We start from the raw sequence: 54,940 nt of genomic DNA, 5'->3' as shown, positions 1-54,940 counted from the left end.
AAGGCCTGGGGCCGCCATTCAGTCAAGACAAGACCGAAGGAAGACGATCAATCCATGACCAGCATTTCATCCACCGGCGCCAGCTTTGCCGCCAGCGCAGTGGGCATGCGGCCCACGGTGTCCGTGAGGTCGTCAGCGATCACGGCAGCTGCTGCACCCGCCGACCCGGGCACGCAGGTCACGCTGGGCCAGTCCACAGGGTCCAGCGTCATCTATGCCAAACCGCAGCCCGTGGAACTGGGCCAGTTCAGGCTGACCCGGGCCTGGGCCTCGCAAGACAGGGACGACATCAGCACCCTGATGGCGCGCAACCTGGGCCTGGGCCCGTCGGCCAGCCTGGCCGACCGCTGGCGCGGCCTGGGCGGCGCCCTGCTGTCGCGCTTTGCGGCCACGCCGTCGGACTACCAACAGACGGTTGCTGAGTACCAGGCGCCCACGGCGGCCGACTCCGTCGCAGGCAGCGCGGATGCGCAGGCCCTGGACAAGTCCGCACTGAGCGATGTGTCCGTGGGCGCTGCCACCGTGAGCCTGAAGATCCGCACGCAATCGGGCCAGACCGTGGAGCTGCGGATTGCCACGAACGACGGCAGCGAAGCGGGCAGCAGCAGCGGGCTGCGGGTCGAGGTCAAGAGTTCCGGCACCTTGAGCCAGGCCGAGAGCGCGGCCATTGCCCAGCTGGCCGACGGGCTGGACGAAGCGCTGGAAGGCCTGGGAAAGCCGGGCAAGCCCCAGCTGGAACTGGGCAAGCTGATGGACTTCGACCGCAGCGTGCTGTCCGGCCTGGACCTGGACATCAAGAACCCCAAGCCTTCGCAGCCCCTGTCCTCGTTCAGCCTGCATGTGGGCGCCGATGGCCGATCGGTGGCGATGAAGGGCGCGGCGGGCGAGCTGGCCGTCAACCTGGAGTCCGACGCCCCCGCAGGCGCCAGCGCGTCGCAGCGCCAGTCCGCGCTGGACCAGCATCTGAAGCGCTTCGATGTGGCCGCGCAGCGCGGGCGCGCGGACGCGAACCTGGTGGACCTGTTCAAGAGCGCCTTCACCCAACTGCACAGCGCGCAGCCCCCTGCGGCGCCGGCCCGGCTGGCTGCGCTGTCCGGGCTGGAGCGGGCCGTGCAGGCCACGCAAAGCGGCCTGGCCGATTTCCAGGCCAGCTTCAGCGGCGACTACGAAAAGACCAATGAGTTCGGCGCCGTGACCGAGGACGGCCGGGCCGCCTACCAGGTCGGCCAAAAGACCACCCGGCAGTCCAGGGGCTCGGCGGGCGAGTCCATCGCCCAGGTGGTGACCGAGTCGCTGGACGCCCATGCCAGGAAGGCGCGCAATCGCGGCATGCTGGACCCTCAGTCGGGCAACTACGATCTGATCAAGGTGCAGGACCGCAGCAGCATCACCACGCTGATCGAGACGGCCGACAACCGGGTTGCCGGCGCGCTGCGCAAGACGGACGAGCGCCAGATGCAGACCTGGGAGCAGCTCGTGGACCACCGCGTGCGCCAGCAACGCGAGACGCCCAGCGGGCGCAGCTTCACGGAGCGGATCGCGGTGAAGTAGTGTCTGCGGGGGGCTGACCGCGTGCAGGGGCGCGGGCCGGGCCGTGTGTCGTCGTTGTGTCACAAAACTTCCGTATAAGAAGTTTTTTTGAACAGAACATGACAACGGCCCGCGCGTTCATGACCGAATTTCATCTTGCCGTCATCCAGGGCGGAGCCTCTCAATGAACGCGCGCCGTGCTTTGGCGGCGGGGCTGGCGGCGCTGCTGCTGGCGGCCGTGGGCGGCGGCATCTGGTACTCGCGCACGGTCCTGGTGCAGGACCGCCAGGCGCAGCGGGCGCAGCAGCAGGCCGTGACGGCGCGCGGCCTGATCGGCTCCGAGAAGGAAGCCTTCTTCCAGGACGAGCGCGTGCGCGACGTGCTGGCGCGCCACGGCGTGACGGTGACGGTGCAAAAGGCCGGCTCGCGCAGCATTGCCAACAGCTACGACCCCAAGCAGTACGACTTCGGCTTTCCCTCGGGGGCGCCGGCTGCGGCCCAGCTCAAGGCGGCGGCCAGGGCCGGCACGGTCTACACGCCGTTCTACACGCCCATCGTGTTCGCCAGCTGGCGGCCCATTGCCGAGATCCTGATCGCCAATGGCGTTGCGCAAAAGCAGGGCGACTTCCACTACGTGACCGATCTGCCGGCCCTGCTGGCCATGGCCGGCAAGGGCACGCGCTGGCGTGACCTGAAGGCCTCCGGCGCCTTTGCCACCGGCAAGGCCGTGCTGCCCGCCAGCACCGATGTGCGCAGCTCCAACAGCGCGGCCATGTACCTGGCGCTGGCCAGCTATGTGCTCAACGGCCAGCAGGTGGTGCAGAGCCCGGCCGACCTGGAGCGCGTGATGCCGCAGGTGGCGCCGCTGTTCCTGCGCCAGGGCTTCCAGGAAAGCTCGTCGGCCGGGCCGTTCGAGGACTACCTGGCCCTGGGCATGGGCAAGGCGCCGCTGCTGGTGGCCTATGAATCGCAGCTGGTGGAGTTCCTGCTGCGCCACCCGCAGCGCAGGAGCGGCGAGATGGTGATGCTCTACCCGCAGCCCACGCTGTATTCCAAGCATGTGCTCGTGCCCTACACGCCTGCGGGCGATCGCGTGGGCCAGCTGCTCGAATCCGATCCGCAACTGCGCGCATTGGCGCAGGAATACGGCTTTCGCACCGGCGGCGACACGCACGGGCCCGAGCGCTGGGCCGGGCAGGGCGTGCAGGCGCCCGTGCAGCTGGTGGAGGTGATCGATCCGCCCAGCCAGGAGTGGCTGGAGCGAATGATCGTGGACATGGAGCAGCGCTTCAAATGACTCAAGGACCCAGGAGCAACCGATGAGCAACACCCCCCAGACCACCACGGCCAGCGCCGCCGTGGCCGTGCCTGCACAGGAGCAGGATTTCGTGCTGGAGCCGCCCGCGCCCGCCCTGCCCGTGCCCATCGAGTCGGCCAGCGGCAAGGTCCGCCTGAAGGCCGAGGAAGTGCAGCAGCTGGACGCGCAGGTGGCGCAGTTCATCGACGACATCACCGCCAACGACAGCCAGTCGCCCGCGTTCAAGGGCGCGGTCGAGCGCATCCACGGCATGGGCAACAAGGAGGTGCAGGCCGCTGCGGCCGTCTCCAACCGCATGCTGGAGCGCCCCGTCAAGACGCTGAACAACGGCCTGTTCGACCAGGGCAGCCAGATCGGTCAGGGCCTGATCGACCTGCGCCGCCAGGTGGAGGCGCTGGACCCCTCGCGCCAGGATGACCTGTTCAAGCCGCGCAAGCTGCTGGGCCTGATCCCCATGGGCAACAGGCTGGTGGACTACTTCGACAAGTTCCAGTCCAGCCAGAGCCACCTGAACGCCATCATCGACAGCCTCAAGCGCGGCAAGGACGAGCTGCTGCGCGACAACGCCGCCATCGAGCAGGAAAAGGCCAACCTGTGGGGCCTGATGGAGCGGCTGGAGAAATACATCCACATCGGCAAGAAGCTGGACGCGGCGCTGGAGGCCAAGGCGGCGCAGCTGGACGCCAGCGACCCTGAAAAGGCCCGCGTGGTGCGCGAGGACATGCTGTTCTACGCACGCCAGAAGGTCACCGACCTGCTCACCCAGATGGCGGTGAACGTGCAGGGCTACCTGGCGCTGGACCTGGTGCGCAAGAACAACCTCGAACTGGCCAAGGGCGTGGACCGCGCGACCACCACCACGGTCTCCGCCCTGCGCACGGCCGTCATCGTGGCGCAGGCGCTGGCCAACCAGAAGCTGGTGCTGGACCAGATCACGGCGCTGAACACCACCACGGGCAACCTGATCGCCGGCACCAGCGAGCTGCTGCGCGAGCAAAGCGGGAAGATCCACGAGCAGGCGGCCGGCAGCACCATCGACATCGCCAGGCTGCAGCAGGCCTTCGGCAACATCTACCAGACCATGGACGCCATGGCCGACTTCAAGGTCAAGGCCCTGGCCTCCATGCAGACCACGGTGGACACGCTGTCGCAGGAGGTGGACAAGTCCCGCGCCTATCTGGAAAAGAGCCGCCGCGAGGACGTGCGCGAGGCGCTGCAGGCGCCCGCCGGCGAGGTGGTGCTGTGAGCATGTTCCGGCGCCTGGCGGCCTGGTGGCTGCTGGGCCTTGCGCTGGTCCTGGCCGGCTGCGGCAAGTCGCCCGAACCCGCGCCGCAGGCCGCCGCAAAGGCCGATGCGCCCGCCGGTCCCCAGGGTGCGTTCACCGTGCTGGCCGGCTCCGAACTCAAGGACGTGGCGCCCGCGCTGGAGCAGGCCGCCACGGCGGCGGGCGTACCGCTCAAGCTCAGCTATGCAGGCACGCTGGAGATGGTCGAGCGCATCAATGCGGGCGAGCAGTACGACGCCATCCTGCCGCCCAATGGCGCCTATCCCGCGCTGGCGCTGGCGAACAAGCCGCTGGCGCGCGAAAAGCTTTTCTACTCGCGCGTGGCCCTGGGCGTGAAGGTCCCCGTGCTGCACAAGCTGGGCTGGGAAAAGGCCCCGCCCACCTGGGCCGACATCGCACGCGCTGCCGCCCAGGGCCGGCTGCGCTACGGCATGACCAATCCGGCCAGTTCCAACACCGGCATGAGCGCACTGTTCGCCGTGGCCTCGGCCGTGGCCGGCAAGACCGAGGACCTGGACGCCAGGGAGGTCAATGCGAAGGTGCTCAAGGACTTCCTGTCGGGCCAGAAGCTCACCGCCGGCAGCTCCGGCTGGCTGGCCGAGGCCTTCGAGCGCGAGCCCGGCGCCGTCGATGCGCTGGTCAACTACGAGGCCGTGATCCTGCGCCTGAACGAGAAGCTGCCCGCCGCCGACCGCCTGACCCTGGTCTACCCGCGCGACGGCGTGATCTCGGCCGACTATCCGCTGATGCTGCTCAACGCCGGTCGCCGCGCCGACTATGACAAGCTGGTCGCCCAGTTCAAGGCCCCCGCCTTCCAGGGCCAGCCGCTGCGCCAGGCCCAGCTGCGCCCCGCCAGCCCCGAGGCGCAGGCCAGCCCGGCCCTGCCCACGGCGCCCGTGGTGGAGTTGAGCTTTCCGAACCGGCTGGAGGTGATCGATGCCGTGCTCTCGGCCTACCAGAGCGATCTGCGCCGCCCGGCCACCAGCATCTTCGTGCTGGACGTGAGCGGCTCCATGAAGGGTGCGCGGCTGGCGCAGATGAAGGAGGCGCTGAAGCTGCTGTCCGGCGCCGAGGCCTCGGCCGCCAGCCAGCGCTATGCCGCCTTCCAGGCGCGCGAGCGCGTGCTGCTGATTCCGTTCTCGGGCCTGGTCGGCCAGCCCGCGCGCGTGCAGTTCGCGGCAGGCGACCTGCAGGCCGCAAGCGCCCAGGTGCTGGCCTATGCCGACAGCCTGGTGGCCGACGGCGGCACGGCCATCTACGACGCGCTCACGCTGGCCCAGCAGCAGGCACGCCAGGAACTGCGGGCCGATCCCGAGCGCTTCGTCAGCATCGTGCTGCTGACCGATGGCGCCAACACGGCCGGCCGCGACTGGGCCGCATTCGAGCGCGAGCAGCGCATGGCGCGCGACGGCGGCGCGCCGCTGGTGCGGGTCTTTCCCATCATCTTTGGCGAGGCGCAGTCCGGCGAAATGCAGGCCCTGGCCGCGCTGACCGGCGGGCGCGCCTTCGATGCGCGCAACACCGGCAAGAGCGGACTGCCGCTGGTGTTCAAGGAAATCCGGGGCTACCAGTGACAGCGCCGCCACCGATCGGACCCGCCTGATGCGCCGCCTGCAGCTTTTCTTCTACGGCAACGGCAACCTCGCCGGCCTGGCGCTGGCCCTGCTGGGGCCGGTGCTGCTGTTTGCCGGCGTGATCGGCGCCGGCTGGGGCTGGATCACGCTGGGGCTGTACGTCGCGGGCCTGCTGCTGGGCTGGGCCCTGCAGCCCGCGGGCGCCAGCTTCGAGAGGGCGCTGCAGCAGCACTGGAGCGCCGAGGACATCCGCGAACGCATCGACGAACTGGTGCAAAAGGCCCGCCCGATGCTCACGCCCGAGATGCAAAAGCACCTGGACAGCGTGCGCGGCTCGGTGCACGAGGTGCTGCCCTCGCTGGCCGAAGCCGGCCCGGTCTTCAACGACGGCCTGTTCACCGTGCGCGAGACGGTGCTGCAGTACCTGCCCGCCACGCTGTCGCACTATGCGGCGCTGCCGCCGCTGTTCCGTGTCACCCAGCCCGTGCAGGACGGCAAGACGCCCAGGCAGCTGTTGACCGAGCAGCTGGCGCTGCTGGCCGGGCAGATGCAGCAGGTGGTGGCCCATGTGGCGGCCAGCGACGCGCAGGCGCTGCTGGCCAATGGCCGCTTCTTGAAGCAGAAGTTCGACCAGCCGGATTTCCTGAAGTGAGGCGCCTGCAGGGTCGTCCCGCCACGCTGCGCGGACCCTGTGTTAGCATGCTCCGCCATGCAGCCTGCTGCATTCCCGTCTTCCAGACACCTGAACTCTCGATCCAAGACAGCCATGAACGGTACGCCCGTTTCGATCATCGTTGCACAGTGGTGGCGCTTCCAATAAGGAAGCGGCACGTCGTCGCGGTTGCGTACCGCACCTTGCCGCCGTGACGGCAGCAAGGCTCACTCAGCAGATGGCTCCCCGGCACGGCGGCTCCCAGAACCCAGGAGATTGCCCAGATGCCCTCAGATTCCCCCTTCCAGACCCAGGCAGCATTGCGCGCATTCCCGCGCCAGCCTTCGCTGCGGCATGCCCGTGCCACCCGTTTTTCCCTTTGAGACCCAGGAGCCGGTATGACCAGACTGCTGATGATCGACAACTACGACAGCTTCACCTACAACATCGTCCAGTACTTCGGCGAGCTGGGTGCCGATGTCACCGTGGTGCGCAATGACGAGGCCACGCTGGACGAGGTGATCGCCCTGGTCGAGCGCGAGAAGATCGACCGCCTGGTGATCTCGCCCGGCCCCTGCTCGCCGGCCGAGGCGGGCATTTCCGTGGCGGCCATCCAGCACTTCGCGGGCCGCCTGCCCATCCTGGGCGTGTGCCTGGGCCACCAGAGCATTGGCGCGGCCTTCGGCGGCGACATCGTGCGCGCGGGCCAGCAGATGCATGGCAAGACCAGCGTCATCACCACCGACCGCAAGGGCGTGTTCGCCGACCTGCCCGAGCAGTTCACGGTCAACCGCTACCACTCGCTGGCCATCGCGCGCTCCAGCCTGCCCGAATGCCTGGAGATCACGGCCACCAGCGAGGACGGCGAGATCCAGGGCGTGCGCCACACCAGCCTGGCCATCGAGGGCGTGCAATTCCACCCCGAGAGCATCCTCACCGAGCATGGCCATGCCATGCTCAAGAATTTCCTGGAACAGAAGGCCTGAGCAGGCCGGCACCCAACCGAGACACCGCAATGACCCAGATCACCCCCCAGGAAGCGCTGCAGCGCACCATCGAGCACCGCGAAATCTTCCACGACGAGATGCTGCACCTGATGCGCCTGATCATGCGCGGCGAGCTGTCGCCCGTGATGACGGCGGCCATCGTCACCGGCCTGCGCGTTAAGAAGGAGACCATCGGCGAGATCACGGCCGCGGCCGAGGTCATGCGCGAGTTCTCCAACAAGGTCCATGTGGAGGACAAGCGCCACCTGGTGGACATCGTGGGCACGGGCGGCGACGGCGCCAACACCTTCAACATCTCCACCTGCTCCATCTTCGTGATCGCGGCGGCGGGCGGCAAGGTCAGCAAGCACGGCGGGCGCAGCGTCAGCAGCAAGAGCGGCAGCGCCGACGCCATGGAGGCGCTGGGCGTCAACATCCAGCTCAGCCCCGAGCAGATCGCGCGCAGCATCGCCGACGTGGGCATCGGCTTCATGTTCGCGCCCAACCACCACCCGGCCATGAAGAACGTGGCGCCCGTGCGCAAGGAGCTGGGCGTGCGCACCATCTTCAACATCCTGGGCCCGCTGACCAATCCGGCCAGCGCGCCCAACATCCTCATGGGCGTGTTCCACGAGGACCTGGTCGGCATCCAGGTGCGCGCGCTGCAGCGCCTGGGCGCCGAGCACGCCATCGTGGTCTATGGCCGCGACGGCCTGGACGAGATCAGCCTGGGCGCGGGCACCCTGGTGGGCGAGCTCAAGGACGGCGTGGTGCGCGAGTACGAGATCCATCCCGAGGACTTCGGCCTGCGCATGGTGGGCACGCGCGCCTTCAAGGTGGACAATCCCGAGGAATCCAAGGCCATGCTGCTGGGCGTGCTCCATGGCGAAAAGAGTGCCGCGCGCGACATCGTCTGCCTGAACGCGGGTGCTGCCCTGTATGCGGCCAACGTGGCCTCCAGCATCGAGGACGGCATGGCCCGCGCCCAGGCGGCGCTGGACAGCGGCGCGGCCCTGGCCAAGCTCAACGAACTCGTGGCCTACACGGCCCGGCTGACGGCCTGAGCCGCGCAGCCCCCATCGACCACCGAATACAAGAAACCAAGGAAAGCAACGTGTCCGACATCCTCAAGCAAATCTGCGACGTGAAAGTGCAGGAAGTGGCGGCCGCCCAGAAGCGCATGCCCTTCGCGGACATGCGCCGCGACGCCGAAAGCCGCGTGCTCACGCGCGACTTCGTGGGCGCGCTGCGCGCCAAGATCGCCGCCGGCCATGCCGGCGTGATCGCCGAGATCAAGAAGGCCAGCCCCAGCAAGGGCGTGATCCGCGAGGACTTCATCCCCGCCGACATCGCGCAAAGCTATGCCGATGGCGACGGCAAGGGCGTCAGCGCCGCCTGCCTCTCGGTGCTGACCGACAAGCAGTTCTTCCAGGGCAGCGTGGACTATCTCAAGCAGGCGCGCGCCAGCTGCCACCTGCCCGTGCTGCGCAAAGACTTCATGGTCGATCCCTACCAGATCTACGAATCGCGGGCCATGGGTGCCGACTGCGTGCTGCTGATCGCCGCCTGCCTGGACGACGCGCAGATGGCCGAGATGGAACAGATCGCCCACAGCCTAGACATGGCCGTGCTGGTCGAGGTGCACGACGGCGCCGAGCTGGACCGCGCCCTGCGGCTCAAGACGCCGCTGGTGGGCATCAACAACCGCAACCTGCGCAGCTTCGAGGTCAGCATACAGACCACGCTGGACCTGCAAAAGAACGTGCCCGCCGACCGCCTGCTGGTCACCGAGTCGGGCATCGGCAGCCGCGAGGACGTCAAGGCCATGCGCGATGCCGGCATCCACGGCTTCCTGGTGGGCGAGGCCTTCATGCGCGCCAAGGAGCCGGGGGAGGCGCTGGCCAAGCTGTTTGCCTAAGACGCGTCGTTGTGCGGGCCGGCCGGTGAATCCGGGGTCCGCACGATGCGCACCACCCCGAGCTTGAGCCCCAGCATGGCCAAGATGCGGTTCATGGTCTGCACGCTGCCTTCGCTGCGCTCCTGCTCGATGTCCTGCAGCGTTCTATAGGAAACGCCGCAAAGCTTGGCCATCTCGGCCGTGGTCAGCCTCATGGTCTTCTTCAGATGCCGCACGGCCTGCGGCAAAGACCATTCGGGGTGGGCCAGCACATCGTCAATAGCCTGCCTGCGCAGCTCCAGCTGCTGGGCAATGGGAATGGGGGTGAAACGCTTGTCCATGGTCTTCAGCGCAGCGCAGCGAGCTCCTGCGCACGTGCCAGGAGGGCGGGACGCAGGTGGCCGAGAACCTCGGGCTCCAGCCCTAGCGCCAGACCGTCTGCGGCGATGCGCTCCAGCGCGGGAATCATGGCCTTGAGGCCTTTCACCAGTGGATCGCGCTGCAACGGATCCGACTGCGTGCCCCGGCGTTTTCGAGGGAGCTGCGCGGCCAGCGCACCGACGCTATCCAGCACACGGCGCCAATCGGGCGGGCCGCCCTGTTCATCCCGCCAGCGGATGCGTCGGGCTATGCCGTCCGGGTGGAGATACATGGGCGCAAAGTCGTACAGGGGCGTGAGCGCGATGCAGCCATCGAAACCGCGCTGCACGGCGGTGTTGCGCGCGTGGTTGTCCTTGTTGCCCAGGGCCAGGTTGGCAATGTCGCGTTTGATGTATTCGAGCACTTCCTGGTGCAGTTGTAGAGTGCAGTTGTAGAGTGCAGTTCGCGTTCATTTGCACGAAATTCTAGGTAAAGCATTGGGCTGACTCAAGGTTTTTCGTATGTTTTTTCGTGTAACCATTGTCTGTCTTTGGGGCGCCATTGGAGGCGGACGTACCTCCCCGCCGCAGGGAAAGGTATGCTTGCCGTGATCCAACAGGCATGGCGCTTGCGCCCATGCATTTCAGCTGTACTTTTTTGAGGGAGGCTGCTGCCTCGGCATGTGGCGGCGGTGCCCCCATCCGCCATGGCCCTTCAAGACGACGCAATCGCCCCGGCGCAAGCCGACCAACTCCAATCCGCCGATCCCGCCGACTGGCCCGTTGCGCCCGACTGGCAGCCCCTGGTCGAGGACTTCTTCGCGGGTGCCACGGGCCAGCAGCTGCTGACCTTCCTGCACCAGCGCCTGGAAGCCGGCGCCGTGATCTTTCCGCCCCAGCCGCTGCGCGCGCTGGAGCTGACACCGCCCGATGAGGTGCGCGTGGTCATCCTGGGGCAGGACCCCTACCACGGCCGGGGGCAGGCCGAAGGCCTGTCGTTCTCGGTGGCGCCGGGCGTGCGCATGCCGCCCTCGCTGCAGAACATCTTCAAGGAGATGCAGCGTGACCTGGGCGTGCCCTTCCCGCCGTTCCCCAACCCGGGCGGCAGCCTGGTCAAGTGGGCCAGGAACGGCGTGCTGCTGCTCAACACCTGTCTCACGGTGGAGGAAGGCCAGGCGGCCAGCCACTCGGGCAAGGGATGGGAGCTGCTGACCGATGCGGTGATCCGGCACATCGCCCAGGGCACGCGCCCCGTGGTCTTCATGCTCTGGGGCAGCCATGCGCAGTCCAAGCGCGCCTTCATTCCGGCCGACCGGGGGCATCTGGTGCTGACCAGCAACCATCCCTCGCCTCTGTCGGCGCTGCGCCCGCCCGTGCCCTTCATCGGCAACGGGCACTTCGGCAAGGCGCGCGACTTCCGCGCCCAGCACGGTTACTGAGCGGCCCGCTCGGGGCGTGGCTCCACGATGGGGAACACGCTGTCGAAGCGGTCCAGCATGGACATGAGCGCTGTCACCTTGGAGGCGTCGCCCTCGATGCGCAGCTGGCCGCTCTTGATGGCCTCGGCCATCGTGGTCTCCTGACCTGCAATGGCGTCCAGCGTGGCGCGCGTCAGGCGCAGGCTGGCATGGGCGGAGGGCGCAAGGCCCGGGCTCTGGGTGAGGGCGCTGTTCTCCAGGTTCAGGCTGCGCTGCTCGCCGGTGTCGGTGAAGGTCCAGTTGAGCACGATGCGCTGGCCTGCGGCCTTGCCGGCGTCCAGCCGCACGCCCAGGTAGTCGAAGAACATCTCCAGCGGCAGGCTGCGCACCAGGTCGCGCGCGGCGCTGCCGGGCCTGGGAAGTTGGGGCACGCCCTGGCGCAGCTCCGCCGCGCCCTGCAGGAAGGCGTTGCGGGCCGTGGCCGATTCCATCTGGTAGCCCAGCTGCTCATAGGCATTGGCCGCCAGACGGCGCGCGGCCTGGTTGGCCGGGTCGGCAAAGACCAGCTGCGAGGCGATCTGCGCCACCCAGCGGTATTCGCCGCGCTCGTAGTCGGCCTGCGCACGGCGCAGCACGGCGTCGGCGCCACCCATGTATTCCACGGTCTTGCGCGCCGCGGGCACGGGCGGCAGCGCCTCCAGCTGGGCCGGGTTGCCTTCGTAGTAGCCCAGGTAGTGCTGGTAGATGGCGCGGATGTTGTGGCGCAGGTGGCCGTAGAAGGCATGTGTGGCGCCGTCGCGGGCCAGGGATTCGGGCATCTTCAGCATCTCGGCGATCTCCGAGCCCACGTAGCCGTGGTTCATGAGGCGCACGGTCTGGTCGTGCAGGTATTTGTAGGTGTCGCGCTGGCCGGCCAGCATGCGCTGCAGCCGGGGCTGGCCCCAGACCGGCCAGTGGTGCTGGGCGATCAGGATCTCGGCCTTGCCGCCATAGGCGTGCAGGGCGTCGTTCAGGTGGCGGGACCAGCCCAGCGCGTCACGCACCTGGGCGCCGCGCAGCGGCAGCAGGTTGTGCTGGGTGTGCACGGCGATCTCGGCCATGTTCAGCACCTTGAGCTGGGGGTAGTACATGATCATCTCGGCCGGCGCCTCGGCCCCGGGCGTGAGCGTGAACTCGATGTCCACGCCGTCGATGCGCAGGGTCTCGCGCGGCTTGTCGATCACGCGCGTGGGCGCGATCAGCCCCATGGTGCCGGGCGCACCCGCCTTGCCCAGCCCTGCGTCCACCTGTCCCCTGGCATCGCGCGGCAGCAGCATGCCGAACTGGTAGAGCGCGCGCCGGCCCATGGCATGGCCGGCGATCACGTTCTCGCCCACGGCCTCGGCCATGAAGCCCGCCGGGGCGATGACCTGCACGCGGCCAGCATCCACCTCTTCCTGGCGCACCACGCCGCGCACGCCGCCGAAATGGTCCACATGGCTGTGCGAGTAGATGACGGCCACCACGGGCTTGCGCGGGCGGTGCTGGAAGTACAGGTCCATGGCGGCCTGGGCGGTCTCGGTGTACATCAGCGGATCGACCACGATCAGGCCCGTCTCGCCCTCGATGATGCTCATGTTCGACAGGTCCAGGCCGCGCACCTGGTAGAGCCTGTCGGTCACCTGGAACAGGCCGCTGACGCGGTTGCGCTGGGCCTGGCGCCACAGCGCGGGGTGCACGGTATCGGGCGCCTGGTCCTGCTCCAGGAAGGCATAGGACTGCATGCTCCAGATGGGACGGCCCTGGGCATTGCGCACGACCAGGGTGTCGGCCGGTGCGATCAGGCCGCGCCGGGCGTCCTCCATGGCCTGCGCATCGTCCAGCGGCTGCTGCGCCAAGGCCGCCTGCTGGGCCGCGCGCGTGGCGGCGCTGGCCGGCTGGGGCCTGGCCATGTCGGAGACGGGCAGGCTGCCGTGGGCGCAGGCGCCCAGCAAAGCGGCTGTGGCCAGGCTGGCCAGCAGGCGGGAAGGGCGCGCCAGCGCGCGGGGCAGGAAGTGTGAGGCTTGCATGGAAAGGTCTCCTGGCATGTGTTCGATGTCAGCGGCGAAAATACGCAGGCCCGCCGGCTGTGTCTGTCAGCCACCCGACATCCCTTTCCATGCAAGCTTCCCTCGCCTCTTCCTACCTGCCCACGCTGCGCGCCGGCCGCTGGTTCAGCGCACTGGCGCCGCAGTTTGCCGATTTGCTGCTGGCGCTGGCCCAGCCGCGCCGCCTGGAGACGGGCGAGGCCCTGTTCCTGCGCGGCGATGCGCTGGAGGGCGGGCTGTTCGCCGTGGTCCGGGGCAGCATCGGTTTCTCCGGTGTGGGTGGCCAGAGCGAGCAGGCGCGCGAGGCGCTGCTCACGCGCATGGGACCGGCCACCTGGTTTGGCGAGATCGCGCTGTTCGACGGTTCGCCGCGCACCCACGATGCCCACGCCATGGAGCCCAGCGAGGTGCTGCAGGTGCCGCGCCAGCCGCTGCTGGACTGGCTGCAGCAGCATCCTGCGCACTGGCATGACCTGGGCGTGCTGATGTCGGGGCGCATGCGCGCGGCCTTCGCGGCGCTGGAGGACCTGGCCCTGATGCCCGCACCCCAGCGGCTGGCGCGCCGCCTGGTGGCCATGGCGCGCGGCTACGGCGAGCGGTTGGACGATGTGCCGGCGCGGCCGCGCCTGGATATCACGCAGGAGCAGCTGGCGCGCATGCTGTCGATCTCGCGCCAGACCACCAACGTGCTGCTGCAGGGCCTGCAGGCGCGGGGCCTCATCCGGGTGCAGCGCGGCGAGATCGAGATCCTGCAATGGCAGGCGCTGTGCGCCGAGCGGTTCTGAGCGGCGCAGCCAGTCAAGGGCTGTTGTTCAGACCACCAGCGCATTCTCCACGTCCTGCACCTTGCGGCGCGCCAGCGCGAGATTGGCCTTGGCCTTGTCGAGCACCAGGTACAGGAACAGGCCCTCGTGGTGGGTGGAGGGGCGCAGGATGTGGTACTGCCTGCTCAGCGTGATGAGGATGTCCTCGATGGTGTCTTCCAGGCCCAGCGAGCGCATGGTTTTGAGTTTGGCGCGCACCAGTTCGGTGTTGCCGGCGGCAGCCAGCTCCAGGTCCACGCCCGAGCCGTCCTGCCCCAGGATCATGCCGCTGTTGTAGTCCACCAGTGCAGCGCACATGGCGCCGTCGCAGTGCATCAGTTCATCCATGGTTTGCTTGATATTGGCCATTGTTTTCCTAACTCCCTTGTGTTGCGAAAATGTTCTGCACCTTCGCGGTGCCTTCTTGCCGGATGCATAGGAGCAGCCCTTGCCTGCCTTTGCCATCACGCTTGTTCCAGTGTCCGCACGGCCTCGCGCGAGACATAGAGAACCTGGCCCAGAACGGCCTCGCGCGAGGCCACCACGCTGATGACCAGCGTCAGGCCCGGGCGCTGTGCCTGCAGCATGACGATGAAGCCCTCGGCCGCCTCGACCACCACGTTGGCGCAATGCCCGAGCTGGTTCTCCTCGCCGGCGATCATGCCCAGCGCCGCCATCGAGCTGGCCATGGCCGACAGCCGCGCCGTGCTGCCCTGGCCTTGCGCACGGGCGGCCACCTCGAAGCCGTCCTCGGTGCTGACCACGCAGCCACGCACGCCGTGCAACCTGCTCATCAGCGACTGCACCGCCGCCTGGGCTGCAGCCTTCAAGGCAGCGTCATTCTTCATGGGACTTCTCCTGGGCAAGGGCTTCGATCTGCAGCAGCAACAGCTCGATCAGGGCCACCACCTGCTGGGGGTTGCGCACATCGGCCGGCACCACGGGGCACAGCAGGCCGCGCGATTGCAGGTGCACGGCAAAGCTGTCCAGATCAGGCGCTGTGTACTCCTGCATGCGGCATACCGCCACCACGCATGCCGTGCTGCGCAAGACATCGGACAGGCCCTGGACATAGATATCCAGGTCGGCCAGCGGATCGGAGCGGCTGTTGTCGATCAGCAAGATCACGCCCAGCGCGCCGCGCGAGAGGATGCGCCACATGAAGTCAAAGCGCTCCTGCCCGGGCGTGCCGTAGAGGTACAGCTTCTCGCCGTTGTCCAGGGTCAGCTCGCCATAGTCCATGCCGGCCGTCGTCAGCGCCTTGTCCAGGGTGTCATCGGTGTTGCGCACGTCGGTGCTCACGGGGGCGATCTCGCTGACGCAGCGGATGGCCGTGGTCTTGCCTGCGCCTGGAGGGCCGGAGATCAGGATCTTGAGTTCGCTCATGGGCGCGCTCCTGCAAACCGGGCCAAGCGAAGGCGTATGCGTTCGAGCACACCCCTGTCCGGCGCAGGGTTGCCGGGGTGCGGTGCGGCGGGCGGGCGGGCCGAGGCCCAGCGCAGCAGGCCGGCGGCGTCCAGCTCGTTCAGAAAACCGGCGCAGATCTCGGGCGGCAGGCCCGAACGCTGGCACAGGGTCTGCATCGTCGTGGGCTGGCCTGTCAGCAAGGTGGCCAGGCGGATATGGTGGGATCTCGTCAGCAGTTGCGGCGACGGCCAGCGCCGCAGCTGCAGCAGCATCAGCTGATGCTGCGTGTGCAGGCCGCTGGCGTGTGCCTTGGCGCTGGCCGGTTTGCCGTGCACCGACAGGATGCGTGCGCCCATGGTGTTGAGGCATTCCTCCAGCGCCTCGGCACGCAGGGGGATGCCCAGGTGGCCACCCGCAGGGAAGGCTCCCCTCGTTGGCCCTCCCACGCGCAGCGTCAGCGCGGGCGGGGCGGCAGGCGCTTGGGCCAGTTCGCCATGCACCACCGTCATGTCCGCCTGGGATTCGCGCCACGTCCAGCGATGCCGTGTGCGGTGATTCACCATCAGCACATAGGAGCGGAACAGCTTGGCGTCGCGGTCCGGCAGGCCATGCAGCATGAAGGTCAGCTCGGTTCGCTCATCCATGCTGTGCCTCCCGCTGCAATTGCCGCCTGCGCCCTCCGGTCTGGTTCGTGTACATGCCTTGCCTCTTTTTTGTAGGTCCGGCGATGGCCGGGTTGTCCATGAATTCATTCAGGAACGGGAGTCCAGGAATCCCGCAAGGGGAAGCCCGACGACAGAGCTGCGGATGATAGGAATGGCGCCGGCGGCTGGCTGTCCGGTCGCGCTGGAGAATCAGAATCGGCTGGGTCAGAATCAGAGTTGTCCTATCCGATTCGTGCCCAATCCGCTCCCAGCCTGAGCGGATCGAGCAAGGGCGATGGATGAATCGCGGGTCTGCAGGGCCGTAAAAATCGGAGCTTTCCGAGTTTTGTCCCTGCATCCCTGGTCGGACTGTGGTCTCTTTTCTGGCCGGCCTTGTGTGGGTGGTGCCTGGCGGGCGCTGCCCGCTGCCCGCCGTGTCCTCCGGTTACCAGGGACCGGGCAACCGCAGCTGCAGCATCTCCAGGAAGGACTGCGCCGCATGCGGCAGCGTGCGGCCGGCCAGGGTCTGCACCTCGATGTCGCGCAGGTCCATGCCCCGGTCGCTGAGCGCCACGGCCACCAGTGCGCCCGTGGCCACCATGTGGCGCGCGGCGATCTCGCTGGCCACGGCCACGGCGGCGCCCTGGGCTGCAAAGTTCAGCAGGGTCTTGCCGTGGTTGCTCTCCATCACCGGCATCAGCATCAGGCCCTGGCGGCTGCAGGCGGCGTCCAGCAGCTGGCGCACGGCCGTGTCGGCCGGCGTGAGCGCCAGCGGATGGCGCACCAATTGGGCCAGCGACAGGCGGCGGGCCTGGGCCAAGGCATGGCCGGGTGCGACCAGGGCAACCAGCGGCGCCGCCACGCGGCAGGCCACGGCAATGCCTTTTTCAGGCGCGCGGCTGAAGCACAGGCCGATGTCGGCCGTGCCGCTGCGCACGGCCTCTGGCACGGCGGGCGTGGGCAGCACCATCACCTCGAAGACGATGCCGGCATGCGCGCGCTGGAAGGCTGCGCACAGGCGCGGCAGGAACTCGTTGGCAAAGGCGTCGGAGCTTGCGATGCGCACGCGGCCGCTGCGCAGCCCCTGCAGGGCCTCGATCTCGCCCAGCGCGCGCTCGGCATCCAGGCCGGCGCGGCGCACATGGTCGGCCAGGATCTCCCCGGCCGCATTGAGCACCATGCCGCGCGGGTGGCGTTCGAACAGCGGCGTGCCCAGCAGCCCCTCCAGTGCGGCGATCTGGCGGCTGATGGCCGAGGCCGCCACATGCAGCCGCGCCGAGGCCTCGGTCAGCGATCCGCATTGCGCCACTTCGTGGAAGTAGCGCAGCGCGGTGTCCTGCAAAAGAAGGTGGCGGGCGTCGGGCATGTCGCCCCGATTGTCATCAATTTGCCGCAGAGGCAACGCAGGTTTGCAAATTTGCTGATGGCGGCAAAGGGGCGAGGGTTCTACGATGGCCTGTTGCGGCGTTGCAGGGAGCAGCGGCTGCAGCTGTCCAACCCTCTGACCAGGAGTGTGCCCATGAAGGCATTGCCCAGCGTTTTACTTCCACGCCGCGCCATCGTGGCTGCAGCCTGTGCCCTGGCTGGCGCCATGGCCCTGCCCGCCGTGGCACAGGGCCAGGCGTCCTGGCCCTCGCACCCGGTGCGCCTGGTCGTGCCCTTTCCGGCCAGCGGCGCCACCGACCTCGTGGCGCGCGTGGTGGCGCAGCGCATGTCGCAGGACCTGGGCCAGCAGCTGGTCATCGACAACCGCCCCGGCGCGGGCGGCACCATCGGCACGGGCGAGGCGGCCAAGGCCTCGCCGGACGGCTACACGCTGCTGTTCACCACCAGCAGCACGCATGCCATCTCGCCGCACCTGATGACCCGTCTGGCCTACAAGGCCGACAAGGACTTCACGCCGATTGCCGAGATCGGCGGGGCGGCCAGTATTCTGCTGGTCACGCCTTCTCTGCCCGCGCGCAGCGTCAAGGAACTGGTCGCCTACGCCAAGGCCCATCCGGGCGCCCTCAACTACGCCAGCAGCGGCAACGGGACCATCGTCCACCTGAACGCGGCGGCCTTCGCGGCGCGCGCGGGCCTGCAGCTGACCCATGTGCCCTACAAGGGCACGGCGCAGTCCATCACCGACCTGTCCGCAGGCCAGGTGCACCTGCTGTTCGACGCCATTCCCACCGGCATGCCCCATGTGGCCAGCGGCCGCCTGCGTGCCCTGGCCGTGACCGGCGACAAGCGCAGCGCGCTGGCGCCCGACCTGCCCACGGTGGCCGAGTCCGGCCTGCCTGGCTATTCTTCGGTCACCTGGTTCGGCGTCTATGGCCCGGCCGGCATGAAGCCCGAGCTGGTGGCGCGGATCAATCAGGCCTTCAACAAGGCCATCCAGAATCCCGAGGTGGTGGCCAGCCTGGCCAGGCAGGGCGTGGAAGCCGCATCGCCGCGCACGCCCGAGCAGTTCGCCGCCATGGTGCAGGCCGACAGCGCGCGCTGGGCGCAGGTCATCAAAGACAACAAAATCACATTGGATTGATTGAAGCACCCCCCTGAGCGGCTTTGCCGCTTCCCCCTCTCCTGCGGGAGGGGGACGACGCCCTTGCTGCGGGGTGGCGCGGCCGGCGTAGGCCCTTGCTTGGCGTCCCTGAGCTGGGCCGTGCCTGCGGTTCCTCAAGCTATCGGTGGCGCGTTGGCGCTATGGAAATTGATATGACAAGCACTGTTACGGACTGGACACTTCCCTACGCCTCGCACCGCTCTTCGGTGCTGGGCCGCAACATGGTCTCCACCTCGCAGCCGCTGGCCGCGCAGGCCGGCCTGTCCATGCTGCTGGCCGGCGGCAATGCGGTGGATGCGGCCATTGCCACGGCCATGGCGCTGACCGTGGTCGAGCCCACGGGCTGCGGCCTGGGCAGCGATGCCTTCTGCATCCTGTGGGATGGCAAGGAGCTGCACGGCCTCAATGCCTCGGGCCGCTCGCCCGAAGCCTGGACGCCCGAGTACTTCGCCGCGCTGGGCGGCATTCCCGAGAAGGGCTGGAACGCTGTCACCGTGCCCGGTGCCGTCTCGGCCTGGGTGGAGCTGTCGCGCCGCTTCGGCAAGCTGCCGTTCGAGCAACTGGCCCAGCCCGCCATCCGCTATGCGCGCGACGGCTTTGCGGTCTCGCCCACCATCGCCACGCTGTGGGCGCTGGGCGGCGCCAAGCTCGGCGACCAGCCCGGTTTTGCCGAGTGCTTCCTGCCCGATGGCAAGGCCCCCAAGGCGGGCGAGGTGTTCCGCAGCGAAGCCCATGCGCGCACGCTGGAGGAGATCGCCGCCACCAAGGGCGAGTCCTTCTACCGTGGCGCACTGGCGCGCTCGATGGCCGAGCACGCCAAGGCCTGCGGCGGCGCCATGACCGAGGCCGACCTGGCCGCCCACCAGGCCGACTGGGTCGGCACGGTGTCGCAGACCTTTGGCGATTCGGTGATCCACGAGATCCCGCCCAACGGCCAGGGCATCGCCGCGCTGATGGCGCTGGGCATGCTGGACGCACTGGGCGTGGGCGCCGAGCCGCTGGACGGCGTGGAGTCCGTGCACCTGCAGGTCGAGGCCATGAAGCTGGCCCTGGCCGACCTGCACGAATACAACGCCGACGGCGACCACATGCGCGTCGAATCCGCCCATCTGCTGGACGCCGGCTACCTGCGCGAACGCGCGGCGCTCATTGACCGCGAGCGCGCCAGCGCACCCACCTACGGCGCACCGCGCCCGGGCGGCACGGTCTACCTGGCGGCGGCCGATGCCAGCGGCATGATGGTCTCGTTCATCCAGTCCAACTACATGGGCTTCGGCTCGGGCGTGGTCGTGCCGGGCACCGGCATCAGCCTGCAAAACCGCGGCCACGGCTTCACCACGCAAGCCGGCCATGCCAACGAGGTCGCGCCACGCAAGCGCCCCTCGCACACCATCATCCCGGCCTTTGCGATGAACGCCGACGGCACGCCCCAGATGGCCTTCGGCGTCATGGGCGGCCCCATGCAGAGCCAGGGCCACCTGCAGATGGCCCTGCGCGTGCTGCGCTACGGCCAGAACCCCCAGGCCGCCGCCGACGCACCGCGCTGGCGCGTGACGGGCGGCAAGGGCGTGGCCGTGGAGCCCGCCTTCGACGCCGAGGTTGTCGCCGCCCTGCGCGCACGCGGCCACGAAGTCACGATCGAGGAAGGCCATGGCGTCTTCGCCTTCGGCGGCGCGCAGCTGGTGCTGCGCGACGGCGACCACTACATCGGCGGATCGGACCCGCGCAAGGACGGGGGCGTGGTGGCGTTCTGAGCGGGGGCTGTGTTCTGCAGCCTCACCCCCAGCGCAACACCCAATCCGCCCGCCCCCGCGTTGCCGCAATGCGGCGCGCATTGGGCTCGTCCACCTGTGCCACCCAGTCGCGTGCGGCCTGGGGGCTGCGGCCGTGGAGTTCGTGGCGGCGGGTCAGGCGTTCGATGCGAAGGCGGTCGTCCATGTCCACGTACCAGACCTCGTCCAGCAGCGCGCGCACGGCATGCCAGTGTGTGCCTGGCGCATCCTGTTCCTCCATCAGCAGGTAGTTGCCTTCGGTGATGACCAGGGGCACGCCGGGCGCGATGGCGATGGCGCCTGCAATGGGCTCCTCGATGGTGCGCCGGAATTCGGGGGCGTAGACCGTTTCATCGGCCACGGGCGCGCGCAGGCGGCGCAGCAGGGCCACGTAGCCGGCCGAGTCGAAGGTGTCGGGTGCGCCCTTGCGCTGCGCGCGGCCCAGGCGCTGCAGCGCGGACTGCGCCAGGTGGAAGCCGTCCATGGGTACGGCCGCCGCCAGCGGGCCCAGCGCCTGCAGCAGGGCGGCGCAGACCGTGCTCTTGCCTGCACCGGGCGGGCCCGCCAGGCCCAGCAGGCGTCGGGGGCCGGAGCGAGCCAGCGCAAATGCACGCGCAAGGGCTTCGGGCGGCAGGATGGCCGTCATGCGCGTGCCTGCTGCGCGCTGGCCAGCCCGTCTGCCATGAAGCCGCGTGCGTGCAGGGCCAGGTCCATGCCGTCTTCCCACATCGGGCGCCAGATGGCCAGCGCGTTCGACAGCTGCTCGTTGACGATGGCCGACGAGAAGCTCTCGAAGGTGACGGTGCCCTGGTAGCCGATCTGCGCGAGTGCGCCGAAGAACTGCGCGAAGTCGATGTGGCCCGCGCCCAGGTAGCCGCGGTGGTTCTCGCCGATGTGCACATAGCCCAGCCGCTGTCCGCAGGCCAGCACGGGCGCGGCGAGGTCGGCTTCCTCGATGTTCATGTGGTAGGTGTCCAGGTGCACGCAGACATGGGGCTGGCCGACTTCGTCGATGAACTCCAGCGCTTGCGTGGCCGTGTTCAGCAGATTGCTTTCGTAGCGGTTGACCACCTCCAGGCCCAGCGTGACGCCGCGCTCGCCCGCGAAGTCGGCAATGCGCCGCACGGCCTCGATCGCGTTGCGCCGGCCCCGTGGCGAACAGGGGTGGCCGTATTTCGCCATGGCGCCGTAGGGGATGCCGCCGAAATAGCGTCCGCCCAGGCGCGCCGTGATGTCCACGCCCTCTTGCAGCAGCGCCAGGCCGCGCGCGACCACGGCGGGGTCTTCGCTGGAGACATCGGCCTCGAAGGTCAGGCCCCGCGAGCAGCCCACGCCCAGGCCATGCTCCTGCAGCAGATCTCGCGTGAGCGCCAGGTCCATGAGCCGGGGGCCGTGCAGGGACAGCTCGACCAGGTCGTAACCGGCCTGGCGCGTCTGCTCGATCACATGGCGGGTGGAGGCCGGCGACAGGTCGCCGGCCCAGACAAGGGCGTGGATGCCGAGGGGGTTCATAGGGGCTCCGGTTGGACGCTGCGAGAGCGTGAAGGGGAGGGTTCGGCGGGTGCCCGGGTACGGCCCCGCCAGCGCGCCAGCAGGTGGCGCGCGGCCACGGCGGCGATCATGGTGGCGCCCCACAGGGCCTGCGTGAGCTGGGCATTGGCGCCCAGCAGGTTCACACCGCTGGACAGCACCTGCAGGATGAGCAGCGCGACGAACAGCCCCGACACCCGGCCAAAGCCGCCTATGGGATCGGTGCCGCCCAGGATGGCCGCAAGCACCGTGACCAGCAGGTAGGACTGGGCGTAGCCCGCACTGGCCGAGTTGAAGCGCGCCATCATCAGCACGGCCGCGATCCAGCACAGCAGCGTGGACAGGGTGTAGACGCCGATCAGCACGCGGCGCGTGTCGATGCCCGCATGGCGCGTGGCCTCGGCATTGGAGCCGACCATGCGGATGGCCAGCCCGTGGCGTGTGCTGCCCAGGTACAGGCCCACCAGCAGGCACACGGCCGCGAAGATCCAGAACGGCAGCGGCAGGCCCAGCCACTGGGCGGAGCCCAGGGCCTGGAAGGCCTCGGGAAAGCCTGCAATGGGCTTGCCGCGCGTGAGCCAGACGCACAGGCCGTTGATCAGCGACATGGTGCCCAGCGTGACGAGGATGGGATGGGCGTTGACGCGCGCCACCAGCCAGCCGCTGGCCAGGCCCACCAGCAGGCTGGCGAGGGCGCCCACGGCCAGTGCTGCGGCGATGAGCAGGCCCTCATGGCCCGACAGGTCCAGGCCCAGCGCCGACAGGCCTCCCACCAGCACCCAGGCCATGGCCAGGCCCGCCATGTTGGCGCTGGCGACCACGGCCAGGTTGATGCCGCCACTGACCAGCGGCAGCATCTGCGCCAGTGCCAGCAGGCCCAGCTCGGGGATCTGCAGCAGCACCGATTGCAGCGTGCCCAGGGTGGCGAAGCTGCCGGGCAGCAGCAGCGTGAACACGGCGCACAGCAGCGCCAGCAGCGCGATCAGGCCCAGCGGCGCGCCAGGGCTGCGGTTCATGGCGCGGCCCCCGCCAAAGGCGCTGCAGGAGTGGCGTCAGCGCTGCGCTGCTGGTTGCGTCGCTGCGTGCGCCGCAGTCCCGTTGCGGCCGCGCAGGCCAGCACCACGGCGCCCAGCAGCACCTGGAAGAAATACGGTGACACGCCCAGCAGGTTCAGCCCGTTGCGCAGCACGGCCAGCAGCAGCACGCCCATCAGCACGCCGCCCACGCTGCCCGTGCCGCCGAACAGGCTGGCGCCGCCCAGCACGGCGGCCGCGAGCACGAACAGCTCCGTGCCGACCAGGGCGTTGGGCACCGACTCGCCCACGCGGTGCGCCTGCACCAGGCCTGCGATGGCCGCCATCATGCCGAGCCAGCCATAGGCCACGCCCTGGATGGCGCCCAGCCCGATGCCCATGCGGTGCGCGGCCTCGGGGTTGCCGCCGAAGGCGTACAGGCGCCGCCCCAGCGCGCTGCGGCCCAGCAGCAGCGCGGTCAGCACGGCGGCCGCAGCGGCCACGGCGATGGGCAGGGTCAGGCGCACGGGGTCTGCGCTGTCGGTGCCCGCGAAGCGGGCCAGCACCACGGAATCGCTCCACCACGACGGCAGGTCGTAGATGGACCGGCCGCCCGTGCCATGCATCAGCAGCGCGAAGTACAGGTTCAGCGTGGAGATGGTGATGATGATGGAGGTGGCGCGCAGGCGGTGGATGAGCAGGGCGTTGAATGCGCCCAGCGCCAGTCCCGTGGCCAGGCCCAGCGCGATGCTGGCCGCCGGTGTCCAGCCCAGGCGTGTGGCCGCGAGGGCCGCAAGGTACTGCGCCACCGTGGCCGTGGCGGCAAACGAGATGTCGATGCCGCCCGCGACCAGTACCACCAGCAGGCCCACGGCCATGATGGCGGTGACCGATGCGCCCTCGGCCACGTCCATCCAGTTGCCCAGCGTCCAGAAGCCCGGCGCCAGGGCGCCGAACAGCAGGGCCATGGCGGCAATGGCCAGGCCGAGCCGGGCCACGGGGTGGTGCAGCAGCGCGTGTGCGTGTTCAGGCATGGACGGCCTCCTCGATCTGGCTTTCGGAATGCACCCCCGGCACGAACTCGCCGGCCATGCGCCCGCCGCGCATGTGCAGCACGCGGTCGCAGTGGGCATGGACCTCGACCACCTCGTCCGAGATGACGATCACCGCCATGCCCTGTGCGGCGAGCCCGTGCACGATCTCGAAGATGCCCTGCCGGTTGCCGATGTCCACGCCCACGGTGGGCGAGTCGAGGATCAGCAGGCGTGGCGCGGTCGCCAGCCAGCGGGCCAGCACCACGCGCTGGGCATTGCCGCCCGACAGCTGGTGCACGGGTGCGTCCAGCGCGGGCAGGCGCATGTGCAGGCGGTCGCGCCACTGGGCCGCAGTGGCGGCGCGGCGGCGGGCGGGCAGCCAGCCCAGCGGGCCGGACAGGCGCGGCAGCATGGCCAGCACCAGGTTGTCCTGCACGGACTGGCGCAGGTTCAGGCCGATGGACTGGCGGTCCTCCGGCACATAGGCAATGCCCGCCGCCATGGCGTCGCGGTTGCTGCGCAGCACCAACGTGCGGCCGCCCAGGCGGATGCTGCCGCGATCGGGCCGGCGCATGCCGAACAGGCCCAGGGCCAGCTCGGTGCGGCCCGCGCCCAGCAGCCCGGTCAGGCCCAGGATCTCGCCCTCGCGCACATCGAAGCTCACGTCCTCGTAGTCGCCGTCGCGGCCCAGGCCGCGCACTTCCAGCAGCACGGGCGCGGCGGACATGTCGCGCGCATGCAGGCGCTCATCCACTTCCTGCCCGGTCATCAACGCGGCCAGTTGCCGGCCCGACAACTGCTCGGCGGGCCAGGTGCCGAGCTTGCGCCCGTCGCGCAGCACGGTGACGCGGTCGGCGATCTCCATGACCTCGTCCAGCTTGTGGCTCACGAAGACGATGGCCATGCCATCGGCCTGGAGCCGGCGCACCACGGCCAGCAGCGCATCGACCTCAGCACGCGTGAGCGAGGCCGTGGGCTCATCCATGAACAGCAGCCTGGCCCGGGCCGCCATGCCCCGGCAGATGGCCACAAGCTGGCGGCCCGCAATGGGCAGGTCGCCCACCCGCGCATCCAGCGGCAGCGCAATGCCCAGGCGCCGCAACACGGCCTGGGCCGCCTCGCGCTGGCGCCTGCGGCGCACGGGCGCCCACCAGCGGCCCATGGCCTGGTCGAAGGCGATGTTCTCGGCCACGCTCAGGTTGGGAAACAGCGACAGGTCCTGGTAGATCACCTGGATGCCCAGGGACTTGGCCAGCGCCGGGTCCAGCCGCTGCACCGTCTGTCCGCCGATGTCGATGCGCGCGCCCGGCTGCGGTGCGTGCACGCCGCTGAGCACCTTGATCGCCGTGCTCTTGCCGCTGCCGTTGCTGCCCATCAGGCAGTGCACCTCGCCGGGCATCACGTCCCAGTCCAGCGCATGCAGCGCGGTGGCCTCGCCAAAGCGCACGGTGACCGCCTGCATGCGGACCAGCGCCGTTGTGGTGGCATCCATGGCAGAGCCCGGCTCACAGGCCCAGGCCGACCAGCCGGTCTATGGTCTGCCGGTTGATCGGCTCCAGCCTCTGGCCCTGAATGTTGCGGCGCTCGCGGTCTACCTGGACCTTGCCCAGGCCCGGTATCTCCATGCCGTCCGTGGGCTCGCGGCCGTCGATCAGCATCTTGCCCACATGCACGATCACCTCGCCGGCCAGCGCGGGGTTCCAGATGAAACCCTCGCGGATCACGCCGTCGCGCACCAGCTTGGCGCCCTGGCCCGGCGAGAACGAGCCCACCACGGCAATGCGGTCGGCTTTGCGCGCATCGGCCACCGCGCGGCCCGCGCCAATGGGGCCCTGGCTGCCGAAGGCCAGAAAGCCCTTGAGGTCGGGATGCGCGCGCATCAGGTCCTGGGCGCTGCGGTAGGAGTCGTCCAGGCTCTCGGCCACGCCGAAGCGCTCGGACACCAGCTGCATCTTCGGCCACAGCTTTTTCTGGTGGGCGATGGCCGCATCGGCCCAGGCGTTGTGCAGCGGCACGGTCAGCGAGCCCACGAAGACCACGTACTTGCCTTCGCCACCCATGGCCTTGCCCAGGCTATCCATGTGGCGCTCGCCAAATCCCGCGACGCTGCTCAGCTCGATGTTCCAGTCGGCGCCCTTCTGGTCGGGCGACTCGTGCGTGAGCACCTTGATGCCCGCGCTGCGTGCGCGCCGGAACACGGGCTCCAGCGCCCTGGCATCGTTGGGCACCACGGCGATGACCTTGCTGCGGCGCGCGATCAGGTCCTCGACCGCGCGCACCTGCTGGGCCGCATCGGCCTCGGTGGGGCCGACCATGCCGCTGGAGATGCCCAGCTCGCGGCCTGCCTTGCGGATGCCGGTCTCCATGGCGTTGAACCACGGAATGCCCCCGACCTTGGCCACCACCGACACATCCTCGGCACCGGCCGCGCCTGCCAGCACCGCCAGGGTGCAGGCCAACAGTGCCCTCGAGAACCGGCTGAATCCATGGAACATGGCGCTCCTCCCTCTGTTTTGCACAATCGATTGTGCAAACTATAGACAGATGGACTTCCATTGCCGATGCGGGATTTCCCGGGCCGCTGCTGCGTGCCGGCTCCGGCCCGCCCGAATCGCTGCCGCAGCGGCTACGATGGCCGCCGAGCGCTCCCGTCCCAACCCCTGCAGAGCACCGTGAACCGCCCCCGAACCTCCACCATCTACGACCTGGCCGAACTGGCCGGCACCTCGGCCTCGACGGTCAGCGCCATCCTCAACGGCAGCTGGCAGTCGCGGCGCATCAGCGAGGAGACCGCGCGCCGCGTGCAGCAGCTCGCGCAGGAACACAGCTTTGCCGTGAACCGCCAGGCCAGCGGCCTGCGCCGCCAGCGCTCGGGGCTGATCGGCATGGTGATTCCCACGCACGAGGACCGCTTCTTCGGCGCGCTGTCCCAGGCCTTCGAGCGCATGGCCCATGAGCGCGGCCTGTGCCCGCTGGTGGTCAGCACGCTGCGCGACGGCGCGCTGGAGGTGGAGACCGTGCGCTCGCTGATCGCCTTTCGCGTGGAGCACCTCATCGTCACGGGCGCCACCCGGCCCGACGCCATCAGCGCCGAATGCCGCCAGGCCGGCGTGCGCCATGTCAACGTGGATCTTCCCGGGAAAAAGGCGCCCTCCGTCACCAGCGACAACCGCTGGGGTGCGGCCGAACTCACACGCCTGCTGCTGGTGCGCTCCAGGCCCCCGGCAGGTGCGCCGCAGGACGCCGTCTGCTTTCTGGGTGGCGTCCGCAAGGAGTACGCCACCGAGCAGCGCCTGTCCGGCTTTCGCGAAGCCCTGGCGCCCCACACGCCGGTGGCGGACGAGCACATCCTCTGCTGCGGCTACGACCCCGAAACGGCCCGCCTTGCCATGGCAGCGCTCTACCAGCGCCTGGGCGGCCTGCCGCGCGCCCTGCTGTTCTCATCGGGCATCACGCTGCAAGGCGCCATCCGCTTCCTGCGTGGACTGCCCGATGCGGAACTGGCGCAATGCAGCTTTGGCAGCTACGACTGGGACCCCTATGCCGAATGCCTGCGCTTTCCGGTGCACATGGTGCGCCAGAACGTCGAAGGCCTGATGGCCGAGGCCTTCCGCGCCATCGACGGCGAAGGTCTGCGCGCGGGGCAGGTGGTGCAGGTGCGGCCGCAGTTGGTGGAGTGGGGGATTTTGAGTCCCCCGCCATAGGTTCAGGGCTTTTGCCTGCTCAGTGCACGATCGCAGCGCTTGCAGGGTCTGCAGGGACAAGCTTGCTGAAGTGGATCACGTCGCTGACGATGCTTCTGAAGACTTGCTGGGTGTTTTTGGCGGCCTGTTTGTCGAATCTGTCATCGATCACGACCACGATGTTTTCGCCGTCATTGGTTTGCCGGTTGGTGATGTCCACCAGCTTGTAGAGGGCGGGAGCCGCAGACTGCTGCGTTGGCTTGACGGCCAGATACCCAGAGCCTTCCATCTTGAAGTCCAACTCATGCCGCTTGCCCGAGCTTCCAAGGTATTCGGGCCTAAGTTGCAGCTCCTTGCCGGGGTACCTTTGGAGCAGGGCTTGTGCTACCTCCGTGGCAAAGGCCGATCCATCGGCGTCCACGCCCTGGTGCTCCATCTCCCAATGGGTGATGGCTACAAGGCAGGAGATGTACCGTGCAAAGGCGTCGGCGGACGACGAGTCCGTTGACAGGATCTCTATGACGCCCTTGGCATTGAGTGAGGCCCCGTGTTTGCTCGCCAGGTTGCTGAGGAACCTCAGCTTGTGCCCTGACGAGAAATTCATCCCTCTGCCAATGAAGTGCAGGACGGTCTGGCCATCGTCGAAAAACCGATGTACGTCGTTGTCGAAACTCTGCACATACACAGGCACGGGGTCGCCATCGGCAAAACAGAAGGGCGTGTTGATCCTTGCAAGCGTGCCTTGCTCGTTGATGGGCTGGCACGCAAACCCGGTCAGGTTGAGAAGGTTCTGGCAGATCATGGTTGGAGCCTCAGCTGTTCTGGATCCTCAAGTGCGGGCCTGAATTCGATGTTGGTGCGTTGACAGAAAAATGCGAAAACATCATGGAAAGTCCGCCATGACTTCCACTCTGGAACAGGGTTTCGTGCATCTCCCAGATGCTCATGCGCCTGATCGTGCCAATTGTCGGGGTTGTAGCTTTTCGTCGTGATCTGCAATTGGTAAACCCTTGCCTTGGGCTGCTTCTTCATGTGACGGAACACACTCATCTTCAGGGTGATGAGCCCAGTATCCGAAGAGCGATAGAAGTTCAACTGGACCACAAGGCCTGTCCCCTTGCCGCTGTCCGTTACCAAGCCCTGTTCAAAGTTGAACGCTCCCTGTGGCTTGTCCAGTAACTTCCAATCGTCGGCCTCGGCGTCGTCGCAATAGTGACGTTCTGACAGTATCTGGCGAGCCTCCGCCTCGTCAAGACTATCCACCCTCTCCTCCTTTCATGTTGTTTGTGCAGGAGTTGCCGACAGCCAGCGCAGTGGCGCTGCTCACCTCCTGCCCTTGGTCACAACCGCGCTCGCCCTTTGATTCTGGAGTGCGCCGACCTTGACGCATGTTGTATCGCATCAACGCGATCAAGGGTATTGCGTCTGGATCCATTGGCCTTCATCGCCCTGCACCCACCAACCCCGGCATCACCGTGAAATCCACCTGCGCCTGCGCCAGTTGCTGCATGGCCGGGATCAGGGCGCGGGCGTCGCCGCGCCGCCATTGGAAGGCGTAGTGCAGGGGAGCGAGGGCGGCTTTGGGATGGGCGCCCCCGACGGCGCGCAGGCCCAGGGCGGCGATCCAGCCGGTGGGCAGGAAGCCCACGCCCAGGCCGGCGCGCAGCATGCCGGCCACGGCGCCCCAGCTGTTGCACAGGATGCGCTCGCGCACGCTGGCGCCCTGGGCGAGCAGCCAGTCGTCCAGCAGGCGCGTGGTGCCGGCCTGCGGGGGCAGGGTGACCAGTGCATGGCGCTGCAGCAGGGCCGTGGCGCCCAGGCGGCCCGCGCCTGCCAGGCCGGGGGCCACGGCCCAGGCAAAGCGCGCGGCGCCCACGGGGCGGGACAGCAGGCTGCTGCGCGAGGAGCGGCCCGCGATGACGGCAAAGTCCAGCTCGCCGTCGTCCAGGCGCTGCTCCAGCACGCCGCCCACGTCCACATGGGGCTCCAGCACCAGCTGCGGATGGGCCTGGCGCGCGGCGGCCACGAAGGCCGGCAGCCAGGTCAGAGCCGACAGGTCGCCCACGCCGAAGCGGCAATGGCCGGCCAGCGCCTCGCGCGTGTCCAGGGCCTGGCCCAGCGCGGCCATGGCGTTGAGCACCTCCAGCGCGGCGGGCAGCAGGCGCTGGCCGGCATCGGTGAGCACGGCGCGGTGGCCGCTGCGGTCGAACAGCGGCTGGCCCAGCGCGGATTCCAGTTCCGTGATGCGCTTGGACAGCGAGGACACGGACAGGTGCACGCGCTGCGCGGCCGTGGCGAAGTTGCTGCAGGTGGCGGCCCACCAGAAGGCTTCGAGCTGCTTGACCGAGGGTGTGGACATGGGTCTGTCATTGGCAAAAAGCGAACAAGTGCATTCTAAATAATCCACTTTCATTCAATGGATGCGCGGCCTACAGTGGCGCCGGTTCCTGAACATTCCGAGGTCCGCACCATGGCCGCCATCGCTTCCTCCTCTGCCTCCACGCCTTCGGCACCCGCCCTGCCAGCGCCGCGCGCCCCGGCCGTGCTGCGCCGCATGCTGTCGCTGCATGATTTCGAGGAGGCCGCGCGCCGCAGGCTGCCCCGGCCCATCTTCGGCTACATCGCCGGGGCGGCAGAGGACAACGCCTCGCTGCGCGACAACCGCGAGGTGTTCGGCGAATGGGGCCTGACCACGCGCGTGCTGGCCGATGTGTCGCAGCGCTCGCAGGCCGTGGAGCTATTCGGTGAGCGCTATGCCAGCCCCTTCGGCATTGCGCCCATGGGCATCAATGCGCTGTCCACCTACCGGGGCGACCTGGTGCTGGCGCGCGCGGCCCAGCGCGCGGGCATTGTGTCGGTGATGAGCGGCACTTCGCTGATCCCCATGGAGGAGGTGGCGCGCGAGAGCCCGGCCACCTGGTTCCAGGCCTATATCCCCGGGGACCAGGCCCGCATCGACGCGCTGATCGACCGCGTGGAGCGCGCAGGCTTTCGCACCCTGGTGGTGACGGTGGACATACCGATCTCCGCCAACCGCGAGAACAACATCCGCACCGGCTTTTCCACGCCGCTCAAGCCCAGCCTGCGCCTGGCCTGGGACGGCATGGTGCGCCCGGGCTGGGTGGCCGGCACCTTCCTGCGCACGCTGCTGCGCCACGGCATGCCGCATTTCGAGAACTCGTTTGCCACGCGCGGTGCGCCCATCATGTCGTCCAGCGTGATGCGCGATTTTTCGGCACGCGACCACCTGAGCTGGCGCCACATCGAGGCCATCCGCCGCCGCTGGAAGGGGCCGCTGGTCATCAAGGGCGTGCTCAGCGTGGAGGACGCGCTGCAGGCCCGGCGCGTGGGGGCCGACGGCATCGTGCTGTCCAACCATGGCGGGCGCCAGCTCGACGGCGCGGTGTCGGCCATGCGCATTCTTGAGGACGTGGTGGCGGCCCTGGGGCCGGACTATCCCGTGCTGATCGACGGGGGCTTCAGGCGCGGCTCCGATGTGCTCAAGGCCGTTGCGCTGGGCGCGCGCATGGTGCTGGTGGGCCGGCCCTTCAACTATGCCGCCGCCGTGGGCGGCGAGGCCGGCGTGCTGCACGCCATCGGCCTGCTGCGCGACGAGGTGGACCGCAACCTGGCCATGCTGGGCGCCTCCTCCTGCGGCGCGCTGGACCGCTCGCACATCGTGCGCCGCGCATCGGCCTGACAGAAACCTCCACCGTCCGTTCAAAACACAGCCATTCCCAGGAGACATCCCATGAACCACTTCACTTCACGCCGCAGCCTGTGCGCCCTGCTGCTGGCCGCAGGCGCCGCACCGGGCGCCATGGCGGCCGATGCCGGTGCCTATCCCACGCGCCCGGTGCGCCTGATCGTGCCGTTTGCAGCCGGCGGCACCACCGACATCGTGGCGCGCGCGATTGCGCCGCGCATGGCAGAGGCCCTGGGCCAGCCGCTGGTGGTGGACAACAAGGGCGGCGGCGGAGGCGCCATCGGCGCGCACGAGGCCGCGCGTGCCCAGCCCGACGGCTACACGCTGGGCGTGGCCACCGTGTCCACCACGGCCACCAATGCGGCCATCAACCCGCGCCTGCCCTACAACCCGCTCACCGATTTCACGCCCATCACCAACATTGCGGCCACGCCCAATGTGCTGGCCGTGCATCCGGGCTTCAAGGCGCAGAGCTTTGCGGCCTTCGTGGACGAGGTGAAGAAGAACCCCGGCAAGCATGCCTACGGCACGGCGGGCACGGGCTCCATAGGCCACATGCTGATGGAGCTGATGTCCAGCCGCTCGGGGCTGTCGCTCACGCATGTGCCCTACCGGGGATCGGGCCCCGCGCTCAACGATGCGGTGGCGGGCCAGGTGCCCATCGTCTTCGACAACCTGCCCTCGGCCCTGCCCTTCATCAAGGCGGGCCGGCTCACCGCGCTGGCGGTGGCCGCGCCCGAGCGCCTGGCCCAGCTGCCCCAGGTGCCCACCTTCAAGGAGCTGGGGCTGGAGCCTGTCAACCGCAGCGCCTTCTATGGCATCTACGGCCCCAAGGGGCTGTCGCCCGAGATCGTGGCGCGCCTGCATGCGGCCGCCCAGCGCGCGCTGGCCAGCCCCGAGGTGCGCCGCCAGATCGAGGACACGGGCTCGCGCGTGATCGGCAACCGCCCCGAGGAGTTCGCGCGCGAGATCGCGGCCGAGAACGCCCTGTACCGCAAGATCGCCACGGAGCGGCGCATCGTGGCGGATTGAGGGGCAGCCGGCGAAAGGGAGGATAGGGGCTGCGAAAGAATTTTCGCCAACGCTGTCACAACGCGCACGCCCCGCGCGTCTTGAAGGTATGGGCCAGCCATTCCGGCCGGCTGCTACATCCCTCAAGGAGTGTTTTCCATGACCGCTTCGTCTTCCGCTGCCACCGGCGCCCGTCCTCTTGCCGCCCCCACGCCGCGCCTGAACTTCCAGGCCGTGGCCCCCGAGCTGTACAAGGCCCAGGCCGGCATCAACGCGCTGCTGCACGAGTCCAGCCTGGGCATCCAGCTGCTGGAGCTGGTGTTCCTGCGCGTCTCGCAGATCAACGGCTGCGCCTTCTGCGTGGACATGCACACGCGCGAACTGCTGTCCCGGGGCGAGGACCTGCAGCGCATCAACAGCATCGTCACCTGGCCCGAGGTGGATTTCTACGACGGGCGCGAGCGCGCCGCCCTGAACTGGGCCGAGCGCTGCACGCGCCTGAGCCAGGCCCATCCCGAGCAGCAGGACTTCGAGGCGCTGCGACCGCATTTCAGCGAGCGCGAGATGGTGGAGCTGACCTATGCCATCGGCAGCATCAATGTCTGGAACCGCCTGTGCGCGGGCTTTGCAGCCCCCGTGGCACGCAAGCCGATCAAGCTCTGAACGTGCGCAAGCCGCTCACTCCGCCGTGAGCTTTCGCTCCTTGACCAGCCTGCCCCACTGCTCGTACTCCTTCTTCATGAAGGCCGCGAACTCGGCGCGCGTGGTGGGCTGGGGGGTGAGGCCGTGCTTGTTCAGCGCGTCCTTGACGCCGGGGTCATTGAGTACCTTGACGATCTCGGTGTTCCAGCGGTCCAGCATCGGCTTGGGCGTCTTGCCCGGTGCCACGAAGGCATACCAGTTCAGTGCCTCGAAGCCGGGATAGCCGGCTTCGGCCACCGTGGGGATGTCGGGCATGTACGCCGGGCGCGTGAGGCCCGTGGTGGCCAGCGGGATCAGCTTGCCGGCCTCGATGTGGGGCAGGGCCGTGGGCGGCGCTGCGAAGTAGCTGGTCACGCGCTCGCCCAGCAGGTCCTGCAGCGCGGGCGCGCCGCCCTTGTAGGGCACGTGCACCATGTCGATGCCCGCGCGCTGGTTGAACAGCTCGCCTGCCAGGTGGGAGGCCGAGCCCGCGCCCGTCGAGGCGTAGTCCACCGTGCCCGGGTTCTTCCTGGCCTTGGCCACGAACTCGGCCAGGGTCTTCACGCCCGCGCCCTTGTGCACCACCAGCACGTTGGGAAAGTTCACGCCGCCCGAGATGGGCGCCAAGTCCTTGAAGGGGTCGTAGGGCAGCTTCATCAGGTGCGGCGCAATGGTCAGCGGCCCCACCGAGCCGAACAGCAGCACCGAGCCGTCGGCCGCCGCATTGGCCACCTGCTGGTGGGCGATGTTGCCGCCCGCGCCGCCCTTGTTCTCCACCACCACGCTCTGGCCGATGTTCTCGCCCAGCTTCTTGGCGATCAGGCGCGCGGCCGCATCGGCAGCGCCGCCAGCGGCGAAGCCCACGACCAGGGACACGGGCTTCTTGGGAGGAAAGTCCTGGGCCTGCGCACTGGCGGCCAGTGCGAGCAGGGAGGCGGCCAGGGCGGTGGCGTGGAGGAAGTTGCGCTTGTTCATCATGGGGTTGTCTCCGTCATTGGCTGGGAATCGGGGCGGATGCGGCTAGTCGGCGCCCAGCCCGATGGGGCTGGGCTGGCGCTTTTCGGTGTTGTGGCGCAGCAGGGATGCCGTGCGGAACACGCCGTGCGCGAACTTGCCGTAGGGCAGGGTGGCGAACAGGGCGATCACCGCGCCCAGGTGCAGGCACAGCAGCAGGGCCAGGGCCGGCGTGCCGCGGCCCAGCCACAGCGCCATGCCGCTGGCCGCGACCAGGAACAGCAGGGCGATGAAGCCCAGGTCCATGGGTTTCTGGCGCGCGTCGCCATGCAGCGGGTGGCGCCTGCGGTTCAGGTGCCACAGGCCTGCGGTGCCCAGCATGAGGCTGGTGCCGCCCACGGCGCCCAGCAGCTTGGGCAGGCTGGGGAATTCGTAGGGCGCGGCCCAGCCGAACACGTAGTGGTAGATCGTGGCCAGCGCCGTGGCCGCAAAGCACAGCATGAATCCGTAGAAGGTCAGGTGGTGAAAGCGCCTGCGGCTCAGGGTGTAGGCTTCGTCGTCGTTGTGGCAGCCTTCGCCGTGGCCGCCGTCCAGGTATTTGAGGCGCAGCACGTCGTGCGCGGCCTCGGCCGCCGCTGGCGTGCCCACGTCCACGCCGCCGGTGGCGGGCTTGACGTCCTTCCAGAAGCGGCGCACGCCCATGGCCAGCGCCAGCACCACGAACAGGAACACGGGCGCGAAGATGCCCACCAGCAGGTTGTGCGGGAACAGGTTGTAGAAGTTGGCGCCCAGGTCGGCGCCCCACAGCCGGCCCGGGCCGCCCTGCAGGGCCACGGCCAGCACCAGGAACAGCGACAGGCCTGCGGCCAGGGCCAGCGACAGCGTGAGCCCGTTCCTCTGGTACAGGCGCCCCAGGGCGGGCGGCCAGGCGTAGTCGGCATAGGTCTGGCCGCGCACCTCGGCCATGGCCTTGGGGATGTTGATGGCGAACTCGTGCGGCGGCGCGTACTGGCAGGCATGCAGGCAGGCGCCGCAGTTGTGGCACAGGTTGGCCAGGTAGTGCACATCGGCCTTGCCGAACTCCAGGCGCCGCGTCATGGCCGGGAAGACCGCGCAAAAGCCTTCGCAGTAGCGGCAGGCGTTGCAGATCTGCAGGGCACGCGCCACCTCGCCTTCGGCGGCCGTTTCGGTGGAGACCGGCAGGATGGGGATGATCCGGCCTGCGGCCAGGTCCTGGGCTTCTTGGGCCAGGGCGCTAATTGTGTTTTGCATATGTGTCGTCCATGGGGTTGGCTTGCCGCCCGCAGCGCTTGAAGTAGGCCTGCTCCTGACCAGGGACAGCGAGCAAGGGCCGCCCCGCAGCGAGGCTGTCGTCCCCCTTGGGGGATGGCGCGCAGCGACTCAGGGGGGTCTTCATCTCACTGCGCCGCGCACGGCGGGTTGTCCGGCGGCGGCAAGGGCCGCGTTGCGGCCCGCGATGCGGCCGAAGGCCGTGCCGATGGACATGCCCACGCCGGCCGTATAGCCCTTGCCCAGCACGTTGCCGGCCATCATTTCGCCGGCCACGAACAGGTTGGTGCTGGGCTGGCCGGCAAAGCGCACGGCCGCCGTGTCGTCGGTCTCCAGGCCCAGGTAGGTGAAGGTCACGCCGGGGCGCAGCTGGTAGCCGTAGAAGGGCGCCGTGTCGATGGGGCGGGCCCAGTGGGTCTTGGCGGGGGCCAGGCCCTCGGTATGGCAGTCGTCCAGCGCCGTGTGGTCGAAGTGGCCGACGCGGCAGGCGCCGTTGTAGGCATCCAGGGTCTGCATGAAGCGGTTTTCGTCCAGGCCCAGCTTGCGTGCCAGCTCGGGCAGGGAGTCGGCGCGCACGCCCGGGAAGACCGGCGGCATGAAGCGGCCTATGGCCTTGGCGTCGATGACGGACCAGGCGGTCTGGCCCGGCTGCTGGGCCACCAGGCGGCCCCAGATGGCATAGCGCTTGGGCCAGAAGTCCTCGCCCTCGTCATAGAAGCGCTCGGCCTCGCGGTTGACCACCACGCCCAGCGAGACGCAGTCGATGCGCGTGCAGATGCCGCCGTCGTACAGCGGCGCGCGCGCATCGATGGCCACCATGTGGGCCTGGGTGGGGTCGCCGATGCGGTCGGCGCCATGGTCTTCGAGCAGGTGGCGCAGCAGCACGCCGCGGTTGAAGGCCGTGCCGCGGATCAGGAAGTTGTCGGACGGCCACTCGCCGCGCGCGTTCTGCCCCCATGCCTCGCGCAGCCACTCGCGGTTGGACTCGAAGCCGCCCGCCGCCAGCACGCAGGTCTTTGCGGTGATGCGCTGCGCGCCCACCCAGGCGGCCTTGAACTCGCCGTCCTCGATCTCCAGCCGGTCCACGGGCGACGCGTAGCGCACCTGCACGCCCAGCCGTTCGGCGCTGCGGTAGTAGGCATTGACCAGGGCCTTGCCGCCGCCCATGAAGAAGGCATTGGTGCGCGCCACGTGCAAAGCGCCCGACAGCGGCGGCTGGAAATGCACGCCGTGGCGGCGCATCCAGTCGCGGCAGGTGGAGGAGGCGCGGATCACCATGCGCGCCAGGTGCTCGTTGGTGATGCCGCCCGTGACCTTGAGCAGGTCCTGCCAGAACTCCTCTTCGGGGTAGGCCTCGACCAGCACGTCCTGGGGCGCGTCGTGCATGCAGCGCAGGTTGCGCGTGTGGCCGGAATTGCCGCCGCGCCAGTCGCGCGGCGCCGCCTCCAGCAGCAGCACGCTGCGGCCTGCCTCGCGCGCCATCAGGGCCGCGCACAGGGCGGCATTGCCGCCGCCTATGACCAGGACATCGGGGTCCATGGAGTTCTCCTTGCATTCGCCATCGTGGGGATTGCGAATGTAGGGAGAACGCAGCGCGGCGGGCAGGGGCCCGCCGGCATGGGGGTATCAGTCTTCGTGATGGATGAGGGCCGTGCCGGCCCAGGCGCCGCCGCGCAGCAGCTGGCGCACGCAGTCGATCAGCACCACGCGCGCGGCCAGGGCGGCGGGCGACAGCTCATCCTCGGACAGGCTGCACAGCAGGTTGGTGCGCAGGGCATCTTTGTCCGTGATACGCGACCACTCGAAGCGCTGCGCGGCATCGGCATAGCGGCCCATGGAGGCCCAGGGCTGCACCGTGCTGCCCAGGCCCGCATCCACGGCCGCCATGACCATGGACAGCGAATCCACCTCCAGCACCAGATGCGGCGTGAAGCGCGCCTGCGAGAAGGCCGTGTCCAGCGTGCTGCGCAGGCCGTGCAGGCCCGTGGGCAGGATCAGCGATTCGCCGGCCAGGTCGGCCAGCGCCATCTGCGGCGGCAGCGGCTCGGGGTGGTGGCCGCGCGCGCGGATCAGGAACAGCTCTTCCTCGATCAGCGGGTGCACCTGCCAGCGCCGCCCGCCTGCGCGGGCCTGACCGCCGTGCAGGCGGGCGTCGAACAGCACGGCCATGTCCAGCGCGCGCGCATTGAGCATGTCGGTCAGGTGGCCTGACATGCCCTCCACCATGTGCAGGCGCACATCGGGGTAGCGCGCGCGCATGGCCTGCATCATGGGCAGGCCCAGCATGGCCGAGGTGGTGGGCGCCAGGCCCACGCTGACCGAGCCCGACAGCCGCGCCTGCTGCGCGCTGCGCACGGCCTGCTCGGCATGGCGCAGCGTGAGCTGGGCCTCGCGGAAGAAGGCCACGCCCGCCTCGGTGGGCACCACGCCGCGCGGCGTGCGCTGCAGCAGCCGGGTGGACAGCTCGCTTTCCAGACGGCTGACCTGCTGGCTCAGCGCGGACTGGACCATGTCCAGGTCCAGGGCGGCGCGGCTCATGGAGCCCAGTTCGACGATGCGGACGAAGTAGCGGAGTTGTCTCAGTTCCATGGGGGCGGCGCTTGTGGTGTGCAGCGCCGATTGTCGGTGCAGACCGGGGCTTGGCCTCAGATGCCGCGCGGCAGCAGGGCCGCCAGGGCCTCGCCTATCGAGCGCGCAATCAGCTTCTGGCGCTCGCCGGGCATGCGCTCCAGCGTGGAGGCCACGCTGACGGCGGCCACGGGCTCGCCTTCGGCATTGCGCACCGCCATGCCCACGGCCAGCACGCCGCGCGTGGCGTGGTTGCCGATGACGGACCAGCCGCGCTGGCGCGTGGCCTTCACCAGCAGGGCCATGCGTTCGGGCGTCATGCCGCCGTACTGCTCCAGCACGGGCGCGTTGGCTGCCATCGCGGCCTGCACCTCGGCATCGGGCAGGGCGGCCAGCAGGGCCAGTCCCGCCGCTCCCACACCCAGCGGCTGGCGCGTGCCCACCTGGATCACCAGGATCTGCACCGGATGCGTGCCCACATGGCGGGCGATGCAGTGCGATGCCGCGCCTTCGCGCACGATGGCAAAGGCCGCGTCCGCGCAGCCCGCGCTCACGCGCTCCAGCACGGGCTGCAGCCGCACGGCCATGTTGGGCTGGCCTGCGCTGGCGGCCGTGGCCGCCAGCCGGTGGCCGGCCGCATAGCCGAAGCGCCCCCTGTGCGCCACATAGCCGCTGTCCACCAGGGTGGACAGCAGGCGGTACACCGTGGCGCGCTCCAGCCCCGTGGCGCGGCACAGGTCGGCGACGCGCAGGCCCTCGCGGCCAGCGGCCAGCACGGCGTCCAGCACCTGCAGGCCACGGCGCAGGGTGCGGCTGCCGGCATCGTCGGCGGAGACTGGAATGTCCGCTGGCCGGACGTTTGGATTGGTGCTGCGCGAAGGCATGGAAAAGAATTTCCCGGTGATTGCAGGCAGGGCAGAAAAGGGCCTGCGTGCAGCGCGCAGTGTGCCGCAGGCCGTCGAAAGCCCACACAGGCAGACATGAGCAGACATCAGCGGACATCAGAACGATCACCTGGAGACAAGACATGACAACCCCTGCCCGTTTCAATCCTTGGGCGCGCCGGCGCCTGCTGGCCTGTTCCTTCACCTGCGCACTGGCCGGCATGGCCGCCGCGACCGTCGCGACCGTGGCGTTGGCGCCCGCGCCCGTGCTGGCGCAGCCGGCGGCCTGGCCGGCCCGGCCCGTGCGGCTCGTGGTGGGCTATGCGGCCGGTGGCGCCACCGACGCGATCGCACGCCTGGTGGCCGCCCGGATGGGCGAGCAGCTGGGCCAGAGCGTGGTGGTGGACAACCGCACGGGCGCCAACAGCAATGTGGGCGCCGAGGCCGTGGCGCGGGCGCCTGCGGACGGCTACACGCTGTATGTCTACACCATTGCCAACACCATCAATGCCTCGCTCTACCCCCGGCTCGGCTATGACCCGGTCAAGGACTTCGAGCCCATCGGCCTGATCGCCAAGATTCCCAACATCCTCGTGGTCAACCCGCGCCTGCCCATACAGAACGTGGCCGACTATGTGCGCCATGCCCGGCAGAGTGCGCAGGGCATCAGCTTCGCCTCGTCGGGCAGCGGCTCGTCGATCCACCTGTCGGGCGAGATGTTCCGTCAGCTGTCGGGCCTGCGCATGCTGCACGTGCCCTACCGGGGCAGCGCACCGGCCATCACCGACCTGCTGGGCGGGCAGGTGGATTCCATGTTCGACAACGCGCCCTCGGCCCTGCCCCACGTGCAGGCCGGCAAGCTGCGCGCGATCGCCATCACCAGCGCCCGGCGCTCGGCGCTGCTGCCCGATGTGCCCACGCTGGCGGAGTCGGGCTATGCGGGCTTCGACGTGCAGTCCTGGTTCGGCCTGGCCGCCCCTGCGGGCACGCCGCCCGCCGTGATCGAGCGCCTGAACCATGCCCTGAATACCGCCCTGGCCGCACCCGAGCTGCGCCAGCGCCTGGGCGAGATGGCCGCCACGCCCGAGCCCGGCACCCCGGCGCAGATGCGCAGCTTTGCGGCGTCGGAGATCAAGCGCTGGCGCGAGGTGGTCAAGGCCTCGGGCGCCACCGCCCAGTAGTTCGACACACGTTCGGCACAAGCTCGACACAACCGCACCACGAGGAGACGACCCCCATGCAACCCATTGATTTTTTCTGGCGCGCGGCCGAACGCTGGCCGCAGCGCATCGCCATCGACGCGCCGGGCGGCTGCATCCGCTATGACGCGCTGGCCCGCAAGGTGGCCGCGCTGGCGGCCGGCCTGCAGGCGCTGGAGCCCGCCGTGCAAAGCCGCGTGGGCATCTGCGCGGGCAACAGCGCAGACCATGTCGCCGCCCTGCTGGCGGTGATGGCCAGCGGCAAGGTCTGGGTGCCGCTCAATCCCAAGAGCACGCAGTCCGAGGTGCGCCGCATCATCGATGCCACCGAGCCCTCCATCGTGCTGTGCGATGCGGGCGGCGCTGCACTGGTGCAAGGGGCGCCGGGCATCCACCTGGTGCTGGGCGAGGGCACGGCGGCGCTGGAGCAGGCGAACAGTGGCGCCGTTCCCGTGGGGCCCGACCTGCCCGCCGATGCCATCCAGGCCATCAAGTTCACGGGCGGCACCACGGGCCTGCCCAAGGGCGTGATGCAGCCCTGCCGCGCCTGGATGGCCGGCATTGCCAACCAGATCCAGGCCTGGGGGTTCGATGAGCATGACCGCTACGTCATGGCCGCGCCCATCACGCATGGCACGTCCACCTACCTGCTGCCCATCCTGGCGCAGGGCGGCTGCCATGTGCTGCTCGACGGTGCGGGTGCCGAGGCCGTGCGCAGCGCCTTTGCCCTGCGCGGCGGCACCGTGTGCTTCATGCCGCCCACCCTGATCTACATGCTGATGGCGCTGCCGGGCGCCAGCCGTGCGGACTTCCCCGCCCTGCGCCGCCTCATCTACGGCGGCGCCGCCATGCCGCCGGAGAAAATCCGCCAGGTGCGCGCCTTCTTCGGCCCCGTGCTGGCCACCACCTATGGCCAGACCGAGGCGCCGCAGATCCTCACGGCCATGCGGCCCGAGGACTTCGAGGACGAAGGCCTGTGGACCTCCGTGGGCCGGACCACCTGGTTCAGCGACCTGGCCATCATGGCGCCCGACGGCCGCCTGCTGCCCCGGGGCGAGGTGGGCGAGGTCGTGGCGCGCGGCGATCTGCTGATGAGCGGCTACTGGCGCCTGCCCGGCAAGACGGCCGAGACCCTGGTGAACGGCTGGCTGCACACGGGGGACCGGGGCCTGATCGATGCGCAGGGCTACCTGCACCTCAAGGACCGCCTGAAGGACCTGGTCATCACGGGCGGCTTCAACGTCTATCCCGTGGATGTGGAAAACGCCCTGGGCCAGCACCCGGCCGTGCACGAGTGCGTGGTCTTCGGCATCCCCGACGACCATTGGGGCGAGGCCGTGCAGGCCGCCGTGCAATTGCGCGCCGAACTGCGCCCCGACCAGCGGCCGGACGAGGCCGAACTGATCGCCTTCGTGCGCCAGCGCCTGGGCCCCGTGCAGACACCCAAGCGCATCCACTTTCACGCCAGCCTGCCGCGCTCGCCCGTGGGCAAGCTGCTCAAGACGGCCGTGCGCGAGCTTGCGCTGGCACCTCGTTGATCCCGCACACCATCACAAGGAGACCCTGGCCATGGCCACGCACCAACCCCCCGTCACCCGCCTGTGCACCCACACCCTCACCAGCCTGCATTACCGCGATGCCGACCTGGTCGAGGACCTGATGGGCAAGAAGACCTTCACCGAGGTGATGCTGATGCAGATCCTGGGCCGAACGCCGCGCCCCGTGGACCTGCGCATCGCCGATGTGGTGCTCATCGTGCTCATGGAGCATGGCCTCACGCCCAGCGCCATCGCCACGCGCCTCATCTACATGAGCGCGCCCGAGAACCTGCAGGGCGCCGTCTCGGCCGGCCTGCTGGCCGTGGGCAGCTCCTTCGTGGGCACCATGGAGAACTGCGCCGCGCTGCTCGACCGCATCGCCGCCGCCGCCGACCCCGAGGCCGAGGCCCGCGCCATCGCCCGGCACCACAAGGCGTTGAAAAGCCCCGTGCCCGGCTTCGGCCACCACCTGCACAAGCCCGTGGACCCGCGCGCCTACAAGCTGCTGGACATGGGCCGCGCCGAACCCGAACTGGCGGGCAGCAGAATCCGCGCGCTCGAAACCCTGTCCGCCGCCGTGGACGCCGCAGCGGGCCGGCCCATCACCATCAATGCCACGGGGGCCGTGGCCGCCCTGCTGGGCGAGATCGGCGTGCCCACGGCCGTGATGCGCGGCTTTGCCGTGATCTCGCGGGCGGCCGGGCTGGTGGCGCATGTGGTGGAGGAGCAGCAAAGCCCGTCGGGCCGGTTCATCTGGGAAACCGTGGAGGAGGCCATCCCCTACGCGGGGCATGCAGTTTCCGCGAACGCTGCGTGAAGCAATGACCGATGGACCACCGCGCGCCATGCCGCGAGCATGGAGTCCATGCAACAAACCCATGGATTGTCCGGCGCCCTCGACGGCCTGCGCGTGGTGGACCTGTCCCGCATCCTGGCGGGACCCTGGTGCACCCAGAACCTTGCCGACCTGGGCGCATCGGTGCTCAAGATCGAGCGTCCCGGCACGGGCGACGACACGCGCGCCTGGGGCCCGCCCTTCGTGCAGGCGCCCGGTGGCGAGGCCGTGTCGGCCTACTTCCTGTCCTGCAACCGCGGCAAGCAGTCGGTGGCGCTGGACTTCACCGAGCCGGCCTCGCATGCCTGGCTGCTGCGCCAGATCCGCGATGCCGACGTGCTGGTGGAAAACTACAAGGCCGGCGCCCTGGCGCGCCACGGCCTGGACTATGCGGCGCTGGCCGCCATCAACCCCGGGCTGATCTACCTGTCGATCACGGGCTTCGGCCAGAGCGGCCCTTTTGCGCACAAGCCCGGCTACGACTATGTGTTCCAGGGGCTGGGCGGCCTCATGGGCTACACGGGCGTGGCCGATGGCGAGGAGGGCGCGGGCCCGCTGCGCACGGGCGTGGCCGTGGTGGACCTGATGACGGGCATGTATGCCACCAGCGCCGTGCTGGCGGCCGTGGTGCAGCGCCAGCGCACGGGGCGCGGCCAGCACATCGACCTGGCGCTGCTGGACGTAGCCGTGGCCATGAATGCCAACCAGGCGGCCAACTACCTGGTCAGCGGCGAGAACCCGCGCCGCACGGGCAACGCCCATCCCAATTGCGCGCCCTACGAGGTGTTTGCCTGCGCAGACGGGCATTTCATCCTGGCCATCGGCAATGACGGGCAGTTCGCCGCCCTGTGCTCCGTGCTGGGCACGGACTGGCACCTGGACGCGCGCTTTGCCACCAATGCCGCGCGCCTGACCGGCATGGCGCAGCTGCGCCCGCTGCTGCGCGCGGCGCTGGGCCGCTGGCCGCTGCAGGCCCTGACCGATGCGCTGGACACCGCCCAGGTGCCCTGGGGCTGCATCAACACCATGGAGCAGGTCTTCGCCCATCCGCAGGTGCGGCACCGCCAGATGCTGCAGACGGTGGAGCACCCGCAGCTGGGCACGCTGAGGCTGGTGCGCAACCCCATGGTGCCGGCCGGCAGTGGTGCCCAGGTGCCGCCGCCGCCCGTGCTCGGTGCGGCGCCGCAGGACCTCTGAATCCCTAGACATCGACAAGCCAAGAAGGAGACAAGGATGACGAAACGCATGAAAGCACTGAAGGCCGCCGTGGCAGCCGCCGCGCTGGCGGGGATGCCGCTGGCATATGCAGCGGGGGCAGGAAGCTATCCCGAGCGGCCCGTACGCCTGGTCGTGCCCTATGCGGTGGGCGGCGCCACCGATGTGATCGCGCGCGTGGCGGCCCGCTACCTGGGCGAGACGCTGGGCCAGGCCGTGGTGGTGGAAAACCGCCCCGGCGCGGGCGGCAGCACGGGCTCGGCCTATGCGGCCAAGCAGCCGGCCGACGGCTACACCCTGGTGATGATGGTGGAGAGCTCGCATGCGGTGAACCCCAACGTCTACGCCAAGCCCGCGTATGACCCGGTGAAGGACTTCACCCCCATCACCAACATCGCCAACGTGCCGGGCGTGATGGTGGTCAGCGCAGGCTCGGCCTACAAGAGCGCCAAGGACGTCAGCGACGCGGCGCGCGCCGCGCCGGGCAAGCTCAACTACGGCTCCTCGGGCAATGGCGGGCTCAGCCACCTGAGCGGTGCGCTGTTCGGCAGCACCACGGGCACCACCCTCACCCATGTGCCCTACAAAGGCCTGGGGCCGGCGCTCAACGACCTGATGGCGGGGCAGCTCGATGTGGTGTTCGACAACATGCCGTCTTCCGGTGCGCTGATCGCGGGCGGCCAGCTGCGTGCGCTGGCCGTGTCCAGCCCCGTGCGCCTTCCGGCCCTGCCGGGCGTGCCCACCTATGCCGAGGCCGGGCTCAAGCCCATGAACGACATGTCCTGGTACGGCCTGGGCGCGCCTGCCAGGCTCGATCCCGCCATTCTTGCCAGGCTCAGCGAAGCCATGCGCAAGACCTTGCAAAAGCCCGAGCTGATCAAGACCATAGAGCAGCAGGGCGCCGTCGTGGACTTCCAGGAGCCTGCGCAGTTCAGGCAGACGGTGGAGCGCTCCAACCGCGCCTGGTCCCAGCTGATCCGCGACATCGGATTCGAGAAACTTTGAGGAGATCTGCCGTGCATGCACAAGTGACCTTTCCCACCCCGCAGACCGCCGTGCTCACCATCACCGGCGGCGGGCCGCTGAACATCCTGGGCACGCCCGTGATCCGCGCGCTGACCGCGCAATTGGCCGAGCTGGCCGAGCGCCCCGATCTGCACTGCCTGGTGCTGCGCGGATCGGGCACGCGCGCCTTCGTGGCGGGGGCCGATATCCGCGAGATGGCGTCGCTCAACGTCGCCTCGGCACGCGCCTTCATCAGCGGGCTGCGCGACCTGTGCAACGCGGTGCGGCATTTCCCCGTGCCCGTGATCGCCAGGCTGCAGGGCCATACGCTGGGCGGCGGGCTGGAGCTGGCCATGGCGGCCGACCTGCGCATCGCGGCCGATGATGCCGTGGTGGGCATGCCCGAGGTCAAGGTCGGCATTCCCTCGGTGATCCACGCGGCCATGATGCCGGCGCAGATCGGCGGCACGCGCGCCAGCTGGCTGCTGCTCACGGGCGAGAACATCGGCGCCCTGCAGGCCGAGCGCTGGGGCCTGCTCAACGAATGCGTGCCCGGCGACCAGCTCGATGCGCGCATCGCGCAGATTGCCGAGGGGCTGGGCGGGATCGGCATCGAGGCGCTGCGCCAGCAAAAGCGCCTGCTGCGCCGCTGGGAGGGCATGGGCGTGGACTCGGCCATCACCGACAGCGTGGCCGAGTTCGGCGCGGCCTTCAACACGGGCGAGCCGCAGCACCACATGAATGCCTTCCTGGAGCGCAAGCAGGCCAAGGCCCAAGCCCAGCCCCAGCCCTGAACCTAGGCCTTGTCGGCCAGCCCTTTCAGAAAGCTGCGCAGCCGCTGCGCGGTGGGCGTCAGCGGCCGTTCGCTGGAGCGCACCAGCTGCAGCGGGCGCCGTGCCCAGGTTTCCTCCAGCGGCAGGCAGGCCACCGCATGCGCGGTGCCGAGCCTGCGGTAGATGCTGTGCGGAATGATGGCCAGGCCCACGCCCTGCGAGACCAGCCGCACGATGGAGGTGAAATCGTCCACGTGGATGCGGCAGCGCAGCGGCCGGCCATGGCGCTTGGCCAGCTCGCGCAGAAAGGCGTAGTTGCTGCTGGTCAGCGCCATGCCCACGAAGGCATGGGACAGGGTGTCGAAGAACCGGCAGGAAGGGCCTTCGCCGTCGTCTGGCCTCTCGCCCGGCTGGGGCACCAGCGGATGGCCGGGCGGGGCGATCACCACCAGGCGGTCCAGCGCAAAGGTCTCGCAGGCCACGGCGCCCGCCATGGGCTCGCCCGCGTAGACGCCCAGGTCGGCCTCGCCCTCGGCCACGCTGGCGGCAATCGTCTCGCTCGTCTGCTCGACCAGGGTCAGGTTCACCTCGGGAAAGGCGGTCAGGAACTCGCCGATGTGCGGGCCGATGAAGCCGTGCAGCGAGGAGCTGTTGGCCGCCAGCGTTGCCTTGCCCTGCAGGCTGCTGCCCAGCAGGGCGGCCTCGGCCTCCATGCCGTCGATGGCGGCGAACACGCCGCGCGCATGCTCGAGCATGGCGTGGCCTTCCTCGGTCAGCCGCATGCCCTTGTGCTCGCGCGTGAACAGCTGGCAGCCCAGGGCCTGCTCCAGGTTGCGCAGACGCTGGCTGGCGGCCGAGGGCGTCAGGTGCCGCGCCTGGCTGGCACGCGAGAGATTGCCGGCCTGGGCGATGGCCATGAACAGCTTCAGATCGGTCAGGTCGTAGCGCATGCGGGCGTTTCCTAGGGGGCAGGAGGGCCATTATTCCTGCTGGCGCAGGGCTGCAAAGCCCGTGGCGCGCAGCCTTTGAAGGGCGCTGGGATAATCGATGCCATGACTAAACACCGCGTCGTGGTGGGCCTGTCGGGCGGTGTGGACTCCGCTGTCACGGCCCATCTCCTCAAGCAACAGGGCCATGAAGTGGTCGGCATCTTCATGAAGAACTGGGAAGATGACGACGACAGCGAATACTGCTCGTCCAATGTCGATTTCGTCGATGCCGCCGCCGTGGCCGACGTGGTCGGCATCGAGATCGAGCATGTGAACTTCGCCTCCGAGTACAAGGACCGCGTCTTCGCCGAGTTCCTGCGCGAGTACCAGGCCGGCCGCACGCCCAACCCCGACGTGCTGTGCAATGCCGAGATCAAGTTCAAGGCTTTCCTGGACCACGCCATGCGCCTGGGCGCCGAGAAGATCGCCACGGGCCACTACGCCCGCGTGCGCCAGAACCCCGACACGCAGCTGTTCGAACTGCTCAAGGGGCTGGACCCGGCCAAGGACCAGAGCTACTTCCTGCACCGCCTCAACCAGGCCCAGCTGTCCAGGTCCATGTTCCCCGTGGGCGAGCTGAAGAAGACCGAGGTGCGCCGCATTGCCGAGGAGATCGGCCTGCCCAACGCGAAGAAGAAGGACTCCACGGGCATCTGCTTCATCGGAGAGCGGCCGTTCCGCGACTTCCTGAACCGCTACATCAGCAAGGAGCCCGGCAACATCCTCGACGACCGCAACCGCAAGCTGGGCAAGCATGTGGGCCTGTCGTTCTACACGCTGGGCCAGCGCTCGGGCCTGGGCATCGGCGGCGTCAAGGAAAAGGGCGCGCCGCGCGGCGGCGGCGACCATGAGCCCTGGTTCGTGGCGCGCAAGGAGCTGGACACCAACACGCTGCGCGTGGTGCAGGGCCATGACCATCCCTGGCTGCTGTCGCAGTCGCTGCTGGCCGACCAGGTCAGCTGGGTGGCCGGCCACGCGCCTGCCGAGGGCAAGGCCTACGGCTCCAAGACGCGCTACCGCCAGCCCGACTCGCCGGCCCTGATCTCGGGCGCCACGCCCGAGGGCTTCCGGCTGGATTTCCCCGAGCCGCAATGGGCCGTCACGCCCGGCCAGTCGGCCGTGCTCTACGACGGCGACGTGTGCCTGGGCGGCGGCATCATCGCGGCGGTGGATCCGCACTGATGCAGCACTGATGCGGCATTGATGCCGGGCAGGATGCGGCCCGTCGCGTTTTGCTATCGTCACGGGGGGCGGCACAACCGCCCCTTTTTCTTTTTCCTTTTGTTCTTCACGACAGCACCACAGGAGACCCCATGGCTTCATCGATTCTTGCGCGCCGGCATTTTCTGGGAGCGGCCCTTGGCGCCGTGGCCACGGCCGGATGCAACGGCGAGGTGTCCTGGGGCGACCCCATCGATCCGCCCGTGACGGACCGCGTCAAGCGTGCGCTCGATCAACTCGACGGCCAGGTGCGCGCGCAGATGCGGCGCACGGGCGTGCCCGGCGTGGCCGTGGCGGTCGTGCATGAAGGGCGCCTGGTCTATGCCCAGGGCATGGGCGTGCGCCGTCTGGGCTCGTCGCTGGCCGTGGATGCGGACACGGTGTTCCAGCTCGCCTCCGTCTCCAAGTCCGTGGGCGCCACCGTGGTGGCGCAGCAGGTGGGCCAGCGCCGCGTGTCCTGGGACACGCGCGTGCAGCAGGGCCTGCCCTGGTGGACGCTGGAGGATGCCGACGCGGCCCAGCGCATCACCGTGGGCGACATGTATGCCCACCGCTCGGGCCTGCCCGGCCAGGCCGGCGATGCGCTGGAGGAGCTGGGCTACAGCCAGCGCCAGATCCTGGAGCGCCTGCGCTACCTGCCGCTGCGGCCCGTGGGCACCCAGTACGCCTACAGCAACTTCGGCCTGACCACGGGCGCCGAGGCGGTGGCCGCCATCGCGGGCCAGTCCTGGGCCGCGCTGTCGCAGCAGGCCGTCTACGGCCCGCTGGGCATGACGCAGACCAGCTCGCTGTTTGCCGATTTCGAGGCGCGCGCCAACCGCGCGGCCGGCCACCTGCGCGTCAACGGCGTGTGGCAGACGGGGCCGGTGCGCCGGCCCGATGCGCAGTCGGCCGCCGGCGGCGTCAGCTCCACGGTGCGCGACATGGCGCGCTGGATGACCATGCTGCTGGACGAAGGCCGCTTCGAGGGCCGCCAGGTGGTCGATGCGCAGGCGCTGCGCACGGCGCTGTCGCCGCAGATGCTGCAGTCGCCGGCCGGCAACGGCGAGCCTGCGCGCTACTACGGCTTCGGCTTCAACGTGGGCGTGTCCGAGGCGGGGCGCACCACCTACAGCCACTCGGGTGCCTTCGGCACGGGCAGCGCGACCAGCTTCACCGTCATGCCCGAGCTCAAGCTGGGCATCGTGGTGCTGACCAACGGCATGCCCATCGGCGTGCCCGAGATCGTGGTCTCGCAGTTCCTGGACCAGGTCGAATGGGGCCGCCAGCGCCAGGACTGGGAGAGCATCTGGACCAAGCGGCTGGCACCCATCATGCAGCCGCATGGCGAGCTGGCAGGCAAGACCCGGCCCCCTTTCCCGCGCCCGCCCCGGCCGCTGGGCGCCTATGTGGGCAGCTACGCCAACCGCTTCTACGGACCGGCCCAGGTCAGCCTGCAGACGGGTGGCGGGGGGCTGCAGGTCAGCCTGGGTTCGCAGCGCATGCTGCTCAGCCACTGGGATGGCGAGGTCTTCAGCTTCGTGCCCGAGGGCGATTCGCCGGGCAGCCTGTCCAAGGCCACGTTCGACGGCAACCAGCTCACGCTGGAGTATTTCGACGATGTGCTGACCCCGGCCGGCGTCAGTGCGGGGATAGGGCGCTTTTCGCGCTGAGGGTGGCCTGCTCCGCGCCGTCGTGCAGGTGATCGCCGGGCACGGGCAGCCAGGCGGCCAGCACGGTGGCGCCGGGTTCTGAATCCATGTCCAGATGGCCGCCCAGGCGCTGCAGGCGCGCCTGCATGCTGCGCAGGCCCACGCCCATACCGGCCTGCTGCACGGCGGACACGTCAAAGCCTGCGCCGTCGTCGGTGATGCGCAGCATCAGCCAATGCGGCTCGGGCCACTGCAGCTGCACCTGCACGCACTGGGCGCGGCTGTGCTTGATCACATTGGCCAGCGCTTCCTCCAGCACGCGCGTCAGCGCCAGGCACTGCAGCGCACCGGGCGGCTGCGGCCAGGCGGCCGGCACCTGCCAGTCGGACTGCATGTCCAGCGCGTCGAACAGGCTGGCAAAGCGGTGGCGCAGCGGCGCGATCCAGGCCTGGGGCGTGTCCGGCACGGTGACGGAGACGCTGGTGCCGCTGTCGATCATCTGGCGCAGGTCGTCGCGCAGCAGCTTGAGCACGGACAGGAACTGGCGGTTGTGCATGGGGGTGCCGGCCTGCTCCACCATGGCGATGGAGCGGACCAGGGAGCCGCCCAGGCTGTCGTGCAGGTCGTGCGCCAGCTGCATCCGTTCCTGCAGCCGCGAGTGGCTGAGCGCCAGCGCATGCTCGCGCGCCAGCGTGCCGCCGAGCTCGTCGCAGGCACGCGCCACGCTGTCGGTCAGCTCCTGGTTGAACTGCTCGATGCGGCGCATGCTGAGCACGAACTGCCGGCCCAGCACCATGGACAGGGCCAGCATGGTCAGCGGTGCGGTATAGGGCATCCAGGGCGTGGCGGGGCCGATCACCTTCTTGAGCGCCAGCATGTCGTGCAGGCCCGCGCACAGGAAGACCAGCAGGCAGGCCGCGTAGACCAGGTGGCCCGGCTCGCGCGTGCGCCAGGCGTGCAGCGGAAAGTGCAGCGACACGGCCACGCAGATGCCGAAGTACACCAGGCCAATGTGCAGCACGCCGTCCACCAGCGACCAGGGCGCGAAGATGGCGGCGGCCATGCCGGCCAGCGTCAGCGCCCACAGCAGCTTTTCCAGCCGGGGCAGGTGCAGTTTTCCGAAGCGCCAGGTGAACAGGCAAAAGCTCTGGCCGAACAGCAAAAAGACCAGCAGGTTGCCGCGTGCCACGGCCAGGGTGTCGGGGAAGGGCCAGGCCTCGGTGGCCAGGATATTGGCCAGGAACAGCGCCCAGCAGAAGGCATTGAGCGCGTACCAGCCAAAGGCCTTGCTGGCGCGCCGCTGCAGCCAGGCAAAGGCGAACAGCACGCCCAGCACCAGCGAGACCACGATGTTCATGGCAAACAGCGTGCGCTGGTTCCACCAGGTCTGCGCGTGCCACTGGCGCAGCGCCTCGGGCTCGCCCAGGCGCACCTCGCCCAGGCCGGGCGTCTGCTCGGCCAGGCCGTGCACGCGTATCCACACGCTGTTGGTGCCCGCATGCAGGGCGGATTCGGGCAGCAGCCAAAAGCGCGGCATGTTCCAGCTGCGCGACAGGGGCTCGACCAGGTGCCGGTCGCGCCACAGCAGGTCGCCGTTCACGAAGACCTCGCCGGCCATGACCATGGAGTGCAAGGCCAGCGCCACGGGATCTGCGGCGGCGGTGGCAGAAGCGGCAGGGGGGTGAGCGCAGCCGCGCTGCCAGTCGATGCGGTACCAGACGGCGCCGCTGTAGCCGGGCCAGCGGTCCAGCCAGTGGTCGGGCAGGGTCACGTTGTGCCAGTCGCGTACCGCACTGGCGATGGGCGGCGGTCCCAGGCCTGCGGCCTTGGCGGACTGGATGGACAGGATCTGCGGCAGGCAGGCCTGGGCCAAGGCGCAGGGACTGCACAGGAGGACCGCCAGGCCCAGGGCCTGGCCCAGAGCGAAGTGCCGCACCGGGCCGAACCACCGGCGCCACCCGCCCATGGCCGTCAGCCCAGCAGGCCGCGCACGCGTGCCGTGTTGACGGCGCGCGTGCGCGAGGACACGGCCAGCTTGCGGTAGATGTGCTTGATGTGGCATTCCACCGTGTAGCGCGACAGGTGCAGCTGCTCGGCGATCTCGCGGTTGGTCAGGCCATCGGCCACCAGGCGCAGGATCTGGCTTTCGCGCGCGCTCAGCGTGGACTCGGTGCCGCTGCTCTCCGGCGTGGCCGGTGCCGCGCCCTGCAGCTCGGCGATCACGCGGCGCGCGATGAAGGGGTCGATGGGGGCGCCGCCGCGCAGCACGCTGCGGATGGACAGCGACACTTCCAGGTCGTCGCGTTCCTTGAGCACATAGCCGGTGGCGCCTGCGCGCAGCGCCGCGAGGATGGCGTCCTCCGTGCTCCAGGCCGAGATCACCAGGATGCCCACGGCCGGGTCTGCGCTGCGCATCTCGGCGATCAGGTCGATGCCGCTGCCGTCGGGCAGGCCCAGGTCCACCAGAGCCAGCGCCACGGGCTCGGCCAGGCAGGCGCGGGCCTGGGCCAGGGAGCCTGCGAACAGCAGGGCATCGGGCGTGTAGCCCAGCTGGCCCAGCACGGACTGCAGCCGCTGGCGGATCAGCGGCTCGTCCTCCACCACCAGCACCGGGGCCGGAAGCGTGGACTCTGGGACAAGCAGATGGGCGGGCATGGAAAAGGCGTGCGCAGCGGCGGGCGTAAAAAGGGGCAGGATGGCCGCCCGACTGTGGGCGAAGCCCGCATCTTTGCATATCCCTGAAAACTGGTAATCGCGGGGGCGCGCGCCGCTGCGCCGTCCATAATTCCGGCCCGGGCCGCACGGGCGGACCCTGGCAACGACACCTACCGAAAGGACGCCGCCGCATGGCACGCGTACGTGACCCTGCTGGCTACGATGGCCAGCGTGAAATGATCCTCTCCCACGCCGCCCAGCTGTTCGCGCAGCGCGGCTATGCGGGCACCTCCATGAACGAGGTGGCTGCGGCCTGCGGCGTCTCCAAGGCCACGCTCTACCACTATGTGCTCGACAAGCACGACCTGGCCGTGCGCATTGCCGAAGAGCATGTGCTGCGCCTCGAAGCCCTGGTCAACGACACCCTGCAGGCCCATGCCGATCCCGAGCAGCGCCTGCATGCGCTGATCCGCGGCTTCGGCCAGGAGTACGCCCAGGCCCAGAATGCCCACCGCGTGCTGACCGAGGACGTGCGCTTCCTGCGCGAGCAAGACCAGCAGCGCATCCTGGACGTGGAGCGCCGCGTGGTCGCGGCCTTTGCGCAGACCATTGCCCAGGTGCGCGGCGAGCCCGCCGACAGCGCCCTGGGCAAGCCCCTGGCCATGCTGCTGTTCGGCATGATCAACTGGACCTTCACCTGGCTCAAGCCGGGCGGCACGCTGGACCATGACGCCATTGGCACCATGGTGTCCCAGCTGTTCTTCGGCGGCGTGCGCGCGGTCAGCGTGCCGGACGCCAAGAAGCCGCGCAAGGCCCGCCAGGCCTAGGCTCGGCCCGGTCCATCACCACCTGCGCTGCACGACCACGAAGCGGTCGGCCACGAAGGCCAGCGTGGTGTAGCTGGCATTGGCCGCGGGATTGCCGCCCGTGGCATGGAAGTCGGAAAAACCGGCCGACTGGTTGACCATCACGCCCTGCGTGAGGTTGATGGACAGGGCCACGCGCGAGCGCAGCGCCGAGGCCGCCACGGCATCGACGAAGGCCGCATCCGTGGAGTACAGGCCCAGCGTCATCGCGCCATGCGCGCGCACGCTGCGCTCGGCCAGCTCGCGCGCGGCCTGGGCCGAGGGCACGGCCACCAGGTAGGAGACGGGGCCGAAGCATTCGCGCTCGTAGATGGCGGCGTCCGCCACGTCCAGCGCGCGCAGCGCGGGCGTGCGCACCTCGGCCTGCGGGTACTCGGGATGGGTGAGCTTTTGCGAGGCGCGCACGGCGCGGCCCACGGTGGCGGCCTGTTCCACGCGCTCCACGGTCTGCGCAGAGCCTATGGCGCCCAGCACGGTGAAGGCCACCTTGGGATCGGCCAGCAACTGGTCGATGGCGGCGGCCAGATCGGCGCCGACCTGCTCGAAGCTCTTGTGGCCCTGGTCAGTCTCTATGCCGCCGGCCGGAATCAGCAGGTTCTGCGTGGTGGTGCACATCTGGCCGCTGTACAGCGACAGTGACAGGGCCAGATTGCGCAGCATGCCTGCGTAGGCATCGGTGGACTCGATCACCACCAGGTTCACGCCGGCCATCTCGGCATACAGGCGTGCCTGCGGCGCGTTGGACTGCAGCCACTGGCCGAAGGCATTGCCGCCCGTGAAGTCGATGGAGGCCACGGCGGCGTGCGTGGCCAGGGCCTGGGCCAATTCGGGCTTGCCGCTCACGGCCAGGGTCACGAGGTTGGGGTCCAGGCCCTGCTCGGTCAGCACATCGCGCAGCACGCTCACGGTGAGCGCAGCAGGCAGCACGGCGTTGGGGTGGGGCTTGACGATCACGGGGTTGCCCGTGGCCAGCGCGGCGAACAGGCCCGGGTAGGTGTTCCAGGTCGGGAAGGTGGCGCAGCCGATGACCAGGGCCACGCCACGCCCCACGATCTCGAAGCGCTTGTGCAGCACGGCGGGCGCATGCTTGCCCTGGGGCTTTTCCCAGTCGGCCTCGGCAGGCACGTCGGCCATGGCCTTCCAGGCCACGGCAATGGCTTCCAGGGCGCGGTCCTGGGCATGGGGGCCGCCGGCCTGGAAGGCCATCATCGCGCCCTGGCCCGTGGTCAGCATCACGGCATGCGCGATCTCGAAGCTGCGCTGGTGGATGCGCGTCAGCGCCTCCAGCAGCACGCCGGTGCGGCCCTGGGGGCCCAGCGCCTGCCACGCAGGCTCGGCCGCCTGGGCCGCGTCCACCAGCGCCTGGGCATCGCACTCGGGATAGCGGATGTCCAGGGCCACGCCATAGGGCGATTGCTCGGTGGCCACGCGCGCGCGTTCACCGGGCTGGCGCAGCGGATAGTCCTTGCCGAACAGCGCCTGCACGGCGGCATGGCCCTGGGCCTGGGCGGTCTCGCCATACACCTTGGGCGAGGGCGCCTCGGGGAAGGGCGACCAGTGGCCCCGGCGGGACAGGGCCTGCAGCGCGTCGTCGAGCAGAGGGCGGTGGCGTTCGTAGAGGGCGTGGGCGGGCATGGGATGTCTCCTGGGTTGGAATGTGGCGTCGCTATCAGGGTTAGTACCGGACAACAAGCCTTGTTGCTCAAGAAAGCTGCATCTTATAATCCTACCGTCCGGTCGGTCAATTATTCTGAACCCCTTGCCTCACGACGCCAGAACCCCGATGAACAAAGACCTGCGCCCCGCCCCCGGCGAACTCGACCCCATCGAAACCGCCAGCCGCGACGAGATCGCCTCGTTGCAGCTGCAGCGCCTGCGCTGGTCGCTGCAGCATGCCTACGACAACGTGCCGCACTACCGCCGCGCCTTCGATGAGAAGGGCGTGCACCCCTCCGATCTGCGCACGCTGTCCGACCTGGCCCGCTTTCCCTTCACCACCAAGAAGGACCTGCGCGAGAACTACCCGTTCGGCATGTTCGCCGTGCCGCGCCAGAAGGTGGCGCGCGTGCATGCCTCCTCGGGCACCACGGGCAAGCCCACGGTCGTGGGCTACACGTTGAATGACATCGACAACTGGGCGAATCTGGTGGCGCGCTCCATCCGCGCGGCGGGCGGGCGGCCTGGCGACATGGTGCATGTGGCCTATGGCTACGGCCTGTTCACGGGCGGGCTGGGCGCGCACTACGGTGCCGAGCGCGCGGGCTGCACCGTGGTGCCCATGTCGGGCGGGCAGACCGAAAAGCAGGTGCAGCTGATCCAGGATTTCCGGCCCGACATCATCATGGTCACGCCCAGCTACATGCAGGTGATCGTGGAGGAGATGCAGCGCCAGGGGATGGA

52 protein-coding genes are annotated in these 54,940 nt (G+C 69.3%); 26 read left to right on the top strand and 26 right to left on the bottom strand.

Going from position 1 to position 54,940, the window contains the following annotated elements:
* Nucleotides 1-54: 54 nt before the first annotated feature.
* The 8 genes from ACF8O7_RS17665 (at nt 55) to trpC (ending at nt 9,263) form a co-directional block, all read left to right on the top strand.
* On the top strand, nt 55-1,551 hold the full coding sequence (locus ACF8O7_RS17665) for a hypothetical protein (RefSeq protein WP_392443924.1): 1,497 nt from the start codon (nt 55-57) through the stop codon (nt 1,549-1,551).
* Nucleotides 1,552-1,714: 163 nt separating this feature from the next.
* On the top strand, nt 1,715-2,827 hold the full coding sequence (locus tag ACF8O7_RS17660; RefSeq protein WP_392443922.1) for a hypothetical protein: 1,113 nt from the start codon (nt 1,715-1,717) through the stop codon (nt 2,825-2,827).
* A gap of 22 nt (nt 2,828-2,849) precedes the next feature.
* Complete coding sequence (locus ACF8O7_RS17655; protein WP_047328002.1) at nt 2,850-4,094, top strand: toxic anion resistance protein; 1,245 nt, start codon at nt 2,850-2,852, stop codon at nt 4,092-4,094.
* 2 nt (nt 4,095-4,096) lie between these two features.
* Entirely contained in the window at nt 4,097-5,707 is a 1,611-nt protein-coding gene (locus tag ACF8O7_RS17650; protein ID WP_126311086.1) for a VWA domain-containing protein, read from the top strand.
* A 28-nt stretch (nt 5,708-5,735) separates the two neighbouring features.
* Nucleotides 5,736-6,359, top strand: coding sequence for a hypothetical protein (locus tag ACF8O7_RS17645; RefSeq protein WP_034366387.1), 624 nt, complete (start codon nt 5,736-5,738; stop codon nt 6,357-6,359).
* A gap of 398 nt (nt 6,360-6,757) precedes the next feature.
* The gene (locus ACF8O7_RS17640; RefSeq protein WP_012202700.1) at nt 6,758-7,345 is read left to right on the top strand and encodes an aminodeoxychorismate/anthranilate synthase component II; all 588 of its coding nucleotides are present in this window, start codon (nt 6,758-6,760) and stop codon (nt 7,343-7,345) included.
* A gap of 29 nt (nt 7,346-7,374) precedes the next feature.
* Complete coding sequence (trpD, locus tag ACF8O7_RS17635) at nt 7,375-8,409, top strand: anthranilate phosphoribosyltransferase (protein WP_013804671.1); 1,035 nt, start codon at nt 7,375-7,377, stop codon at nt 8,407-8,409.
* 50 nt (nt 8,410-8,459) lie between these two features.
* Nucleotides 8,460-9,263 carry an indole-3-glycerol phosphate synthase TrpC gene (gene trpC, locus ACF8O7_RS17630; protein WP_061288996.1) on the top strand — a complete coding sequence of 268 codons (804 nt, stop codon included), beginning with the start codon at nt 8,460-8,462 and terminating at the stop codon, nt 9,261-9,263.
* Here trpC and ACF8O7_RS17625 read toward each other — a convergent pair.
* Nucleotides 9,260-9,583: a helix-turn-helix transcriptional regulator gene (locus ACF8O7_RS17625; protein WP_016449541.1), complete on the bottom strand. Its 324-nt coding sequence runs from the start codon at nt 9,581-9,583 to the stop codon at nt 9,260-9,262. The two genes, trpC and ACF8O7_RS17625, sit on opposite strands and share 4 nt — an antisense overlap.
* A gap of 5 nt (nt 9,584-9,588) precedes the next feature.
* The gene (locus ACF8O7_RS17620) at nt 9,589-10,026 is read right to left on the bottom strand and encodes a HipA domain-containing protein (protein WP_392443919.1); all 438 of its coding nucleotides are present in this window, start codon (nt 10,024-10,026) and stop codon (nt 9,589-9,591) included.
* Nucleotides 10,027-10,308: 282 nt separating this feature from the next.
* On the opposite strand from ACF8O7_RS17620, the gene ACF8O7_RS17615 reads away from it, so the two are divergent.
* Entirely contained in the window at nt 10,309-11,040 is a 732-nt protein-coding gene (locus ACF8O7_RS17615; RefSeq protein ID WP_017405881.1) for a uracil-DNA glycosylase, read from the top strand.
* Here ACF8O7_RS17615 and ACF8O7_RS17610 read toward each other — a convergent pair.
* Nucleotides 11,034-13,067: an alkyl/aryl-sulfatase gene (locus ACF8O7_RS17610; RefSeq protein WP_126311087.1), complete on the bottom strand. Its 2,034-nt coding sequence runs from the start codon at nt 13,065-13,067 to the stop codon at nt 11,034-11,036. The two genes, ACF8O7_RS17615 and ACF8O7_RS17610, sit on opposite strands and share 7 nt — an antisense overlap.
* A gap of 89 nt (nt 13,068-13,156) precedes the next feature.
* On the opposite strand from ACF8O7_RS17610, the gene ACF8O7_RS17605 reads away from it, so the two are divergent.
* Nucleotides 13,157-13,870: a Crp/Fnr family transcriptional regulator gene (locus ACF8O7_RS17605; RefSeq protein WP_126311088.1), complete on the top strand. Its 714-nt coding sequence runs from the start codon at nt 13,157-13,159 to the stop codon at nt 13,868-13,870.
* A gap of 27 nt (nt 13,871-13,897) precedes the next feature.
* Here the strand turns inward: ACF8O7_RS17605 and ACF8O7_RS17600 are convergent, their stop codons facing one another.
* The 5 genes from ACF8O7_RS17600 to ACF8O7_RS17580 all read right to left on the bottom strand — a co-directional run bounded on the left by ACF8O7_RS17600 (nt 13,898) and on the right by ACF8O7_RS17580 (nt 17,305).
* Nucleotides 13,898-14,257, bottom strand: coding sequence for a hypothetical protein (locus tag ACF8O7_RS17600; RefSeq protein WP_126311089.1), 360 nt, complete (start codon nt 14,255-14,257; stop codon nt 13,898-13,900).
* Between the two features lie 95 nt (nt 14,258-14,352).
* Nucleotides 14,353-14,736, bottom strand: coding sequence for a roadblock/LC7 domain-containing protein (locus ACF8O7_RS17595; protein WP_016449547.1), 384 nt, complete (start codon nt 14,734-14,736; stop codon nt 14,353-14,355).
* On the bottom strand, nt 14,726-15,274 hold the full coding sequence (locus ACF8O7_RS17590) for an ATP/GTP-binding protein (protein ID WP_043820163.1): 549 nt from the start codon (nt 15,272-15,274) through the stop codon (nt 14,726-14,728). Before ACF8O7_RS17590 ends, ACF8O7_RS17595 begins: the two co-directional genes overlap by 11 nt.
* Nucleotides 15,271-15,939, bottom strand: a complete 669-nt coding sequence (locus tag ACF8O7_RS17585) for a hypothetical protein (RefSeq protein WP_392443916.1) — start codon at nt 15,937-15,939, stop codon at nt 15,271-15,273. The genes ACF8O7_RS17590 and ACF8O7_RS17585 overlap by 4 nt, the downstream gene beginning before the upstream one ends.
* 445 nt (nt 15,940-16,384) lie before the next feature.
* Nucleotides 16,385-17,305, bottom strand: coding sequence for a LysR family transcriptional regulator (locus tag ACF8O7_RS17580; RefSeq protein WP_034389667.1), 921 nt, complete (start codon nt 17,303-17,305; stop codon nt 16,385-16,387).
* Nucleotides 17,306-17,458: 153 nt separating this feature from the next.
* Here ACF8O7_RS17580 and ACF8O7_RS17575 point away from each other — a divergent pair, with 153 nt between their 5' ends.
* Both ACF8O7_RS17575 and ACF8O7_RS17570 read left to right on the top strand, forming a co-directional pair.
* The gene (locus tag ACF8O7_RS17575) at nt 17,459-18,466 is read left to right on the top strand and encodes a Bug family tripartite tricarboxylate transporter substrate binding protein (protein ID WP_392443914.1); all 1,008 of its coding nucleotides are present in this window, start codon (nt 17,459-17,461) and stop codon (nt 18,464-18,466) included.
* A 173-nt stretch (nt 18,467-18,639) separates the two neighbouring features.
* The gene (locus ACF8O7_RS17570; protein WP_063328043.1) at nt 18,640-20,241 is read left to right on the top strand and encodes a gamma-glutamyltransferase family protein; all 1,602 of its coding nucleotides are present in this window, start codon (nt 18,640-18,642) and stop codon (nt 20,239-20,241) included.
* Nucleotides 20,242-20,263: 22 nt separating this feature from the next.
* Here the strand turns inward: ACF8O7_RS17570 and ACF8O7_RS17565 are convergent, their stop codons facing one another.
* The 6 genes from ACF8O7_RS17565 to ACF8O7_RS17540 are packed head-to-tail and all read right to left on the bottom strand — an operon-like array spanning nt 20,264 to nt 26,331.
* A complete protein-coding gene (locus ACF8O7_RS17565; protein ID WP_133072495.1) occupies nt 20,264-20,905 on the bottom strand; it encodes a nucleoside/nucleotide kinase family protein in 642 nt (213 codons plus the stop codon).
* A complete protein-coding gene (locus ACF8O7_RS17560) occupies nt 20,902-21,771 on the bottom strand; it encodes a sugar phosphate isomerase/epimerase (RefSeq protein ID WP_133072496.1) in 870 nt (289 codons plus the stop codon). Before ACF8O7_RS17560 ends, ACF8O7_RS17565 begins: the two co-directional genes overlap by 4 nt.
* Nucleotides 21,768-22,805, bottom strand: coding sequence for an ABC transporter permease (locus tag ACF8O7_RS17555; protein ID WP_133072497.1), 1,038 nt, complete (start codon nt 22,803-22,805; stop codon nt 21,768-21,770). The genes ACF8O7_RS17560 and ACF8O7_RS17555 overlap by 4 nt, the downstream gene beginning before the upstream one ends.
* Nucleotides 22,802-23,836: a sugar ABC transporter permease gene (locus ACF8O7_RS17550; protein WP_017405892.1), complete on the bottom strand. Its 1,035-nt coding sequence runs from the start codon at nt 23,834-23,836 to the stop codon at nt 22,802-22,804. Before ACF8O7_RS17550 ends, ACF8O7_RS17555 begins: the two co-directional genes overlap by 4 nt.
* The gene (locus ACF8O7_RS17545) at nt 23,829-25,328 is read right to left on the bottom strand and encodes a sugar ABC transporter ATP-binding protein (protein WP_126311093.1); all 1,500 of its coding nucleotides are present in this window, start codon (nt 25,326-25,328) and stop codon (nt 23,829-23,831) included. Before ACF8O7_RS17545 ends, ACF8O7_RS17550 begins: the two co-directional genes overlap by 8 nt.
* A gap of 13 nt (nt 25,329-25,341) precedes the next feature.
* Nucleotides 25,342-26,331, bottom strand: coding sequence for a substrate-binding domain-containing protein (locus tag ACF8O7_RS17540; protein ID WP_034366417.1), 990 nt, complete (start codon nt 26,329-26,331; stop codon nt 25,342-25,344).
* A gap of 177 nt (nt 26,332-26,508) precedes the next feature.
* Between ACF8O7_RS17540 and ACF8O7_RS17535 the strand changes: the two genes are divergently transcribed.
* A complete protein-coding gene (locus tag ACF8O7_RS17535; RefSeq protein WP_227472474.1) occupies nt 26,509-27,540 on the top strand; it encodes a LacI family DNA-binding transcriptional regulator in 1,032 nt (343 codons plus the stop codon).
* Nucleotides 27,541-27,559: 19 nt separating this feature from the next.
* Here the strand turns inward: ACF8O7_RS17535 and ACF8O7_RS17530 are convergent, their stop codons facing one another.
* The 3 genes from ACF8O7_RS17530 to ACF8O7_RS17520 all read right to left on the bottom strand — a co-directional run bounded on the left by ACF8O7_RS17530 (nt 27,560) and on the right by ACF8O7_RS17520 (nt 29,878).
* Nucleotides 27,560-28,321 carry a DUF1828 domain-containing protein gene (locus ACF8O7_RS17530; protein ID WP_034366420.1) on the bottom strand — a complete coding sequence of 254 codons (762 nt, stop codon included), beginning with the start codon at nt 28,319-28,321 and terminating at the stop codon, nt 27,560-27,562.
* Complete coding sequence (locus tag ACF8O7_RS17525; RefSeq protein ID WP_016454004.1) at nt 28,318-28,782, bottom strand: hypothetical protein; 465 nt, start codon at nt 28,780-28,782, stop codon at nt 28,318-28,320. The genes ACF8O7_RS17530 and ACF8O7_RS17525 overlap by 4 nt, the downstream gene beginning before the upstream one ends.
* 178 nt (nt 28,783-28,960) lie before the next feature.
* On the bottom strand, nt 28,961-29,878 hold the full coding sequence (locus tag ACF8O7_RS17520; RefSeq protein WP_013804650.1) for a LysR family transcriptional regulator: 918 nt from the start codon (nt 29,876-29,878) through the stop codon (nt 28,961-28,963).
* A gap of 111 nt (nt 29,879-29,989) precedes the next feature.
* On the opposite strand from ACF8O7_RS17520, the gene ACF8O7_RS17515 reads away from it, so the two are divergent.
* The 3 genes from ACF8O7_RS17515 to ACF8O7_RS17505 all read left to right on the top strand — a co-directional run bounded on the left by ACF8O7_RS17515 (nt 29,990) and on the right by ACF8O7_RS17505 (nt 32,899).
* A complete protein-coding gene (locus ACF8O7_RS17515) occupies nt 29,990-31,219 on the top strand; it encodes an alpha-hydroxy acid oxidase (protein ID WP_016449563.1) in 1,230 nt (409 codons plus the stop codon).
* Nucleotides 31,220-31,270: 51 nt separating this feature from the next.
* A complete protein-coding gene (locus ACF8O7_RS17510) occupies nt 31,271-32,257 on the top strand; it encodes a tripartite tricarboxylate transporter substrate binding protein BugE (RefSeq protein ID WP_061289031.1) in 987 nt (328 codons plus the stop codon).
* A gap of 138 nt (nt 32,258-32,395) precedes the next feature.
* Nucleotides 32,396-32,899: a carboxymuconolactone decarboxylase family protein gene (locus ACF8O7_RS17505; RefSeq protein WP_034398063.1), complete on the top strand. Its 504-nt coding sequence runs from the start codon at nt 32,396-32,398 to the stop codon at nt 32,897-32,899.
* 15 nt (nt 32,900-32,914) lie between these two features.
* Here the strand turns inward: ACF8O7_RS17505 and ACF8O7_RS17500 are convergent, their stop codons facing one another.
* The 5 genes from ACF8O7_RS17500 to ACF8O7_RS17480 form a co-directional block, all read right to left on the bottom strand.
* Nucleotides 32,915-33,895: a tripartite tricarboxylate transporter substrate binding protein gene (locus ACF8O7_RS17500; protein ID WP_016454008.1), complete on the bottom strand. Its 981-nt coding sequence runs from the start codon at nt 33,893-33,895 to the stop codon at nt 32,915-32,917.
* Nucleotides 33,896-33,937: 42 nt separating this feature from the next.
* Nucleotides 33,938-35,143 (bottom strand): tricarballylate utilization 4Fe-4S protein TcuB, encoded by a 1,206-nt coding sequence (gene tcuB / locus ACF8O7_RS17495; RefSeq protein ID WP_203400142.1) that lies wholly within the window; start codon nt 35,141-35,143, stop codon nt 33,938-33,940.
* Between the two features lie 141 nt (nt 35,144-35,284).
* Nucleotides 35,285-36,700, bottom strand: a complete 1,416-nt coding sequence (gene tcuA, locus ACF8O7_RS17490; RefSeq protein ID WP_203400141.1) for an FAD-dependent tricarballylate dehydrogenase TcuA — start codon at nt 36,698-36,700, stop codon at nt 35,285-35,287.
* A gap of 87 nt (nt 36,701-36,787) precedes the next feature.
* Nucleotides 36,788-37,750 (bottom strand): LysR substrate-binding domain-containing protein, encoded by a 963-nt coding sequence (locus ACF8O7_RS17485; protein ID WP_012202727.1) that lies wholly within the window; start codon nt 37,748-37,750, stop codon nt 36,788-36,790.
* 56 nt (nt 37,751-37,806) lie between these two features.
* Nucleotides 37,807-38,613, bottom strand: a complete 807-nt coding sequence (locus tag ACF8O7_RS17480) for an IclR family transcriptional regulator (RefSeq protein WP_013804645.1) — start codon at nt 38,611-38,613, stop codon at nt 37,807-37,809.
* Between the two features lie 143 nt (nt 38,614-38,756).
* On the opposite strand from ACF8O7_RS17480, the gene ACF8O7_RS17475 reads away from it, so the two are divergent.
* Genes ACF8O7_RS17475 through ACF8O7_RS17450 form a run of 6 tightly spaced genes read left to right on the top strand, consistent with a single transcriptional unit; the run spans nt 38,757 to nt 45,199 of the window.
* Complete coding sequence (locus ACF8O7_RS17475; protein ID WP_392443910.1) at nt 38,757-39,794, top strand: tripartite tricarboxylate transporter substrate binding protein; 1,038 nt, start codon at nt 38,757-38,759, stop codon at nt 39,792-39,794.
* A gap of 56 nt (nt 39,795-39,850) precedes the next feature.
* On the top strand, nt 39,851-41,350 hold the full coding sequence (locus ACF8O7_RS17470; protein ID WP_392443908.1) for a class I adenylate-forming enzyme family protein: 1,500 nt from the start codon (nt 39,851-39,853) through the stop codon (nt 41,348-41,350).
* A gap of 31 nt (nt 41,351-41,381) precedes the next feature.
* Nucleotides 41,382-42,167, top strand: coding sequence for a citryl-CoA lyase (locus ACF8O7_RS17465; RefSeq protein WP_016449571.1), 786 nt, complete (start codon nt 41,382-41,384; stop codon nt 42,165-42,167).
* Between the two features lie 48 nt (nt 42,168-42,215).
* On the top strand, nt 42,216-43,382 hold the full coding sequence (locus ACF8O7_RS17460) for a CaiB/BaiF CoA transferase family protein (protein ID WP_392443906.1): 1,167 nt from the start codon (nt 42,216-42,218) through the stop codon (nt 43,380-43,382).
* 36 nt (nt 43,383-43,418) lie between these two features.
* Nucleotides 43,419-44,405 (top strand): tripartite tricarboxylate transporter substrate binding protein, encoded by a 987-nt coding sequence (locus ACF8O7_RS17455; protein WP_267179021.1) that lies wholly within the window; start codon nt 43,419-43,421, stop codon nt 44,403-44,405.
* An 11-nt stretch (nt 44,406-44,416) separates the two neighbouring features.
* Nucleotides 44,417-45,199 (top strand): enoyl-CoA hydratase, encoded by a 783-nt coding sequence (locus ACF8O7_RS17450; protein WP_267179022.1) that lies wholly within the window; start codon nt 44,417-44,419, stop codon nt 45,197-45,199.
* Between the two features lie 2 nt (nt 45,200-45,201).
* On the opposite strand, the gene ACF8O7_RS17445 is transcribed toward ACF8O7_RS17450, so the two are convergent.
* On the bottom strand, nt 45,202-46,128 hold the full coding sequence (locus ACF8O7_RS17445; RefSeq protein WP_043791331.1) for a LysR substrate-binding domain-containing protein: 927 nt from the start codon (nt 46,126-46,128) through the stop codon (nt 45,202-45,204).
* Nucleotides 46,129-46,230: 102 nt separating this feature from the next.
* On the opposite strand from ACF8O7_RS17445, the gene mnmA reads away from it, so the two are divergent.
* Nucleotides 46,231-47,349 (top strand): tRNA 2-thiouridine(34) synthase MnmA, encoded by a 1,119-nt coding sequence (mnmA, locus tag ACF8O7_RS17440; protein WP_065347090.1) that lies wholly within the window; start codon nt 46,231-46,233, stop codon nt 47,347-47,349.
* Between the two features lie 131 nt (nt 47,350-47,480).
* Nucleotides 47,481-49,040, top strand: a complete 1,560-nt coding sequence (locus tag ACF8O7_RS17435) for a serine hydrolase (RefSeq protein ID WP_016449576.1) — start codon at nt 47,481-47,483, stop codon at nt 49,038-49,040.
* Here the strand turns inward: ACF8O7_RS17435 and ACF8O7_RS17430 are convergent.
* Together ACF8O7_RS17430 and ACF8O7_RS17425 are read right to left on the bottom strand one after the other, a co-directional pair.
* Nucleotides 49,009-50,985, bottom strand: coding sequence for an ATP-binding protein (locus ACF8O7_RS17430; RefSeq protein WP_133072509.1), 1,977 nt, complete (start codon nt 50,983-50,985; stop codon nt 49,009-49,011). The genes ACF8O7_RS17435 and ACF8O7_RS17430 overlap by 32 nt on opposite strands.
* 5 nt (nt 50,986-50,990) lie before the next feature.
* Nucleotides 50,991-51,674 carry a response regulator transcription factor gene (locus ACF8O7_RS17425; RefSeq protein ID WP_013804635.1) on the bottom strand — a complete coding sequence of 228 codons (684 nt, stop codon included), beginning with the start codon at nt 51,672-51,674 and terminating at the stop codon, nt 50,991-50,993.
* 191 nt (nt 51,675-51,865) lie between these two features.
* On the opposite strand from ACF8O7_RS17425, the gene ACF8O7_RS17420 reads away from it, so the two are divergent.
* Nucleotides 51,866-52,501: a TetR/AcrR family transcriptional regulator gene (locus ACF8O7_RS17420; RefSeq protein WP_280048623.1), complete on the top strand. Its 636-nt coding sequence runs from the start codon at nt 51,866-51,868 to the stop codon at nt 52,499-52,501.
* A 15-nt stretch (nt 52,502-52,516) separates the two neighbouring features.
* On the opposite strand, the gene paaN is transcribed toward ACF8O7_RS17420, so the two are convergent.
* Nucleotides 52,517-54,175, bottom strand: a complete 1,659-nt coding sequence (gene paaN, locus ACF8O7_RS17415; protein WP_392443902.1) for a phenylacetic acid degradation protein PaaN — start codon at nt 54,173-54,175, stop codon at nt 52,517-52,519.
* A 148-nt stretch (nt 54,176-54,323) separates the two neighbouring features.
* On the opposite strand from paaN, the gene ACF8O7_RS17410 reads away from it, so the two are divergent.
* A partial coding sequence (locus ACF8O7_RS17410) for an AMP-binding protein (RefSeq protein WP_392443900.1) occupies nt 54,324-54,940 on the top strand: 617 nt, incomplete at its 3' end.

The organism is Delftia sp. WSY_16 (assembly GCF_043104415.1).
GTDB lineage: Bacteria > Pseudomonadota > Gammaproteobacteria > Burkholderiales > Burkholderiaceae_C > Comamonas > Comamonas tsuruhatensis.
This window is presented reverse-complemented; position numbering and strand designations above follow the sequence as displayed.

Coding starts and splice junctions, on each gene's coding strand:
- ACF8O7_RS17665 (WP_392443924.1), top strand. CDS start 55: ATGACCAGCATTTCATCCACCGGCGCCAGCTTTGCCGCCAGCGCAGTG.
- ACF8O7_RS17660 (WP_392443922.1), top strand. CDS start 1,715: ATGAACGCGCGCCGTGCTTTGGCGGCGGGGCTGGCGGCGCTGCTGCTG.
- ACF8O7_RS17655 (WP_047328002.1), top strand. CDS start 2,850: ATGAGCAACACCCCCCAGACCACCACGGCCAGCGCCGCCGTGGCCGTG.
- ACF8O7_RS17650 (WP_126311086.1), top strand. CDS start 4,097: ATGTTCCGGCGCCTGGCGGCCTGGTGGCTGCTGGGCCTTGCGCTGGTC.
- ACF8O7_RS17645 (WP_034366387.1), top strand. CDS start 5,736: ATGCGCCGCCTGCAGCTTTTCTTCTACGGCAACGGCAACCTCGCCGGC.
- ACF8O7_RS17640 (WP_012202700.1), top strand. CDS start 6,758: ATGACCAGACTGCTGATGATCGACAACTACGACAGCTTCACCTACAAC.
- trpD (WP_013804671.1), top strand. CDS start 7,375: ATGACCCAGATCACCCCCCAGGAAGCGCTGCAGCGCACCATCGAGCAC.
- ACF8O7_RS17625 (WP_016449541.1), bottom strand. CDS start 9,583: ATGGACAAGCGTTTCACCCCCATTCCCATTGCCCAGCAGCTGGAGCTG.
- ACF8O7_RS17615 (WP_017405881.1), top strand. CDS start 10,309: ATGGCCCTTCAAGACGACGCAATCGCCCCGGCGCAAGCCGACCAACTC.
- ACF8O7_RS17610 (WP_126311087.1), bottom strand. CDS start 13,067: ATGCAAGCCTCACACTTCCTGCCCCGCGCGCTGGCGCGCCCTTCCCGC.
- ACF8O7_RS17605 (WP_126311088.1), top strand. CDS start 13,157: ATGCAAGCTTCCCTCGCCTCTTCCTACCTGCCCACGCTGCGCGCCGGC.
- ACF8O7_RS17600 (WP_126311089.1), bottom strand. CDS start 14,257: ATGGCCAATATCAAGCAAACCATGGATGAACTGATGCACTGCGACGGC.
- ACF8O7_RS17595 (WP_016449547.1), bottom strand. CDS start 14,736: ATGAAGAATGACGCTGCCTTGAAGGCTGCAGCCCAGGCGGCGGTGCAG.
- ACF8O7_RS17590 (WP_043820163.1), bottom strand. CDS start 15,274: ATGAGCGAACTCAAGATCCTGATCTCCGGCCCTCCAGGCGCAGGCAAG.
- ACF8O7_RS17585 (WP_392443916.1), bottom strand. CDS start 15,939: ATGGATGAGCGAACCGAGCTGACCTTCATGCTGCATGGCCTGCCGGAC.
- ACF8O7_RS17580 (WP_034389667.1), bottom strand. CDS start 17,305: ATGCCCGACGCCCGCCACCTTCTTTTGCAGGACACCGCGCTGCGCTAC.
- ACF8O7_RS17575 (WP_392443914.1), top strand. CDS start 17,459: ATGAAGGCATTGCCCAGCGTTTTACTTCCACGCCGCGCCATCGTGGCT.
- ACF8O7_RS17570 (WP_063328043.1), top strand. CDS start 18,640: ATGACAAGCACTGTTACGGACTGGACACTTCCCTACGCCTCGCACCGC.
- ACF8O7_RS17565 (WP_133072495.1), bottom strand. CDS start 20,905: ATGACGGCCATCCTGCCGCCCGAAGCCCTTGCGCGTGCATTTGCGCTG.
- ACF8O7_RS17560 (WP_133072496.1), bottom strand. CDS start 21,771: ATGAACCCCCTCGGCATCCACGCCCTTGTCTGGGCCGGCGACCTGTCG.
- ACF8O7_RS17555 (WP_133072497.1), bottom strand. CDS start 22,805: ATGAACCGCAGCCCTGGCGCGCCGCTGGGCCTGATCGCGCTGCTGGCG.
- ACF8O7_RS17550 (WP_017405892.1), bottom strand. CDS start 23,836: ATGCCTGAACACGCACACGCGCTGCTGCACCACCCCGTGGCCCGGCTC.
- ACF8O7_RS17545 (WP_126311093.1), bottom strand. CDS start 25,328: ATGGATGCCACCACAACGGCGCTGGTCCGCATGCAGGCGGTCACCGTG.
- ACF8O7_RS17540 (WP_034366417.1), bottom strand. CDS start 26,331: ATGTTCCATGGATTCAGCCGGTTCTCGAGGGCACTGTTGGCCTGCACC.
- ACF8O7_RS17530 (WP_034366420.1), bottom strand. CDS start 28,321: ATGATCTGCCAGAACCTTCTCAACCTGACCGGGTTTGCGTGCCAGCCC.
- ACF8O7_RS17520 (WP_013804650.1), bottom strand. CDS start 29,878: ATGTCCACACCCTCGGTCAAGCAGCTCGAAGCCTTCTGGTGGGCCGCC.
- ACF8O7_RS17515 (WP_016449563.1), top strand. CDS start 29,990: ATGGCCGCCATCGCTTCCTCCTCTGCCTCCACGCCTTCGGCACCCGCC.
- ACF8O7_RS17510 (WP_061289031.1), top strand. CDS start 31,271: ATGAACCACTTCACTTCACGCCGCAGCCTGTGCGCCCTGCTGCTGGCC.
- ACF8O7_RS17505 (WP_034398063.1), top strand. CDS start 32,396: ATGACCGCTTCGTCTTCCGCTGCCACCGGCGCCCGTCCTCTTGCCGCC.
- ACF8O7_RS17500 (WP_016454008.1), bottom strand. CDS start 33,895: ATGATGAACAAGCGCAACTTCCTCCACGCCACCGCCCTGGCCGCCTCC.
- tcuB (WP_203400142.1), bottom strand. CDS start 35,143: ATGCAAAACACAATTAGCGCCCTGGCCCAAGAAGCCCAGGACCTGGCC.
- tcuA (WP_203400141.1), bottom strand. CDS start 36,700: ATGGACCCCGATGTCCTGGTCATAGGCGGCGGCAATGCCGCCCTGTGC.
- ACF8O7_RS17485 (WP_012202727.1), bottom strand. CDS start 37,750: ATGGAACTGAGACAACTCCGCTACTTCGTCCGCATCGTCGAACTGGGC.
- ACF8O7_RS17480 (WP_013804645.1), bottom strand. CDS start 38,613: ATGCCTTCGCGCAGCACCAATCCAAACGTCCGGCCAGCGGACATTCCA.
- ACF8O7_RS17475 (WP_392443910.1), top strand. CDS start 38,757: ATGACAACCCCTGCCCGTTTCAATCCTTGGGCGCGCCGGCGCCTGCTG.
- ACF8O7_RS17470 (WP_392443908.1), top strand. CDS start 39,851: ATGCAACCCATTGATTTTTTCTGGCGCGCGGCCGAACGCTGGCCGCAG.
- ACF8O7_RS17465 (WP_016449571.1), top strand. CDS start 41,382: ATGGCCACGCACCAACCCCCCGTCACCCGCCTGTGCACCCACACCCTC.
- ACF8O7_RS17460 (WP_392443906.1), top strand. CDS start 42,216: ATGCAACAAACCCATGGATTGTCCGGCGCCCTCGACGGCCTGCGCGTG.
- ACF8O7_RS17455 (WP_267179021.1), top strand. CDS start 43,419: ATGACGAAACGCATGAAAGCACTGAAGGCCGCCGTGGCAGCCGCCGCG.
- ACF8O7_RS17445 (WP_043791331.1), bottom strand. CDS start 46,128: ATGCGCTACGACCTGACCGATCTGAAGCTGTTCATGGCCATCGCCCAG.
- mnmA (WP_065347090.1), top strand. CDS start 46,231: ATGACTAAACACCGCGTCGTGGTGGGCCTGTCGGGCGGTGTGGACTCC.
- ACF8O7_RS17435 (WP_016449576.1), top strand. CDS start 47,481: ATGGCTTCATCGATTCTTGCGCGCCGGCATTTTCTGGGAGCGGCCCTT.
- ACF8O7_RS17430 (WP_133072509.1), bottom strand. CDS start 50,985: ATGGGCGGGTGGCGCCGGTGGTTCGGCCCGGTGCGGCACTTCGCTCTG.
- ACF8O7_RS17425 (WP_013804635.1), bottom strand. CDS start 51,674: ATGCCCGCCCATCTGCTTGTCCCAGAGTCCACGCTTCCGGCCCCGGTG.
- ACF8O7_RS17420 (WP_280048623.1), top strand. CDS start 51,866: ATGGCACGCGTACGTGACCCTGCTGGCTACGATGGCCAGCGTGAAATG.
- paaN (WP_392443902.1), bottom strand. CDS start 54,175: ATGCCCGCCCACGCCCTCTACGAACGCCACCGCCCTCTGCTCGACGAC.